At 44.3% G+C, this 55,941-nt stretch carries 44 protein-coding genes (1 of these 44 cut by a window edge); 12 read left to right on the forward strand and 32 right to left on the reverse strand.

Features of this window, described 5'->3' with window-relative positions:
* The 7 genes from FAM09_RS17510 to FAM09_RS17540 all read right to left on the reverse strand — a co-directional run.
* Positions 1–198: the 5' portion of a type VI secretion system Vgr family protein gene (locus tag FAM09_RS17510; protein ID WP_136578419.1), read on the reverse strand. The gene continues 1,626 nt to the left of window position 1, outside the view; the window shows 198 of its 1,824 coding nt (coding positions 1–198); it begins with the start codon at positions 196–198; its stop codon lies off the left edge, out of view.
* A 152-nt stretch (positions 199–350) separates the two neighbouring features.
* On the reverse strand, positions 351–740 hold the full coding sequence (gene tssD, locus FAM09_RS17515) for a type VI secretion system tube protein TssD (RefSeq protein WP_136578420.1): 390 nt from the start codon (positions 738–740) through the stop codon (positions 351–353).
* A 116-nt stretch (positions 741–856) separates the two neighbouring features.
* Positions 857–1,243, reverse strand: coding sequence for a type VI secretion system tube protein TssD (gene tssD / locus FAM09_RS17520; RefSeq protein WP_136578421.1), 387 nt, complete (start codon positions 1,241–1,243; stop codon positions 857–859).
* A 427-nt stretch (positions 1,244–1,670) separates the two neighbouring features.
* Positions 1,671–3,044 (reverse strand): DUF5458 family protein, encoded by a 1,374-nt coding sequence (locus FAM09_RS17525; protein ID WP_136578422.1) that lies wholly within the window; start codon positions 3,042–3,044, stop codon positions 1,671–1,673.
* A 39-nt stretch (positions 3,045–3,083) separates the two neighbouring features.
* Positions 3,084–3,536, reverse strand: a complete 453-nt coding sequence (locus tag FAM09_RS17530; protein ID WP_136578423.1) for a hypothetical protein — start codon at positions 3,534–3,536, stop codon at positions 3,084–3,086.
* A gap of 555 nt (positions 3,537–4,091) precedes the next feature.
* A complete protein-coding gene (locus FAM09_RS17535; RefSeq protein WP_136578424.1) occupies positions 4,092–6,560 on the reverse strand; it encodes an ATP-dependent Clp protease ATP-binding subunit in 2,469 nt (822 codons plus the stop codon).
* Positions 6,561–6,680: 120 nt separating this feature from the next.
* The gene (locus FAM09_RS17540) at positions 6,681–7,727 is read right to left on the reverse strand and encodes a PKD domain-containing protein (protein ID WP_136578425.1); all 1,047 of its coding nucleotides are present in this window, start codon (positions 7,725–7,727) and stop codon (positions 6,681–6,683) included.
* A 152-nt stretch (positions 7,728–7,879) separates the two neighbouring features.
* Between FAM09_RS17540 and FAM09_RS17545 the strand changes: the two genes are divergently transcribed.
* Entirely contained in the window at positions 7,880–8,569 is a 690-nt protein-coding gene (locus tag FAM09_RS17545; protein WP_243751695.1) for a C40 family peptidase, read from the forward strand.
* A gap of 116 nt (positions 8,570–8,685) precedes the next feature.
* On the opposite strand, the gene tssO is transcribed toward FAM09_RS17545, so the two are convergent.
* The 6 genes from tssO to FAM09_RS17575 form a co-directional block, all read right to left on the reverse strand.
* Positions 8,686–9,207, reverse strand: coding sequence for a type VI secretion system TssO (tssO, locus tag FAM09_RS17550; RefSeq protein ID WP_136578426.1), 522 nt, complete (start codon positions 9,205–9,207; stop codon positions 8,686–8,688).
* 32 nt (positions 9,208–9,239) lie between these two features.
* Positions 9,240–10,421: a hypothetical protein gene (locus FAM09_RS17555; RefSeq protein ID WP_136578427.1), complete on the reverse strand. Its 1,182-nt coding sequence runs from the start codon at positions 10,419–10,421 to the stop codon at positions 9,240–9,242.
* 28 nt (positions 10,422–10,449) lie between these two features.
* Positions 10,450–11,319, reverse strand: coding sequence for a TssN family type VI secretion system protein (locus FAM09_RS17560; RefSeq protein ID WP_136578428.1), 870 nt, complete (start codon positions 11,317–11,319; stop codon positions 10,450–10,452).
* Between the two features lie 51 nt (positions 11,320–11,370).
* A complete protein-coding gene (locus FAM09_RS17565; RefSeq protein ID WP_136578429.1) occupies positions 11,371–12,309 on the reverse strand; it encodes a hypothetical protein in 939 nt (312 codons plus the stop codon).
* A 229-nt stretch (positions 12,310–12,538) separates the two neighbouring features.
* On the reverse strand, positions 12,539–14,434 hold the full coding sequence (locus FAM09_RS17570) for a type VI secretion system baseplate subunit TssF (protein ID WP_136578430.1): 1,896 nt from the start codon (positions 14,432–14,434) through the stop codon (positions 12,539–12,541).
* A gap of 72 nt (positions 14,435–14,506) precedes the next feature.
* Positions 14,507–14,941: a GPW/gp25 family protein gene (locus FAM09_RS17575; protein WP_136578431.1), complete on the reverse strand. Its 435-nt coding sequence runs from the start codon at positions 14,939–14,941 to the stop codon at positions 14,507–14,509.
* 315 nt (positions 14,942–15,256) lie between these two features.
* On the opposite strand from FAM09_RS17575, the gene FAM09_RS17580 reads away from it, so the two are divergent.
* The 5 genes from FAM09_RS17580 to FAM09_RS17600 all read left to right on the forward strand — a co-directional run bounded on the left by FAM09_RS17580 (position 15,257) and on the right by FAM09_RS17600 (position 21,855).
* A complete protein-coding gene (locus FAM09_RS17580) occupies positions 15,257–16,180 on the forward strand; it encodes a hypothetical protein (RefSeq protein ID WP_136578432.1) in 924 nt (307 codons plus the stop codon).
* Between the two features lie 304 nt (positions 16,181–16,484).
* Entirely contained in the window at positions 16,485–17,120 is a 636-nt protein-coding gene (locus FAM09_RS17585) for a LysE family translocator (protein ID WP_136578433.1), read from the forward strand.
* 247 nt (positions 17,121–17,367) lie between these two features.
* On the forward strand, positions 17,368–19,848 hold the full coding sequence (locus FAM09_RS17590; protein ID WP_136578434.1) for a DUF5686 and carboxypeptidase regulatory-like domain-containing protein: 2,481 nt from the start codon (positions 17,368–17,370) through the stop codon (positions 19,846–19,848).
* Between the two features lie 180 nt (positions 19,849–20,028).
* Positions 20,029–20,982, forward strand: coding sequence for an ion channel (locus FAM09_RS17595; RefSeq protein ID WP_136578435.1), 954 nt, complete (start codon positions 20,029–20,031; stop codon positions 20,980–20,982).
* Positions 20,983–21,207: 225 nt separating this feature from the next.
* Positions 21,208–21,855: a YdcF family protein gene (locus FAM09_RS17600; protein WP_136578436.1), complete on the forward strand. Its 648-nt coding sequence runs from the start codon at positions 21,208–21,210 to the stop codon at positions 21,853–21,855.
* 101 nt (positions 21,856–21,956) lie between these two features.
* On the opposite strand, the gene purU is transcribed toward FAM09_RS17600, so the two are convergent.
* The 7 genes from purU to FAM09_RS17635 form a co-directional block, all read right to left on the reverse strand.
* Complete coding sequence (purU, locus tag FAM09_RS17605) at positions 21,957–22,814, reverse strand: formyltetrahydrofolate deformylase (RefSeq protein ID WP_243751696.1); 858 nt, start codon at positions 22,812–22,814, stop codon at positions 21,957–21,959.
* 69 nt (positions 22,815–22,883) lie between these two features.
* Entirely contained in the window at positions 22,884–25,916 is a 3,033-nt protein-coding gene (locus tag FAM09_RS17610) for a TonB-dependent receptor (protein WP_136578437.1), read from the reverse strand.
* 221 nt (positions 25,917–26,137) lie between these two features.
* Entirely contained in the window at positions 26,138–27,187 is a 1,050-nt protein-coding gene (locus FAM09_RS17615) for a FecR family protein (RefSeq protein WP_166437191.1), read from the reverse strand.
* A gap of 104 nt (positions 27,188–27,291) precedes the next feature.
* Positions 27,292–27,852, reverse strand: a complete 561-nt coding sequence (locus FAM09_RS17620; protein ID WP_136578439.1) for an RNA polymerase sigma-70 factor — start codon at positions 27,850–27,852, stop codon at positions 27,292–27,294.
* A 924-nt stretch (positions 27,853–28,776) separates the two neighbouring features.
* Complete coding sequence (locus FAM09_RS17625; RefSeq protein WP_136578440.1) at positions 28,777–29,118, reverse strand: helix-turn-helix domain-containing protein; 342 nt, start codon at positions 29,116–29,118, stop codon at positions 28,777–28,779.
* Positions 29,119–29,332: 214 nt separating this feature from the next.
* Positions 29,333–29,644 carry a hypothetical protein gene (locus FAM09_RS17630; protein WP_136578441.1) on the reverse strand — a complete coding sequence of 104 codons (312 nt, stop codon included), beginning with the start codon at positions 29,642–29,644 and terminating at the stop codon, positions 29,333–29,335.
* 475 nt (positions 29,645–30,119) lie between these two features.
* The gene (locus tag FAM09_RS17635) at positions 30,120–30,374 is read right to left on the reverse strand and encodes a hypothetical protein (RefSeq protein ID WP_136578442.1); all 255 of its coding nucleotides are present in this window, start codon (positions 30,372–30,374) and stop codon (positions 30,120–30,122) included.
* A gap of 550 nt (positions 30,375–30,924) precedes the next feature.
* Between FAM09_RS17635 and FAM09_RS17640 the strand changes: the two genes are divergently transcribed.
* Together FAM09_RS17640 and FAM09_RS17645 are read left to right on the forward strand one after the other, a co-directional pair.
* The gene (locus FAM09_RS17640) at positions 30,925–32,667 is read left to right on the forward strand and encodes a GMC oxidoreductase (RefSeq protein ID WP_136578443.1); all 1,743 of its coding nucleotides are present in this window, start codon (positions 30,925–30,927) and stop codon (positions 32,665–32,667) included.
* 92 nt (positions 32,668–32,759) lie between these two features.
* A complete protein-coding gene (locus FAM09_RS17645; RefSeq protein WP_136578444.1) occupies positions 32,760–33,422 on the forward strand; it encodes a gluconate 2-dehydrogenase subunit 3 family protein in 663 nt (220 codons plus the stop codon).
* Positions 33,423–33,542: 120 nt separating this feature from the next.
* Here the strand turns inward: FAM09_RS17645 and FAM09_RS17650 are convergent, their stop codons facing one another.
* The 3 genes from FAM09_RS17650 to FAM09_RS17660 all read right to left on the reverse strand — a co-directional run bounded on the left by FAM09_RS17650 (position 33,543) and on the right by FAM09_RS17660 (position 38,916).
* Positions 33,543–35,906, reverse strand: a complete 2,364-nt coding sequence (locus FAM09_RS17650; RefSeq protein ID WP_166437192.1) for a PAS domain S-box protein — start codon at positions 35,904–35,906, stop codon at positions 33,543–33,545.
* 261 nt (positions 35,907–36,167) lie between these two features.
* Complete coding sequence (locus FAM09_RS17655) at positions 36,168–38,303, reverse strand: elongation factor G (RefSeq protein ID WP_136578446.1); 2,136 nt, start codon at positions 38,301–38,303, stop codon at positions 36,168–36,170.
* A 232-nt stretch (positions 38,304–38,535) separates the two neighbouring features.
* On the reverse strand, positions 38,536–38,916 hold the full coding sequence (locus FAM09_RS17660) for a hypothetical protein (protein WP_136578447.1): 381 nt from the start codon (positions 38,914–38,916) through the stop codon (positions 38,536–38,538).
* Positions 38,917–39,198: 282 nt separating this feature from the next.
* On the opposite strand from FAM09_RS17660, the gene dnaG reads away from it, so the two are divergent.
* Complete coding sequence (gene dnaG, locus FAM09_RS17665; RefSeq protein ID WP_243751697.1) at positions 39,199–41,262, forward strand: DNA primase; 2,064 nt, start codon at positions 39,199–39,201, stop codon at positions 41,260–41,262.
* Positions 41,263–41,479: 217 nt separating this feature from the next.
* Here the strand turns inward: dnaG and FAM09_RS17670 are convergent, their stop codons facing one another.
* From FAM09_RS17670 to rpsO, 7 genes are all read right to left on the reverse strand, one after another.
* Entirely contained in the window at positions 41,480–41,926 is a 447-nt protein-coding gene (locus FAM09_RS17670; RefSeq protein WP_208025593.1) for a hypothetical protein, read from the reverse strand.
* Positions 41,927–42,312: 386 nt separating this feature from the next.
* Positions 42,313–44,151 (reverse strand): RICIN domain-containing protein, encoded by a 1,839-nt coding sequence (locus tag FAM09_RS17675; RefSeq protein ID WP_136578448.1) that lies wholly within the window; start codon positions 44,149–44,151, stop codon positions 42,313–42,315.
* Positions 44,152–44,782: 631 nt separating this feature from the next.
* Entirely contained in the window at positions 44,783–45,604 is an 822-nt protein-coding gene (locus tag FAM09_RS17680) for a M48 family metallopeptidase (protein WP_136578449.1), read from the reverse strand.
* A gap of 340 nt (positions 45,605–45,944) precedes the next feature.
* Positions 45,945–46,604 (reverse strand): glycerol-3-phosphate 1-O-acyltransferase PlsY, encoded by a 660-nt coding sequence (gene plsY / locus FAM09_RS17685; RefSeq protein WP_136578450.1) that lies wholly within the window; start codon positions 46,602–46,604, stop codon positions 45,945–45,947.
* 79 nt (positions 46,605–46,683) lie between these two features.
* Complete coding sequence (gene prmA / locus FAM09_RS17690; RefSeq protein ID WP_136578451.1) at positions 46,684–47,499, reverse strand: 50S ribosomal protein L11 methyltransferase; 816 nt, start codon at positions 47,497–47,499, stop codon at positions 46,684–46,686.
* A 193-nt stretch (positions 47,500–47,692) separates the two neighbouring features.
* Complete coding sequence (gene pnp, locus FAM09_RS17695; RefSeq protein ID WP_136578452.1) at positions 47,693–49,840, reverse strand: polyribonucleotide nucleotidyltransferase; 2,148 nt, start codon at positions 49,838–49,840, stop codon at positions 47,693–47,695.
* Between the two features lie 172 nt (positions 49,841–50,012).
* Entirely contained in the window at positions 50,013–50,309 is a 297-nt protein-coding gene (gene rpsO / locus FAM09_RS17700) for a 30S ribosomal protein S15 (protein WP_243751698.1), read from the reverse strand.
* Positions 50,310–50,674: 365 nt separating this feature from the next.
* Between rpsO and FAM09_RS17705 the strand changes: the two genes are divergently transcribed.
* On the forward strand, positions 50,675–51,760 hold the full coding sequence (locus FAM09_RS17705; protein ID WP_243751699.1) for a glycosyltransferase: 1,086 nt from the start codon (positions 50,675–50,677) through the stop codon (positions 51,758–51,760).
* 3 nt (positions 51,761–51,763) lie between these two features.
* Complete coding sequence (locus FAM09_RS17710; RefSeq protein ID WP_136578453.1) at positions 51,764–52,885, forward strand: glycosyltransferase; 1,122 nt, start codon at positions 51,764–51,766, stop codon at positions 52,883–52,885.
* Here FAM09_RS17710 and FAM09_RS17715 read toward each other — a convergent pair.
* Both FAM09_RS17715 and FAM09_RS17720 read right to left on the reverse strand, forming a co-directional pair.
* A complete protein-coding gene (locus FAM09_RS17715; RefSeq protein ID WP_136578454.1) occupies positions 52,866–53,555 on the reverse strand; it encodes a cell division ATP-binding protein FtsE in 690 nt (229 codons plus the stop codon). The two genes, FAM09_RS17710 and FAM09_RS17715, sit on opposite strands and share 20 nt — an antisense overlap.
* Positions 53,556–53,701: 146 nt before the next feature.
* On the reverse strand, positions 53,702–54,448 hold the full coding sequence (locus tag FAM09_RS17720) for a hypothetical protein (RefSeq protein WP_136578455.1): 747 nt from the start codon (positions 54,446–54,448) through the stop codon (positions 53,702–53,704).
* A gap of 475 nt (positions 54,449–54,923) precedes the next feature.
* Between FAM09_RS17720 and FAM09_RS17725 the strand changes: the two genes are divergently transcribed.
* Positions 54,924–55,703, forward strand: coding sequence for a hypothetical protein (locus FAM09_RS17725; RefSeq protein ID WP_136578456.1), 780 nt, complete (start codon positions 54,924–54,926; stop codon positions 55,701–55,703).
* Positions 55,704–55,941: the final 238 nt, after the last annotated feature.

The following is a 55,941-nucleotide window of genomic DNA, read 5'->3' on the forward strand; positions in this document are numbered from 1 at the left end:
GAAAGATGCCTGTAATACGCCACCGATGAGGTTACGCGACGATTGCAGCAGGCCACCTTCTAAACCCTCCAGTGATTCGGCCGGACAAACGAGTCGGAAGTAATGGTGGTCAAAAATATTTTGGGTTAGCTGAAAAGAGGTAATTTGTTTAATAGGAGTACCGGCAATGGTTATATTGCTACTAATTAGTTGGGCCATAAAAAATGTTATGTCGTTTATGGTTGAGAAATCGTGAAATGTGAAACGGCAAAGGAAATACAGCCACAAGCTTCAAGCTGCAAGCAAATACAATTAGCGATCTGCATTTAATTCCTTTTTCATTTCTCTGTTCTTCATTCTTAATTTTTCATTTACTGCGGCCAATTGTTTTTGAACTTCGATTCGTTCAGTTTAACTTCTTTGGCGCTGAGTATTATCTGCACCTGCATGGGACTCTCACTGTTGTGATCATAGGTTTCGTAATAATCAACACAGTGCGCGTCGTTGAATTGCAGGGTTTTTAATTTACTCATATTATCGCGGCGATAAAAAGTAATGGTACCGCTTTTGGTTTGGGTTGGACTCACCATCCAATCGAACAGACCGGTATTGCCATTGCTTTCTATAACCAGCGTAACGGAGCCGCCTTGCGGAATGGCGGTAGGTTTACCAGTACCGTCGGTGGCCTGTGTAAATCGATAGGCACAGTGCAGAATATTCATCTCTTCGCCATCTAACTTGAGTTTTGCTATAAATGACATGAATAGGATAATTAGTATTATTCAAAAAAATAAACTGAAGTTTGTTATAAGAAAAGTTACCAGTTACCAGATATCCCGCAGGGCGGGATGACTGGCAACTGGTAACCGGTATCTGTTTATACCCACTCATTTTCATGCTTGCCGCTGCCCAGCTCAATGCCTTTAGCGCTAAGCGTGAAGGTCTCAGTTACGGGACTGTCATTAGCACCGTCAAAATTTTCACGATACTCCACCAGGTAAGCTTCATTGAACTTCAGTTCTTTCAGCGTAGCATCGGTATCACGTTTAACAAAAGTGATAGAGCCATCTTTACGCTCGAAGTTGTTTGTCATCCACTCGAAGAAAGTGGTATCGCCGGTAGACTCTACCGTCAGACTGATCTTACCGCCACGGGTGATGGAAGAAGGACGGCCAGTGGCGTCTGTTTCCTGTTTCAGTGCATAGGTACATGCAAGGACGTTCACTTCCTTGCCAGCCACTTTAAGTTTTGCCTTAAATGACATAATTAATGGTTTTGATGATTAATAAAAATGGTATATAGACCAAAAAATAAAAAAAACGATCCCTGTTGGTCCCGGTTGAGCCGAAACCAAAATACTAAGCTATGTGGTGCTTAAACCCTGGAGTTAAACGGAAATACAAAAAAACTCCTCTCAGCATCATTAATATGACACTGTCATGCTACTACAGTCAGGATATCCTTATTTGCTCAAGGATGTGGGGTTGCCGTTTGGGGTGAGGGATATGGATTTTAAATGTAAGGTGGTGGCTAGCAATGCGTCTCATCCTTCGACATTGCGTAAGATGTTATTACTGATCCTTCGACTACGCTCAGGATCAGTAGTCATAGGCAATCTGAGTTTGCACTATGATCATGGTTCAAAATGTTGAAGTCTGATCCTTCGACTGCGCTCAGGATCAGTTCAGGACCTATTTGTCCTGCTCGTATTTAGAAGACCAATCTGCTTTGTCAGCATCGTCTCCCTTTTGCCCTTCCAACTTGATCATGAAAGTTTTTGCGGGGAAATACGGTTTCAGATGAATGTCGAGGTATATGCGGTCTTTTTGAACAGGGTCTTGTTCAAATCGCTTTATTGTAAAGTTTTCAATCAATTTATTGGGACCTGTAATGCCATCGAGGAATTTCACGATCTGGCCATTCAGTTCTTTACGGGTAGAAGCGTTAAAGTTCTCAAAAGCGCGACGGTTCAGGAAGTCCATCATCACTTTTGTAACGTAATCAAATACACGCACTACTGAATAGGTTTGTAAGCCCAGGTTATCGCCATTAAACAATGTTTTGGCAGAGAAAGCCATTACCTTGCCGTATTCTTTCACCATGGGGATCAGTCCCAGTTTTTCCAAACTGGCGATCTCACTTTTCTTCAGGTCGAACCGTACACCATCTACTTCATTAATACCGCCGAATTTTTTACCGGCTGTCACCTGCGACATCAACGTATTGTAGATCTTTCCGGCCAATGCGGCAGATGGTGGCACCAGCAGGTCATCTTCCTCTCCTATTTCTGCAAAACGGCCACGGCCTACCAGCCAGTTACACGCCATGATTACATTTGAACGATAAGGATCGCCGCCGGTCAGATTGGCTGCTTCAAACAGTTCCATTACATCATCCGGTGTATCCAGGTCTTCAAAGTCGGTAACCAGCATTACCTTATTTTCATAGGCGATCTTTGCCCATTTCTCCAGCACTTTGTTGCTGCCCAAATAACCAGGCAAAATAAGCAGGCTATAATTATTACGCAGATCGAGCCGGTCGTAATTATCGGTCAGCTCGTTGTGGATAGCATCAATAAACCGGGTATTGTCGAGGTCTCTTACCTGATCGGGATCAGCATTGATCACCGATACATTTTTCACCTTGAGGCTTTCGGTATTTTTAAAGAAGAGCGCTACTGCGCGGTAAGACCTTTCCAGTTGTTCGGTTTCCTTTACAGCTGCCTTCAGGTTCTTCTTCAATACCTGGCCAGCCTGCTCCGAGCGTTCGTTGCAGGTTTGGATCATGTCAGCAGGGTCCTCGGCGCTCTGCAGAATATCCATCCACAACTTCAATGTTTTTTTAAGCGCTGTACGTTCTTCTTTTTTACTATTCTCTTCTAGAAAGATCTTTTTTCTGGCTTTTCTTTCGGGGTTGATGTTTTGAACAGCATCAATAGCCGATTCCAGCAGATCAAATCCACCGAATTTTGCAAGGCCCTGCACACTGCTTTCCAGTTGTTCAACCGGTTGCAACGCTTCTTTAAAAGCCGTTTGCTGGGCGGGTTTAATGGATTCAGTACTCATGATAACGATTTAATGATAAATGAAAATGAATGGGTGGTGTTACCTGGCTGAGTCAAGTTCCTGTATAAGTGACTGCAAAGCTTTTATTATATGATCTTTTGTTTCGGGATTGGCGAGTGCCTGTTTAAGCAGCTTGTTGGTCTTTAACTGCTTTATTATTTTCTGATATTGCAATTGCTGCATGCTCACGTCTCCCAGGTATTCGCTTTGTGCAATGATGCCCTTCGCACCAAAATCGGCCAGGCCCCTGAAATGAAGCGTTTCCTTGCGCATGGCGCCGTCTTCCGTTTCAAAGGTCATGTCTACTTTCGGTTTGAAGTTCTCGAAAACATCATCTATGCTTGTCAACCCCTCAATTATTTCAGGTTTAACAGGTGGGTCATAGGTGAGTTTCTCTGCCAGCAATACTCGATTTTGTGGAATGTCTGCGAAGGCTTCGAAGGCGTCTGTTTTTACTTCCGTGCCGCCAATGCCATAAGGCTCTATGCTCATGATAGGTATTTTTGGTTTTCAGAATTAAGACTTGCTTTCTGTAATGAACAATCGAATATAATTACGAATAAACTGGTTTGACGGATTGGATATCGGACAAAAAAACCTCAATGGATTTTGCAAATATCATTCCTAATTATTGGTGAATGAACATTAATGATCAAAAATCCCCAGTAACCCTGGCGTAAATATACTCGTTGAACAAATTTTTAATCAGTCATTAATAATTGCAGTAAATAAATTTACATATTTCCGTTAGTTCGTGCGACAATTCATATAAAATTAATGTTATAAATTTTGAGACTGGCATAACAGTTAGTCCTTCGACTTCGCTCAGGACTTCACAAGAACATCCTTCGACTCCGCTCAGGACGCGCAGAGCGAGCCCGCTCAGGACTTCACAAGAACATCCTTCGACTCCGCTCAGGACGTCGACTCCGCTCAGGACACGCAGAGCGAGCCCGCTCAGGACTTCACAAGAACATCCTTCGACTCCGCTCAGGACGTCGACTCCGCTCAGGACGTCGACTCCGCTCAGGACGCGCAGAGCGAACCTCAGGACCAAACAAAATTGCCACTGGCATCCACGTCAAGGGTTAAAGCAGTTGTTCCGGTAGCACCCGCTTCCCCACTGATAATCTTGCGCGATAAGGGACGACGCAAATTATTTCGTATAACGCCGGCCAATGGACGCGCCCCATATTGGGGCGCAAAGCCCATAACGGCCAGTTGCTTTTTGGCCTCATTGGTCAACTGCAGAGTAATGCCCTGCTTTTCGAGCGAACTGTATAAACCGCGCAATTGAATACTAAGGATGCGTTCAACCATTTCGTTGGTCATAGGCGCAAACGGACAGATCTCCGTCAACCGGCCCAGGAACTCGGGCCGGAAGTAGTTGCTCATGATCTCCATCAACCGGGTAGAAGATGGGACCTGTTTTTTGTTGAACGAATCTACCACAAACTGACTGCCGATGTTGGAAGTAAAAATGATCAGCGCATTGGAGAAGTCGCCCTCCTTTCCCAGTTTATCGTGCAGCTTGCCTTCATCCATGATCTGTAAAAAGATATCGAAGACCGACTGATGTGCTTTTTCAATTTCATCGAACAATACCACGGAATAAGGTTGCTGACGGATCTTGTTGATCAGCAGACCACCTTCTTCGTAGCCAACATATCCGGGCGGCGCTCCATACAGTAGTGCGGCGGAATGTTCTTCTTTGAACTCCGACATATCGAACCGGATCATCGATCCTTCATCCTGGAACAGGAAATCGGCCAGTGCTTTGGCTAATTCTGTTTTACCTGTACCTGTTGGGCCCAGGAAGAAAAACGAACCAATGGGTTGTCCTGGTTTCCCTAATCCGGCCCTTGATTCAAGAATGGCTTCGCTGATCGATCTGATCGCATGATCCTGCCCTACTACCCGTTGTTTCAGGATCTCTTCCATTTTCAACAACCGCTCTTTTTCCTGTGCCTGCACTTTACCGATGGGGATACCCGTTTTATGTGCTACTATGGCGGCTACATCTGCATGGTTAAGCGTTTGCCTGTCGTCCTCTGCCATTATTGATAATGATTCGTAAGCAGCATTCAAATAAGTAATGATCTCACTGCATTCGGTCATTTGCAGGGGGTCGGCTTCTGATTGTACCGCCGCCCACAAAATGGGACTGATCTTATTGCGCAACTGGTTATAATGCCATTTCCAGTCGTCTGCTGTATATTGACCGGGTTCTTTTTGCATGTCAGCAAAAATGGTCTTCATATCCAGCAATACAGACAGGCCGGTATCCCGCGCCAGGCGAAGGGCTGCCATGGAGTGGTCGGCCAGGTCTATGGCGGCATCGGGTAAGCGCCGATCCTTTACATAGCGTTTCGCCAGCCGGATGGTATCCTGTATTGTTTCGTCTTCTATTTCTATTGCATGGTGTTTGCAGTAGTGCGGCATGATCATTTGCATCATCCGGAATGTTGTGGCTGCATCGGGTTCTTCTACCTGTATAACATCGAAGCGGCGGGCAAATGCTTCATCTTTTTCAATGTGCTTCCGGTATTCTTCCAGGGTGGTGGCTCCTATTACTGTCAATTCCCCACGAGCCAGTTCCGGCTTTAATAAATTGGCAGCGCCTGCCATAGCGCCCTGTTTATCCATCAGTACATGCATTTCATCGATAAACAGGATGGCTTTTTCAAATTGTTTTATTTCCTGAATGATGTTCTTCAATCGCTCTTCCACTTCGCCTTTATAAGAGGCGCCGGCAGCCAGTGCGCCGTTGTCGAGCTCAAATACCTGGGCGGATTCTAAAAAGCGGGGAACTTTCTTCTCCTGAATTGCTAACGTAAATCCATCAACCAATGCTGATTTACCAACTCCGGGTTCGCCAATGATCAGCACATTGGGTTTTGAACGGCGGCCCAGGATCTCAGCCATGGCCCTGATCTCTTTATCGCGACCGGTTATGGGATCTATCTTTCCTGCTGCGGCCCGTGCATTTTTATGCGTACAGTATTTCAGCAAAGCCTGGTGGTTGGTTTGCTTTGCTGAGCCATTGCCAGCGCTGGTGATCTTATTCAATGTGGTTTCGGCTACTGATTGCTGCAAGAGCTCCTGGCGTTGTACCGGAAATGTTTTTAATTGCTCATAACTAAAGCCTACACCGGGTGTACTGAGCGCCGCCAGAACGTGCACGGCCTCCAGTTCATCACTGCCCGTCATTGCCCTGATGGTATCGGCTTCTTCCATCACGGCTTTTACCGGTGCATCGGCGGTGAGGGTATCCTCGAGCCGGGTGGCTTTGGGCAATGTTTCCATGCGTACATCGGCCCATTCTTCCATATAATAAATGTCTTTATCCAATTGTTGTAACAGGGATTGCAGGCCCGCTTCTTTATGCAGCAATGCTTTTAGTAAATGCGGTGGCGCTATATGGGGGTGCATATTTTCCCGGGCAATGGCCTGGGCTATATGGTTCATTTTTTTAAATGAATCGGATATGGTTATACCTAACAGTTGGTCAGTCATTACGCTTATTTTAGATTAACTATTATCGATTTCTGATTTCGGGATTTCGAGATTTGGTGATTTCTTTTAGTGCAGCTCTCCTACTAATTTTAAATCTCAAAATCGCGCAATCTAAAAATCTCAAAATATTCCAAGGAAGCCCTGCTTCATCTTCAGGCTTACATTTAACCCAATCAAACAATTGGTTTCGCTGCTTTTTATTTGTTGTACGTTCAGTTGTTTTATCTTTTTATCTTCTTTAATTGAGCTTAGTTTATTACAGAATTGGGTGAATGTAATTTCAGTTCCATTCAGGCTTACCGGCACGTTGAGGTTATTGCAGAAATACGGGGTAAAATTGTCTGCTGTCAAATAGTTATTCACCACCCCGCGCAATTTGCTTTCCAGTTCCTGTTTACTGATGGTTACGCCTTGCGGTTTGGGCGGTTCTACAATCGCCGGCTGAGGATGGTTCTGTTCTTCGAGCGTTGGGGTTTGCGGTTTAGCCGGCACTACAATAAAGGCCGGTTGCTGCCTTGCCGGAACACGGGCATTTGACTTGGAGGGCGCAACAGTTTTATCATTCACATACACTTTACAAACGCCCAGTTGTTTGGGATCGTTGTTAAGCACCAAGGAAATGGTTTTTAACCCCGGCGTTTTATAAACATAATTGGCAGTGGATGAAGTGGCGTCAATAGCGGCCGTTTCACCAAAACGCCATTCCCAGCTATGGGCGCCGGCAGTAGTGTCCTGGAAGGTAACGGGCTTGCCTACCTCCGCCATTTGTGGACAAACAAATCGGGGCATCAGCAACGGGTTTTCCAGCTTCGGGGCTCTTGTTATATAAACCGTTTTATATTCGGTGCATTTACCATTTATGGTTAATGCCACGGTATATTCACCGGGCTGGTTATAGGCATGAACCACAGAGTTGATATTGGTCTCGCTGTTTTCATTATCACCAAAGTCCCATTGAAAATCTTTGGCGTACAAAGCGTCGGTCTCAAATCGTATCGGTTCGTCGGTTCGGAAGAAATTCGCTTTTGCTCTTATATGAAAGTCGGAGCAGTACTCGTAGTTCTTATATTTAAAGCCGGTGATCACCAAACCAACCAACGCCGTAATGATCATGGTGAGAATGACTTTTTCGTCGAGATAAGCGAGCTGTATTTTTTTATTTTCCATACTTTTACTTTTTGGTTCGCGTTAATGGCAATCGTGAAACGTGAAACGGCAAACGTGAAAGGTTCGCTAATTTTGAGATTAATTTACGACCTTACGCCGACCGAAAATTATTGCTGATTGCAGTACTCATTTAAACCGTATTTCTATTAGCCATGAAACGAATATCTTTTTTTCATTATAGTTTCAATTCCTGTTCTGCTGACCTGATGGCCGTTGCCGGTAGCTTTTGTTTACTGGTTTTCCTGGCTTCCTGTACCGGTTCGCGTAAATCAGCCAATCAGTACCAGACCATTGTGGTAAAACCGCCCGATCCAACTGCTGCAGCTGCAAATGCCAGTCCCGAAAAAAGAACTATTACCAAATATGCCGCTTATTTGAAGATCGATCCTGACAGTCTTAAAAATGTTGTGCTGTACACCTTCATTGATAAATGGATGAAAACGCCGTACAAGTACGGGGGCAACGATGAAAATGGGATCGATTGCTCGGCTTTTATTCAACGCCTGCTGAACGATGTGTACAACATCCAGGTGCCGCGCACTTCGGCGCAACAGTTCTTTACAAAAAATGTGGAGCCTTTTCATGATAACTCTTATTTTTCTGAAGGTGACCTGGTTTTCTTTTGTACGGTTCCCGGCAATCCTATTTCTCACGTTGGCATGTATTTGCGTAACCGGTATTTTATCAATGCCTCTACTTCCAGCGGTGTAAGCCTCGCCAATCTCGATGATCCTTACTGGAAGAAACGTTTTGTTGCAGCAGGAAGGGTGAAGGTCAATAAGCAATTGGCAACAGGCAATAAGCAAACGACCACAACTCAGCCAAAGAACAATAAACAATAAGCAAATCGAATGTCGTTTAGTTAAGAGCGTTTCGGCTACGCTCAACGCTTCAGACCCCTACTCTCATCCTTCGACTTCGCTCAGGATTCTTTCCCCCTTTAGGGGGCCAGGGGTTGCTAAAACCCAGCAGCGGTGCTGGCTCTTCTCAACAGGTCAATATCCCTGCGGGCCTGATCCAGATCACGCTGCGTTTGTTCAAATTTTGATTTATAATCTTCCAACTGTCTTGGCAGATCGCCCATGCTTACCACTTTGTTGGTAGCATCCTGGTAACGTAAATACAGATCAAGCACATTTTTATTCATGCGGCTGTACATACTGCTGTCTTTATACTGCAGGTCGGTTAACTCGCGTAGTTTGGCGGCAATCTGCTGGTTCAGGTACATGCTGTTTACGCCCGGTTGTTTCAGGGAGTCGATCAACATTTTCGCCTGATCCATACTGCTTACGAATTTTTCCTGGGCAATACTTTGGTTGCGGTAGCGGGTCACCTGTTCGCGCAATACGTCATTCTCTTTATAAGGAATACGCATGTCGAAGTAAATAGCTCCTACGATGAGCCAAACGGATATAATGAAAAAGAACAAAAATTTTAAAAATGCACGACTCCTTTCCTTATGGTTTAATACGGTTGGCATTTTTTATTGATTTAATTAGTGTGTTTCGATTATTAATCTGCTAAGAAGCTTCTTCTTTTCTTTACCGGTACTGATTCGGTTTGCGGTACCAACAACTGTTCTTTTACGAAAATGCCGGTCTCTTTTTTCTTGCCGATGTATTCCAGGCGCGAGAGGCTGCCAAACAGGGATGAAATGATCTGCGTGAACCGTAATACTTTTTCCAGGGCATCATTAATGTCAAGGTGATTGTACTGGTAATTACAGAGTGTGGTGATGGCTGTTTCCAGTTCGCCCTGGCTTACCCCGCACCATTCCGTGCAATAACTGATCAGTTCGTCTTTGCTTGTTCCGGCGTAATAATCCATGGTGTTCTTTATCAACCGGGCCATCCCGGCTACTGCCGTGATCATAAATACCGGTGGCTGGTATATATAGGATAATTTGAAATTGCTGAACTCCGTAGCCGTGAATGTGCTGAGGTTCTCACAGATCTTGTAAATAGCATCTGCCAGGTCGTTCTGTTGTTTCTTCTGCAAGATCTTTTGAATGATCTGCAGGGCATACAATTCCATTTGGCCGAAGAATTGTTCCAGACCGGCGTGCACTTCCAGCAATTCATAATGGCTGTTCACTGCCGTACAGGGTGGAATATAATTTTCAACCAGCCGTACAATTTGTTCTTCTACGATCACCTTCCCTACCGGCACCTGAAATTGACCCAGCGACAAAGCACTGGTTTCATGGGCAGGTAATAAGGTGAGGTCATACACCGGCATGGTAAAAGGCATACGTGGTGGCGTTTCTTTGGGGTCTGCAATGCCAAACGGCACACGTTTATACGGATCGATGCTAAGCACCACATAGTAAAATTCTGAGCGGTCTTTCAATTCGGCGAAAGGAACCTGCAGTCCCGGAACACCTGCTGATAATTGCTGACCTGTGAGCGAAGTATCGGTATCAAACTCCATCACATAACCGCCGCGGGAGATAGCCCGGCAACGTTGAATGCGCAGGTGAACGGTCTGTTCATTATCGAGCGATAAAAATAATTTGGCCGAAGTATGATGCCGGTCGAACACCGGTAACAATCCATAATTGTGCTCATTTAAAAAACTGCTTACGGTGTGGGCCTGCCGGTAAGTAAATGCATTATCCTGGGCAAGAAAATGCGTTTTATTGATCTTCATCCCATCTACCCAATTTACCGGTAAGTATTCACTAGTTGACTGCATACTTAAATTTGTTTAGTTAGTTCAATCCTCAATTTTCAATAATGCGGCTGCACACAATGACATCATTTTCCCGGATGCGGTTCAGGTAAATTGTTTTTTCTGAATCCATATATGTGGTGAGTATTGTGTACCATTTTGGTTTTTTATAGAACATCCATCCATACGGTTCGCCAGTGCCGTTTGAATACAGGATCTGTCCCTGTGGGTGGCGCTCATTGTAATCATTTATGAAGTAGTAGAACAGCTCACCCAACTCCATATCTACCGGCGCTTTGGCCCTGAAGTTGGTAAAGAAAGCATCCTGGCCGTTCTTCTGAAATTCGAAACTGATGAGCAACATATTCTTCAGTTTGCTTTCTTCCGGTTCTTCCATTGGTTCATGCACGGGATAATACCATTGGTTCAACACCTTGGGCGGAATGGCCAGGGCGGTGAGAAAGGTATGCCATACAAACAATGGAATAATGAAAAACAGGGCCGACAGCATCATGGACAGTTCCAGTCCTTCGCGGTTTACCCACCGAAAAGTGAGCATAAAGCAAATGGCGCCGGCCAGCATGATCAGCACCGAAAAAATAAGGTCAGGCCAGAAGGATTTTTTGTCTTTGCCCCAATCCATTTTCCGTTGCATCATATAAATATGCAGGCTGCCATATAGCAGGAATAATACCTGGAAGAAAATAAAGTACCGGTCATAATTTGAAAAGAAACCGGCAGCAATGAATAAACCAGTAAGCGAAAATACAGCCACGGAAATCAACAGATACCAGATAGCCTTTTTGCTGAATGGTTTAAAGCTGTTACGTATTCTTTTGGCAACAATGCCTATGATCGTTGAAAAGCTGATCAGGCTTATTCCCAGGTAAAGTAACAATCTGTTAAGCTCGGGTGTAAGCATAAGGTGATAATTTGCTAATGTGCTAATGCGAATACAATTTTTATATTATTCTCAAATGGCTGCATAGCCTAAAATCGGACTTTCATCTGCGCTCAGTTCAACCAATGCACGGGCCCTGTCTATTTCTACATTAATAATGATGTCCGCTTCTGCCGGCGCAAAATAATTGTTGAATACCTGCAGTAACAGATCATTGTCACCTCCGGTGCAATAATCAACGGGTTTGGAGTTCTGCAACGGACCAATGTTATATTGCAAACAGGGATAATCTTCTGTAAATGTTTGTCCGCATACAAGATCATTTCCCAACTCCCCCATTCCCAGGCTGCATGCATTTCCGGGCGCCTGGCAAGCTTCTGCCGGTATCAATGAAATAGTTACTTTTTCCTGCAGTAGAATTTCCAGGCAATCCTGCATTAAAGCAAGATTGCCGGCAATGGCATGCGCATAAGGTAAAAGCAATACCAGCAGCATGGCCGAGGTCCTGTTCAATGCTTCGGGAAACTCCCAGAACGTAAAGAAATAATCATTCAGCAAACCATTGTCCATGCCGGCGAGCAGGTTTTCTTCTTCCTGTTCCAGCAATACCCGTTGCCTGAAAAAGCTATGTTCTACCGGTTGAAAGAATTTCCGGGCCGCCACTTCTTTTTTTCTATCAATACGACTTTGGGCAGCCATTTCAGCCGCAGAGCTATTGGCTTTGGCGCCATTATATGCCTGATGAAAAAGTCCTTCCGGTACCAGGTCGTATAGGCCGGAACGTGACAAACGTAACTGTAATAATTGGTGAAGCCGGGAGTCTTCGATCTTATTGACGGCATACACATCGGTACGGTATTCTCGGTAAAAGCGGCCATCGGGCAACACCACAAAATCATCTGGATGTAAATTGTGTTGTAATGCCTGGTTGGCCAGCGTTTCTGCCTTGATATCGTACAGATAGCCGGAGAGTTTGTTAAAAAAAATTTCTATAGCGTCTTTACGCTGCATGGTGGTTATTGATTAATGGTAAATACAGCTAGTGGCTAGTGGTAAATGGCTAGTAGGGTTTATTTTCGTTATGCGCTATTTTTCGCAGCACCTTGTTTGCCCCTGCTCGCTGCTAACTACTTACTACTCGCCTTGCCCTTCACTTTCTCATTTCTCTGTTTTTCATTCTTCATTTTTCATTTCCCTGTATTCTCTTCAACATTCAAAATTCTGCATTCGATATTCAATATTAATTCTCTTGTTCTATGAACACTCTGAACGGTGTTAGTCCCGCTGATTTGTCGGCAAGCTTCATGGCCAGGCTTTCCTTCCAGTACTGGAGCTGGTTTTTGTCCTCGGCATCCATATAGTCTTTCCGGTTCAGCTTAATGGTAACATCAATGGTTCGGGTAAAACCCTGCGATAACTGTCGCGGCACCATTACGCCTTTGGTTACATTGATATGCTGCGCGGTATTGCCCATTTGCAGTTTGCAGAATATTTTTATGTCTTCCATGCTGATCAACCTGTTGCGCGATAACAGGGCCGATTTATAGGCGGTGATGCTCTCCGATGCACTTAACCGGTTGCGACCGCCAATGGTAGTTGTCATCAGCAGGCTGCTGCCATCGTACATACTTTCTGAGCGGTACGTTTGCAGGGCGGTGCCTGCTTTTATATCATTGCCCCTTTCGCCACCTGTGCTCCAGTACGATACAGCCAGCGTACTTAACGGCGTTTCCTCATCAAATTCTTCTTCTTCCTCTTTTCGTACCACCAGGAAAGGCGTGTATTCTTTGTTTAGTTCCTTGGTGATCATTTGTTGTTCCAGCTTATAAATGATCTGTTGCAAACGCTGCAGTTCGCCCGACATAAAACCTCTGCCCAGTACGGCGAAGGCGGCGCTTTCATCGCTTATCAACTGCACAATATGCTCAACGATCATGGAGGCATCGCGTTCATCAAAGCGGCCTATTCCTCCCTGCCGTAAGATCACCGTTAGTTTTTCCTGTGCGTTCTTTTCAATGGCCCGCAGGTTGTAAATATGGCCATCGTTGTCGGAGATCTCATGCAGGTCAAAGAAAATATCGTTCGATTGCAACGGCACAATATTCAGCATATCGTGCATGGAGTGCAACGTTCTGTTTAACTTACCATTCAGCACCGGAAAACAATTCACCTGGCATACCACATCCTGCAGCACGGCACTGGAAATATTTTCGGGAAATTGAATTTTTATCCAATGTACATCGCTGGCCTTAAGTGAATCCAGCCCTGGCTTATCAAATACCTGCAGCAATTCGGCAGGCCATCCGCTATTTTCGATATTCCCTGTTATATCTTTATCATTGCGACGGCGAATGGTGATGAATTTCGATTTGTAATAATCATTGATGAATTCTTTCAGTTTCCAGCAGGCTGTATTTTTTCTGATCAGGAGTTGCTCAATGTTCAGGTGTTCACCACTGATATTTTCCTGGTTATACCCCGGCACTACGTCTAATTCTTCGTTTCCATAAAACCAGCGGGTCTGCGACAGATTTTGATAGAACAATTCTTTGTTTGCTTCATTCCTTATCTCAAAATAATATTGGGTATTATGCAGGTTGAATCGAACCCCGGTAATGCCAATCCATAAAACACGTTGCTCCAGTTCTTTTCCGGGCGAACAGTGCGTGATCACTTCTTTGGAGATCATTTCCCGGTACCGGAATAATTGATGCCCGGTAGCCAGGTAAGTGACAAGGGCCCTGTTCAGGTAAAAAGAAGCAGTAGGTGCAAAGTAAATATCTTTATACCCTACTCCCCCGTTGAAAGAAAAGGTACCATCGCTTTTCTGTGCGCAATAAAACTGATCGCTTTCGTCCATCCACGCTTCTCTTTCTATTGTTTTCGTATGCATGATGGCATGTGATGGCAATGGACCGCATAATACTTCGGGCGACAATAATTGCACCATGCGTTCGAGTAAGCGGGCGCGTGACGCATGTATTTCGTTGTTTATTTTTTCCAGTTCCAAAGCACAGGCTGAGAATAATACATTCACCAGTGGATCGAAAGACGATTCTGTTTCATCTTCCGAATACCCCCACAGGCGCGCAGCCGTTTTCATCATCCGGTTCTTTATTTGCTCCCGATTTTCCATGTATTAAATATGTATTGCAGATTTAGGTGTAAATCCTTCACGCTATTTATCAGGGACCCAATAATTGATATACTAGCTATAAGATAACGGGCTCACAAAAAAGCTGTCGCGGAAAGTAATGTCTTCGCTGGTAGCGGTAAGAGTGCCGGTTATATAAATGTCAAGGCGTTTTTTTACGCGTCTTTCCGTTGAAAAAACGCTTACTTCTTCCTGTTTTACCAATACGTCTACTTTAATGCCATCCAATCTTTTTTCATGTTTGCGAACGGCATTCAGCAGTGATTCTTTCATCCATTCCTGCTGCCTGGTGCGGGAGGTAAGATTATCAAAATCATGGTCCCAGATGGAGTTACCGTATTCCACATCGCTTTGCATTTCACCAAATGCCGTGGTCACGATCAGGTGCAGGTGATGGCCTACCGATTGTTTTAGATCACAACCGGGATGCTGTTTCTTCTGCATCAGTAATTCCGGGTCCAATGGTAATGTATAATACTTTAGCCGCATGATCTATTAAATTAACGTTACGGGTAGTACGAGTCAACGCAACCAGTGAAGCGTGTCAAAAGGGGATTGTCTTGATCATGCTCTCAGTGCAGCAAAACGAAATTAGTACAATTTAAATTCCAATGTAAATATTTTTATAACCAATTTACGTGCCGTTTGAACAAACAGATGTTTAAATTAAAATAAAAATTCCAAAATTGGTTTAAAATTTGTTGCCAATCAGGGGTTGACGTTATATTAACGTTATAACCTTGTTCCATACGTGACAAAATAAAATGCTCAGTACCCAGTTACCACAATCAAAAACCTTTCTCCATGAATTATAAATATATTGTAGTAGGGATCGATGGCACAGGCTCCCGTGAATGGATGTATAAAGATGGAAGCAACAGCGGCACTTACAAATTTATTCGCGACGTACATTATGGTGCTATGGACATAGACCGGCGCTGGTTTCATGGCCCTTCCAATACGATCACCGGCAGCGATAACGAACCGATCCTGCTGGAGGCGCTGGATTTTATTTATCAACGCATAAGTACGTTATTTCCTTCCATCCGCACCCGGTCGATTAAGCCACTTGAAATGTTTGACGTTAATAGTTGTATGCAGGACCGGGAACGCACCACCCAACAAATGATGGAAAACCAGGGGTATGATGTGAAAACCCGTGTACCGGTAATGGTAACGCAACAAATGTTGAAGACCCAGCCGCTCACAACCGATGATGTGCGCGTGGTATTGATCGGTCATAGCCGCGGTGGTTTGGCCACTACCGTTATTGCACGTATGTTAAGTCCGTTGGTGCGGGTTTATTTTATGGGATTGTACGATTCTGTCGACCGGCAGAATTGTATCGATGGAATGAATGTGGAGAATGTGCGATATGTTGCACATGCCCGCCGTCATCCTGATGTTAAATCCCGTACCTATTTCAAGAACACTTCTCTCAAGTATATAGACGTAGAACAAAAAGAAGAACGCTTCTTTCACACCTCCCATGGTGGTATCGGCGGTTCTTATATTACCGATCCCAGGGAAGTCTCTACTTTTGGCGATTCTGCCTGCCTGGCTACCATTACTACACAAACAAGGGCAGGAAAGATTGAAGCGATCAACAACCCGGCGCTTGTTAGCAAGTTTGGAAAAAAGATGGACCAGATCTGTGCCGAGGGCAGCCAGGAAGCCGATCAGTTTATCAGGGCGCAGGCGGCAAAGTATGGAATTCCGATATCTTAAATAGCGAGTAGTAAGTGGCGAGTGGCTAGTAGGGAGAGGAATACAGCTAATAGCAAGGGAAAACCGGTTACCATTTTCAGCGTTTGCCCCCATAGCGGGGTTACAGGTTGCAAGTTGAAGGGAAATTCAGTTGTATCTGCCTTCTGCTTTAAGCTTTCGGCTTTGAGCTATTTGCATCGTGTATTCCCCCACAAGCTATTTACTACTAGCTACTAGCCAATAGTAACCGGCCTACCTGCATTCTGAGAACCGGACTAACAGGTCATCGGTTGCAAAAGTTATATTTGTTGCAAACCTGACCTTTATGATACCAATAAGCGATCTTCTGCTTTTTGCCCTCGCGGCATTTGGACTGGTAATTAGTCCGGGCCCTAATATGATCTATCTTATTTCACGTTCCATTACACAAGGCCGTAAGGCCGGGCTGATCTCTTTGGCAGGCGTTATCTGTGGGTTTTTATTCCATATTTTAATGGTATCGTTTAGTTTAACGGCCGTGCTGTTCACTATACCGTATGCTTATACTATTTTAAAAACGGCCGGGGTCATTTATTTACTGTACCTGGCCTGGCAGGCCATAAAACCGGGCAGTAAAAATGTGTTTGAGCCCCGCACCGATCTGAAGGCCGATTCGCCCGGTAAATTATTTCGCATGGGCTTTTTTACCAATGTGCTCAATCCCAAAGTTGCCGTCTTCTATTTATCCTTCTTCCCGCAATTTATAAAACCCGCCTATGGCGATGTGTTCATGCAAAGTTTAACGCTGGGTATTGTACAAATTATGGTAAGCTTTACTATTAATTTTATTATTGTGCTGGTGGCGGCCCGGGCAGCCAGGTGGTTTTCTGCCAATCCTAAATGGATACGTATTCAAAAATGGTTTATGGCAAGTGTGCTTACGGGTTTGGCCGCAAAGATGGCGTTGGATAAAGCGAAATGAGTTCTAAGTTTATAGTTCTAAGTTTATAGTTTATAGTTTACAGTTTATAGTTTTATGTTGTTTAACTTCCGGATCTCAAAATACAATTCAATAATTCAAAATTTTAATACTAAACAGCGAGCATTGAACCGTGAACTAAGAACTGAGAACTTAAAACTAAAATGTGTTAAAATCAATCTAAAGTAAAGCGTGCTTATTCCCGTTCATGCAATAACTAAGTATTTTAAAGGCCCCAATCCCTGTTTGCATGAACCGAATTCTACTGCTGCTTTATTTTACCGGCATTTCTATTTCCTGCGCACAGGGACAATCTTATAAAATTTACGGAAAGATCACCAACACCCGGTTGGAGCCATTGGCTTTTGCCTCGGTGCAGGTTACGTCGTGGAAACATGGCACCGTTACCAAAGAGAACGGCACCTATGAACTGGAGCTTGAAAGCGGTAAATACGATCTCGTGATCAGTATGGTAGGTTATAAATCGCAACGGATCACTGTCGTTGTTCAAAAAGCCAATTACCAGCAAAATATTATTATGGAACCGGATGACGCCAAAGGGCTTTCAGAGGTGGTGGTAAAAGGGAAAGCACGCGACCGGTCAGAAGAAATAATCCGGCATGTGATCCATCAAAAAGAAGCGATACAGGCGGCTGCAGGCCCCTACTCCTGCACGGTATATATTAAAGCGGTACAGGAAGATTCATTAAAATTGAAATCAAGAAAAAAGCAGGTAAAGAATGTAATGGTCGATTCGCTGCCAGCGACTGTTAATGTTAATGCCGATCTTGACAGAATGGCGATGGCAGAAATTGTTTTGCAGTTAGACAAGTCGCCCCAGGGTATTAAAGAAGAACGGTTAGGGGTAACTAAACGCGGTAGTACAGAAGGTTTGTTTTATTTATCAACCACCCAGGGCGATTTTAATTTTTACAACAACCTGGTTAAAACGCCTGCTGTTTCAGAAACGCCCTTCCTCTCACCTATTAGTTATAGCGGACTGCTTGCTTATCGCTTTAGAATTGTCAGGACCGAACGCCAGGCCGGGCGGAAAGTATATGTCATCAGTGTTAAACCCCGCCAGGTAAGCAATGCAACGGTAGAAGGAGAAATAACCATTGCCGATAGTTTGTGGGTGATTTTGCATACCCGCTTAAAATTACCAGGCTACCACTTACCGGAATATGATTTTTTTGAAGTAGAACAGCATTACGATCGCATTGCCGATACGGCCTGGATGATCACCCGGCAGCAGTTCACGTATTACTCAAAAAGCAACAGGGCAAAAAAATCAGGCGTTACCATTGCCACGTATAAAAACTTTGCCTTGCATAAGCAATTCGATAAGAAACATTTCGGCACAGAGATCAGCGCTACCGCCCAGGAAGCCTATGAAAAAGACAGCAGTTTCTGGCAAAGCAACCGTACCGAACCCCTAACCGAAAAAGAAGTTCGGTTCATTCATTATAAAGACAGTATTTACCGCGCCCGGCATACCAAGGCCTATCTCGATTCAATAGATCGCATAACCAATAAAATAACCTGGAAGAAATGGTTGTGGAGCGGCCAGGAATTCAACGATCATGAAAAAGAACGGCACTGGTCTTTTCCACCCATCCCTCAGCTTTACCAACCTTTTAATTTTGGCGGTACCCGAATTCTTGCCTCGGCGTCGTATCACAAAACCTATCCTTCCCGTAAAGCCCTTTGGATACGGCCCAACATCAGTTATGGCATCCGCAATCGCGACATCAATGGCAGCCTTTCTGTAAGGCATTTGTATAACCCGTTCAACCGGGGAATTGTTACTTTTTCAGCAGGCAGGGAATTTCAGCTTATTTACCAGGGCGATGCATGGATCAACCAGATCAAACGCAGCAGTGTTTATTTAAATAACGCTTTTGGCATTGCTCATGAACTGGAACTGGCGAATGGGTTATTTCTGTATGCCGATTTTGATATTGCCCTTCGCCGGTCGGTGAGTAATTATAAGACCAATTCGCAGGTAGATAGTTTATTCGGCGAATACCTCGATAACAACCAGGCCGTTGCCTTTGAACCCTATAATGCCACTTATGGAAAGATCAGGTTGGCCTACACGCCCCGGCAGCGATATATTCGCGAACCTAAAGAGAAAATAATTCTTGGCTCATCGTGGCCAACTTTTTACGTTTCCTGGCGAAAAGGCATACCCGGCCCGCTTGACAGCAAAGTGGATTTCGATTACCTCGAATTCGGAGTTGAACAGGAAATCAAACTGGGTTTGGCGGGCATTTCAACCTATAGCGTAAGAAGCGGTAGTTTTTTTAATACTAAAGACCTAAGGTTGGTCGATTATAAATTCCAGCGTCGCGGCGATCCGTTGCTGTTCATGAATCCGCATGAAGCATTCCAGTCGCTGGATTCTACCTTTCCTGTATTCAAACGGTTTTACCAGGGACACTTTGTGCATGAATTCAATGGCGCATTGATCAATAAGATCCCGCTTCTTAAAAAGCTGCAATTGCGCGAAGTGGCAGGCGCCGGCTTTCTGATAGCGGCCGAACGATCGTTGCGCTATGTAGAAACTTTTGCAGGCATCGAACGGGTTTTCAAATGGCCGTTCAATCCGTTAAGCAAATTTAAGCTAGGCGTTTACGTGGTAGGCTCCGCATCCAACCAGTTTAATAACCCGGTACAATTCAAGATCGGCATCACCAGTTGGGACAGGATAACGAATAAGTGGCGATGATTTTTGATTGCTGATTTTTAGATTTAGAGATTGCGGGATTTCCTTACGTTTAGCATTTTGATAGATCTCCAAATCCCGAAATCGCAAAATCAGCAATTTCCTGCTTCTTACCTCCTACCTCGCTAACCTGTTACCAGAAAGGCAACAAGTATTACATTTGCCAGGTAAAATAACAGTGTCATGCCTGCAACAAAAGAGATCAACCCCGTTCCCAAATTAAATAACGACACCGGTTTTAGCACAACCGGTATTATTAATGGAAGCCGGTTCATTAACCGCGACGGAACGTTTAACCTGCATAAAAAAGGATGGCCCTTCTGGGACCGGTTCAGCATCTTTTATACCATGATCTCATTGCCTTTATGGCAATTCATCATCATCATTGTTTCATTCTTCTTTAGCATTAACCTGCTGTATGCCGGCATATATTATTGGATCGGCGCTGAACAATTCACGGGTTTTGTTGCCACTACACCTGTCGGTATATTTAAGGAATTATATTTTTTCAGCACAGAAACTTTTACAACCGTGGGCTATGGGCGGGTAAATCCCGTTGGCGATGCAGCCAACCTGGTAGCGGCTGTGGAAGCCATGAGCGGTTTTCTTTCTTTCGCATTGGCAACCGGTCTTATCTACGGACGATTTGCCCGTCCACGTGCGCACCTTGTTTTCAGCGATCATGCGATCGTTGCGCCGTACCGCGATAAAACGGCGCTGATGTTCCGGTTTGCCTGCTATAAACAAAACCACGCGTTAAGCGATGTTACCGTTCAGGTGAACCTGGCCATGCTCATTCAGGAAAACGGCGAGCCGAAATACAAGTATTACACGTTACAATTGGAACGCAGTAAAATTGAAAGCATGCCAATGAACTGGACGGTGGTGCATCCTATTGATGAACAAAGCCCGCTGGCCGGTTTTACCAATGAAGACCTGGCAACTACCGATGTGGAATTGTATGTAATGGTTCGTGGTTTTAATGACGTATATGGCAATACGGTGCAGCAAAGAACGTCCTATACCTACCAGGAAATTCATTATAACCGCAAATTCGTTTCCATGTACCAGGAAACCGCGAAAGGTACGGTGATGGAATTGCATAAGTTAAGCAAACATGAAGGAGTAGTTCTTTAGTTATTAAGTTCCTTAGTTATTAAGTTCCTTAGTTATTAAGTTTTTGAGTTTTGTTTTGAGCCTAAGAAATCAAGACCTTGGCAACCTGTCAACCTGTTAACTTATTAACTTAAAAAAATACTTCATCTTGGCAAATTTATTGCTTATCAGCAGAGACCAATAAGTATATAACCGGGTGAACAAGAGGCAGACTGGACTGTTCATCAAACCTAACCGTACAAAGCAATGATAAACCAGCAAGCGATTACATTAGCAAAAATATTGTGGAACTACCATCAGTTGCACCATACCCTGGTGCCATCTGATTGTATTTTGGTATTGGGCAGTCTCGACACCCGCACTGCCGATCGGGGCGCTGATCTATATTTGCAGGGTTATGCGCCCATTATCATATTCTCAGGTGGATTAGGTAAATTAACCAAAGACGTATGGGCCGGGACCGAAGCCGACCTGTTTGCTACCATTGCCCTCGACAAAGGGGTGCCACGGGAAGCTATCTTCATTGAAAATAAAAGCACGAATACGGGTGAGAATATTTTATTTACACAACAGTTGCTGAAAGAGAAAAACCTCCACCTGCAAAGTTTTATTGTGGTACAAAAGCCATATATGGAGCGCCGCAGTTATGCAACATTCAAAAAACACTGGCCCGATAAAGACCTGCTCGTCACTTCTCCCCTGCTCACCTTCGAGGAATATCCCAACAACGAGATCTCTGTTGAAAAACTCATCAACATGATGGTGGGCGATCTGCAGCGGATAAAACTATATCCCGAAAAAGGGTTCCAGGTATACCAGGAAATTCCGGCTGAGGTTTGGAAGGCATTTGAGGAATTAGTAGAGATGGGGTTTGATAAACAATTGATGAAATAATGCTAGTGGCAAGTAGTAAGTAGCGAGTGGGGCTTTTATTCTTCACTCTCCGCGTTTGTTTGTCTTCCCTACTGGCCACTAGCTACTTACTACTCGCTAGTCTATTCAAAAACTACCGTCTTATTCTTATAAACAAACACCCTGTCCTCAAACACCAGGTGCAATGCCTTCGCCAGCACCGAGGTTTCTATTTCCTTACCGGCTTTCATCATGTCGCCGGAGGTATGGGAATGCGTTACCGGAATGATCTGTTGTGCGATAATAGGCCCTTCATCCAGCTCGTTGGTCACAAAATGGGCTGTGGCGCCAATTAATTTCACTCCGCGTTCATAAGCCTGCCGGTACGGACTGGCGCCTACAAAGGCCGGCAGAAATGAATGATGAATGTTGATGATGCGGCCGGTATACCGCGCCACAAAATCGGGCGATAAAATGCGCATGAATTTCGCCAACACAATATAATCGGGGGAATACTTGTCTACCAAACTGGTCAATTGTGCTTCAAATGCCTCTTTTTCTTTCTGCGTATGCGATACGAGGTAAAAAGGAATGTCGAAGCGCTGGCAAATGTTCTGTAAGGTATCGTGGTTACCAATAACGCATTGCACCTGTGCGCCCAGGGTCTTAAAATAATGGCGGATGAGGATGTCGGCCAGGCAATGGTATTCTTTAGTTACCAGCACCACCACTTTTTTCTCGGGTAATGGGTTAACTTTTATCACCGCATCCGGCGGCAACACTTGCTGCAGTTTTACCTCAAGCGCCAGGGAATCGGTTTCCTGTTCAATATGTACCCTGATAAAAAAACGGTTGGCTGCTTTATCAACATGCTCGCGCAACGAAACAATATTCAGTTGCTCCGTTGCCAATACACCGGTAATGCCGGCAACAAGTCCGATCTGGTCTTTACATTGAATAACAACGATCATACGTAACAATAAGGAAAGCAAGATAATCATTTGGATTTATATAACCGTGCCACGGTTCCAAACCGTGGCACGGGCTTCTTTCCTTCTCATGTTACCCGCTTAAAAATTGGCTGAAAGACTGATATAATAATATCCGCCATTCATGCCAAACTGGGTTGCGTTGCGACTGTAAACAAAACGTCCATCCGACGTATTGCTGTAATAGATATTTCCTTTATCGCCTTTGCCATCGCGGAACCACTTTAGTTTATCGGGATACACATCAAATAAATTATTAGCGCCAATGGTTACCCGAACCCGGGGATGTACGCTGTAACTGACGCTGGCATCTGTAATGATCTTTGCCTCATAGGTTTCATCCAGTTGTGGGTTGATATTCCAGGAAGAAACTGCGCCGAACCGGGTTGCCCGGATCATGGCGCCTATTTTGTTGTATTGGTAATTGGCCGAAGCCGAAATTTTGTTTTTAGGGTTGGCCAGTTCTACCCGGGATTGTTCAGCCCGGTCGAAGAAGAAATAATTACCAAGTGAATCCGGAACAGCAGGAATGTTCTCTGTGCCCTTTACTTTTTTGATTGTCGTTTCATTAAAGTTGGCAGCCAGTGTCAGATCGAGATTGCCTTTACCCACCTGCGGACTTACCGAAAGGATCACATCCAACCCCTGTGTTTTTGTATCGATGATGTTTGAAAATGCCTGTACTACCTGCACATCGGGGGGGATGCCGGCATTATTCAATACAGGGCCAACCGCTGGGTTCGATCTTCTGAACGGACCGGCCAGCAGAATACGGTTCCTGATATCGATGCGGTAAGCATCAATTGTAAGCGAAACATTTCTCCCTGGTTTTGAAGTAATACCTAAACTATAATTTACCGAGGTTTCTTCTTTCAGGTCTGGAATGCCTAATGCCTTTGCTATAGGATCGTTATTGCGCACCGTTAACGTATTACTGGGCGATAAGCTGCCGCCAACTATCTGGAACTGCGTACTGGTGTTATTAAAATAATACTGGTGAATTGACGGTGCTCTGAAACCATTGCTGATGGCCCCGCGAATAGACAACGCATCGAGCAATTTATACCGCAAGGCCAGCTTACCGGCCAGGGCATTTCCAAAGTCACTGTAATGTTCAAAGCGGCCGGCCACGTTCACCAGGAATTTTTCGGTGATATCAGATTCCACATCCACATACGTGCTTACCACACTACGCGTTTCGTCTACTGCGTTGGAAGGCTGATAGCCCGGGAAAACCTGCGCCCCGCCTACCTTGCCTGAATTGGGATCATAGTTCCGCCACGACTCTTCCTGTCCGGGCGTTATCTTGAACATGTCAAAACGCGCTTCCGCACCAATGGCTACGTTAAACGATGACAGGTTGAGCTTCGATCCAAGATCTTTTGAAAAGTCGACGTTGGTAGTGCTTTGCCGGAAAGCCAGTTTACCACAATAGAAATCAGTGGGCGAATTGACACCCATACTGGCATTGTTTGAATTGCTAACATCAAACCTGAATTGGTTACCGCCATAAACGCTGCTTACATCCCAGTTCCAGGCGCTTGCGGTTTTACCTTTAATGCCAGCCAGCAATGAATGGTCGTTGATCTCCGATTCTATATAAGGAAGAAAGCCGCGCGGGTACAATTGCGCTACTACCTGGGTAGTTTGTTTAGGATACCGGTAAAAACCGGCTGCTTTTCCTTTACGAAAACTGTACATGCCGGTTGCATAAAATTTAGTATTGGCTGAAATGGGTAGTTCCAGGTTCGCCTCAGCATAGGCATTCAATTGTTTTGAATTACCGATGTACATATTGTTCTTTCTATCCCAGCCACCGTTTTGTGCAATGAGGGCGCTGTCCTGCGAGGCATTGTTCGAAAATACAGTCCCCAGGAATTCACCCGCCCGGTTGGTGGGTTCACGACGCCGTATTTCAGCAGTAAGGTTCAATACGCCTTTACCAAGTTTGAGTCCGTGGTTTACGCCTAACTGCAAATTGGCGCCATCGCCGGCATATTGTTGCCCGGCATGCGTAAATACCTGTGTACCTGTTTTCTTTTTCAACACCACATTGATCACGCCTGCAATGGCATCGGAACCATATTGTGAAGCGGCGCCATCGCGTAATACTTCAATGCGTTCAATACTGCTGGCAGGAATGGAATTCAGGTCGGTGCCTACAGAACCTTTACCAACCGTGCCATTGATATTTACAAGCGCCGTATTGTAGCGGCGTTTACCGTTTACCAATACCAGCACCTGGTCGGGGCCAAGGCCGCGCAAGGAAGCCGGATCAATATGATCGGTTCCATCGGCAATGGTTTGCCGGTTCGAAACAAAGGATGGCGCTGTGAATTGAATTTGTTGCGCCGGTTCAATTTGGCCGGTGGCCAGTAAGTCTTTGGAAGAGATCACATCTACGGGTACCGGCGATTCAACATTTGTTCTTGGCCTTAATGAACGGGAGCCTACCATTACAGTGGTTAGTTCGGCCACGGCCTCTTCCATGGAAATATTCAGCTCATGCTGGCTGCCGATGGTTATTTCTCTCGACTTAAAACCAATGATGGAAATAATAAGCACATCGCCTTCATTGGCATCGATGGTAAAAACGCCGTTGGCATTGGTAGATGTGCCCCCCGCTTTATCTTTTACTACAATGCTTACTCCAGACAAGGGCTCGCCTTTTGCGTTGGTTATTTTTCCGGTAATGGGCACGGGTGTAAATGCAGGAGCGGCCTCCGGTTCAACACTGGCATTGTCGGCATGCTGCCGTTTTAAAATTACTTTATCACCCACTACTTCGTAATCCAGGTTTAAATAACCGGTCAGTTCATCCAGGATTACTGATAGTTTTTCTTTTGATTTACTGATAGTGACCAGCCGGTGGCTTTGTATTAATTTTGGACTGAACACAAACACCACTTTTGTTTGTTCTTCAATCTTGCTTAATACATACTCCAACTTTTTTTCCTTAATGTTTAGTGTTACTTCACGGTCGAGTACACCCTGACTGTGGCCAGGCGCCGCATACCCGATAACGGCAAATAGAACAGCCAGTATCAGTTGCAGAACGGCATACTTCATTGCGCTGAGCCAAAAAGGGGATCTGAGCAAAGCGATATTTCTCATACCTTTGAGCGTTTTTGGTTAATACGATTGATCAAAAGCAATCCCGGCTTCTTTTCCAAAAGAAGCATATACAATAACAGCGGGATAATTAATGGCCGGTGATGTAGCAGCATCGCCGGCATTTTTCTTGCCCGCCGAATCCGCCGGCTGGCCGGAGAAGACGGGTAATTCAAGAGCTCATGTTGAATTGTTCATCTGGTAAAATTTATTGGTTAATCAGTTTATTTTTCACAATCATGGCCGGTAATGATCACCTGCCCATCAGTTTGTTCGTAGGTAGCTTCTATGGCCTTGCACACCAGGTTGATCCTTTCGAAAAAAGATTCATTGGTAAATGCGCCGGTGAATGAACAACGGCTTAGCAGTTCCTCATCAAAAACGATCGGGATGCCATAGGCTTTTTGAATGGCCATCAACACGTCAGACGCTGGTGTATCGGTAAACACAAGTTGGCCGTTGTTATTAGAACCATTGGTAATAACCGCCAGTGGTTGCTCGGATATAGACCTTGTTATACTGGCCTGGTGCCGGTTAAACAACACTTGCTGGTTGGGAATAATAATGGTGGCATTGGACCTTGCCAGTTCCTGCTCGGCCTGGTCGTTCTTTCGCTGGTACACCGTTACTTTACCAGTGTGCACCATAACCTTTATGGTATTGTCACGTGGAAACGCCCGCACATCGAAACTGGTGCCCAGTACTTTTGTTACCAGTTCATTGGTGTATACATAAAACGGCCGGGCCGGGTCTTTGGTCACCTGGAAGAAAGCTTCGCCTTCCAGGAATACTTCTCTTTTATTACTATTGATATCATTTGCATACGCTATTTTGGAAGCCGGTTGCAGTACCACATAACTGCCATCAGCCAGTGAAATTCGTTTGGGGGCGGCGGTATTATTGCTGCTTTCTGCCAGTTTCCGCTGCTGCCGGTTCTTTTCAAAGGAGAAGGTTTCAGGGGAAGAAAAGAAGATTATCCACCCTCCTGTTATCAAACCGGTAATAATGGCTGCAGCAGCGATATAATACAGGCGTTTTCGGCGCACAGCCGGCTTTATATAAGGTACGGTCGTGTTTTCCGTAACTATGTTGCCTGCTTGTTCAATATGCGCCCACATTTCCTGCTCAATGGTATCGAGTTCTTCCTGCTTCAAGGCAGGCAGCTTGTAATCATATAACAGTTCATACCAATGGTCTACCAATGCTTTTTCGGCTGCTGTGGCAGTGCCATTACTATATTTTATTAACAGTTCCCTGAAAGCTGTCCGGTCCATTGTTGACATTTTTAATGTAACCGTGCCACGGTCATAATGTTGTAGACAGGCAGGTGCAGCGATACCCTAACCGGGAAGGAAAAAAATTATACGGAAGAAAAAAATTATAATGCGATGTCGAGGTAATCTTTTAAATATAACCGCAACGTTTTCAGTGATTGCGTAATGTGGTATTCTACAGCTTTTTCAGAAATGTTCAGGTTGGTAGCAATTTCACGAATAGTTAAATGATCGAAGCGGCTAAGGCGGAAAACGTGTCTTGTTTTCTCGGGTAGCCTGTTAATGGCCTTTTCTAAGGCCTGGGATAGCTCATGAAAATGAACGGTTGATTCGGTTCCCTGGCAGTCGCCCGCCGTTGTATCTATTACGTGTTGCAGATATTTTTTATGTACCAGCGTAGATTCGATGTAATTAATAACGCGGTTCTTAATAGCTGTTTGCAGATAGCTTTGTAGGTGATTAATTTGAATGGTGTGGCGTTTCTCCCAGATGCGCAGGAATATAGTTTGTACCAGTTCTTTGGCTATTTCGGTGCTGGCCAGTCTGCGGTAAGCTGCTTCGAAAACCGGTTTCCAGTAGCGGGAATAGATCTCTTTAAAAGCCTTGTCATCATCGGCTTTTAGTAGTCGTAGCAGTATTTCATCAGTTAGTCCCCGCAGGTCCATAGCTGATTAAAGTTAACTAAATAATCAGGGCAAACAAAAAACGTCCCTGGAGTTTTTAAACGTTTTGTTGTTTTAATAAATCTCCAATCCTGGAAATATCAAAAATCCCTAAATCTCAAAATCAAAAAATCAGCAATCTCCAAAATGCTCACCTATAGTGCCCTTACTGGACAGAAAAGGCAGTACGGGCAAGCCACTGTTAAAAACCTTCTATAATAGATCAAGAAAGGCCAATTATGAATAGCGAACCACTATGTAAAATGAATCCGGGAGCCGGCCATGCCGGGGTTATATTATCCTGGTCATTGGGTGAAAGTCGGGAGCGACTCGCCTTTCATCCCTGCATTATTTAGATGGGTGTTGTTAACTGACCCTCCTGCATAATATCGTGCCACCGCATCTGTAATAACGCCACCGGCCGCCCGGATCATCATTCTATAGCCATGAATAGTAAAGAACTTGTAGCAGATAAACTGCTGTTTAAACCAATACTTTGTGTTATATAATAAAAGGGTACGAATCAAAACATACCTGGCCGTGAAACGGCAAACGTGAAAGATAAACTCAAACTTCGCGTATTCCATTTCACGTTTCTCAGAAGAAGTAGTGCGGTACCTATGGCCGTTTAGCTTGCTTGTGAAAATTTGCTTTGAGGGCTTGCTGTAGCGAACACCCAAAAAAGTTGTACCGCAACTACCGCTATCTGATTCTGTATGTATTGAAAACCGTCCTTTCAAATATCTACATGCAATATACGTTACCTGATTTCTCGTATTTGCACAATTTCATTTTTTTACAAAAATAATTAGACTGTACTATACTGTTAGTGTTATACAAAGAGCTGCCCAGCCATTCGTAATGGCAATATTATCTTTACAAAGTGCTGTTCACTTCGTACCCCTGTAACCGCCTCGTTATATCATCCTATTCATGACGCCCATTCCGCCATTCGGTGGGCGATTTGCTATATACTTTCTTGAACATCGTACTAAAACTTCCCATGCTCTTATATCCTACCAGTATTGAAATTTCCTTTACGCTTTTTTCGGTTTGCTCCAACAACTCTTTGGCCTTTTCCATTCGCAAAAAAATACGGTAATCATCAATGCTTACACCAAAAAGCTGCTTAAATCCGTATTGCAATTTGGTTCTGTTAAGTTGTGTTTGTTGACTTAGATCATTAATAGTAATATGGTAACGCCGGTTTTTAGTTAATAAATCTTTTGCGAGCCTGATCCTTTCAATGTCCTCTTTTTTCAATTTCATAAGAAAAGGTTTATTGCAAATAACAAAGTGTTGCCGCTAACCCTTATATGCCTACTGCCCAGGTACAAAGAATTCACTTCAGCGGCCGGTTATCGCCGTGCTGAACTATACATGGGTTACTGATTTATTCTTAAACAATAATAGATTGTATGGCATCTGCCGTATACCGGTAGATCCATTACCTGATGGGGAGTTGCTGCTATCCGTTTTGTTGCTAGTTCATATGGCTGCTGCCTGCTATCAAATCACCTTGTTCATTGTTACAATGCTTACATGACGAGAGGAACCATTCCGGTACATACTCAGTACATCGGTTAAATACGCTATACCGGTTTGGCCAGACCGCCGGTTTGGGATCTGCAAACAAATGATGTTGATTTACCAATTTTTTTGAAATCTGCTCGCTGTACGGATTGATTGAAATTGCAAAAAATGTGAAGGCACACCAAAATTGCCCGCAGGCAATTGAGATAATTAAAAGAGATAAAAAGAGAAGAAGTGGTTTAATGTGTTTAATCCAGTCCATCAGATAAGGTTTGTGCATCGGCAATTGCTCGTCTCACCATTTCTTTCTCACTTCGCTGATTAGTGTTGCCAAAACAAAGATAAGGAGGTCTTTTTGAATGTTTATTTAGTAAATGAAATTTTTAGACACGTTTAGTGTCTTTTGTAAAGGTTAACCATTAATGATAGGTCGTAAAGTTTACCAGCTGCCGCCTTTTTAATTATTTATTAAGAAATTATCATTTATGGGTTTCTGTTATATAACGAAAATATAAATATCAAAGAATGATAAAGGTAGAAAAGCGACAATTGCGCCAGGGGCTCCCGGCAATTTGCAATAGACAATAAGCAATGCCTTTCCGTTGTCAAGGTAGTGCCGCTGCTTTGGGGGATGCGGGGCAATACAATTTGCAATTTGGCAATAAACAATAGGCAATAGCCAATAAAAAAGTCTCCCGATGCGTCGGGAGACTTGCTGTGATTATCTTTAAAACAAATTAATTAGCGATCGGACGGAAATAAAACCCTTCTTCACTCAGGATATGTGAGTTAGGTACAAAACTCATCAACGATTGACGAACCATATCTTCTGCAGCCATTTGATACCGTGTTCCTACTTCTGGATTCTTGATAGCGAACTTCCAACTTTGAATTTTAAGCAGGGCAATCTTACTGGCATGCGCGATATGATATTCCAGGATCATAAATTTCTCGGCCAGATAGTCTGTTTCATTTTGGATGTACGGGGTCATAGGGATATTCGATTATAGGTTTTTACATAAAAGGACATCAATAGAACGTTTTTAGATTAGTAAAATTGCGTGATAAAAACATATTTTCTGCAATCTTGCAACCGAATTTTACACAAATAAGGGTTTATCTATATGATTTTATAGTAATGGCTAATCTAAATACTCACATTATTGAATAGAATCTATGTATATAGCTATAATGTTAGATATTTTCTAATGAAAGTGTGCCTTTGACATATATTCTGTTAATGTCAGTTCTTCCCAAACTAAGCACAAACCCTGAGTATCAATAAGGACAAATCACAAATTCCAAATCGCAAGAACCAAATTCCAAAAGCCAAATCCCAGGATCCAAATAACAAGAACCAAAACCAAATTCCGAAAGCAAATCCCAAATGCCAGGAATCCATTCACCATTGACCATTTACCTTTCACCATTCACCATTCACGCCACCCATAAAAATTACATTAATAAAAATTGGTCAGGATTGCTAAAACTTTACATTTATGGCTCTAAACCATTCATCAATTTTTAAACTCACTTACTATTATGGGTGATCTTCAGGTGAAAAAAAACGCCAAGCAGTACGACGCCATTATCGTAGGCTCCGGTGCCGGCGGCGGCATGGCAGCCTATGTATTGTCGAAGGCTGGGTTGAAAGTATGTTTGATTGAGGCCGGACCAATGTATGATCCAAGGACGAATGTAACCCAGTTTAAAAATCCATGGGAATCACCCCGTCGTGGCGCCAGCACTAAATTCAGACCATTCGGAGATTTTGATGCCTGCTATTGGGGCTGGGAAATTGATGGCGAACCCTATACCCATAAAGATGATACCAAATGGGAATGGTGGCGTGCCCGCATGATCGGTGGCCGTACCAACCACTGGGGCCGAATTTCTCTCCGTTTTGGACCTAAAGATTTCAAACGCCGCAGCATTGATGGATTGGGTGATGACTGGCCAATTGGCTATGAAGACATAAAACCTTATTATGATAAAGTAGACAAATTGATCGGTGTGTTTGGCAGCAATGAAGGACTGGAGAATGATCCCGATGGTATTTTTCTGCCGCCGCCGAAGCCTCGTTTGCATGAGCTGATGATCAAAAAAGCGGCTACCAGCATTGGTATCCCGGTCATCCCCTCCCGCCTCTCGATCTTAACAAAAAAAATAAACGAAACGCGCGGAGAGTGTATCTATTGCGGCCAGTGTAACCGCGCCTGCTCTTATGCATATGCCGATTTCTCTTCTTCTTCTGTATTAATAAAACCTGCTATTGAAACCGGCAATATTGATGTGATCACCAACGCCATGGCGCGGGAAGTGCTCACCAATAAGGAAGGACTGGCCACGGGCGTATCGTACGTTAATAAAACCGATATGCAGGAATACCAGGTAAGCGGCCGCACCGTAATTCTGGCTGCCAGCGCCTGCGAATCGGCCCGTTTGCTCCTGAACTCCAAATCGGCCCGCTATCCCAATGGACTGGCCAACAACAGCAACGTGGTAGGAAAATACCTGCACGATTCTACCGGCGCCGATATGGGGGGTGTAATTCCTGAACTGTTCGATCGCAAACGCTATAATGAAGATGGCGTAGGCGGTGCGCATATTTATACGCCCTGGTGGGTTGATAATAAAAAGCTCGACTTCCCCCGCGGTTATCATATTGAATACTGGGGCGGTTTTGGCCAGCCCGCTTATGGTTTTGGCAGTGGTATCCAGAACATGAATGGAAAGTTCCAGGTAAAGGGACAACAAAAAGAAGCCGGCGGCTATGGCAAATCGCTGAAAGAAGATTATCGCTATTTTTATGGCGCCCGCGTAGGTATGGCCGGTCGGGGTGAAGCCATAGCGGTAGAAAGCAATTATTGCGAAATAGATCCCAAGGTGGTTGACAAATATGGCATCCCGGTATTACGCTTTAATGTAAAACCTACCGAGTACGAAATAAAACAAGCCAAACACATGAAGGATACGTTCAGGGAGATCTTTCATGCCATGGGCGCCGTAATTACATGGGGTGACGATGATACCGCTGCAAACAATTATGGCTTGCATGCTCCTGGTAATATCATTCACGAAGCCGGCACCGTGCGTATGGGTAATGATCCCAAACGCTCAGCCCTGAATAAATGGGCGCAGGCGCATGATTGTAAGAACCTGTTCTGCGTGGATGGCGGACCTTTCGTATCTCAGGCTGATAAAAATATCACCTGGACGATCCTCGCTTTATCGATGCGCACTTCGGAATATATTATCGATGAAATGAAGAAAAGGAATATATAATACCGCTGCAGGCTGTACGCTTCAAGCTACAAGCCCTCGCGGCCAGGAGAATTTAAAACCAGGAACTAAGAACTAAAAACTTAGAACTAATTATGGACAGAAGAAAATCCCTTAAAGCAATAGCAGTAGGTACCCTGTCGGCCAGTGTGCTGCTGGATGCCTGTAAAACAGATAATAAAAAAGCAGATGATGCCAAAGCTGCTGACAAAGGCAATGAGTTTACGTTAGACCGGGCCGAAGAAGAAAAGATCCGCGAGAAGGAGCTCCTGGCTACCACATTTTTTACAAAACATGAAATGGCCACCATCACCATGCTTGCCGACATCATCATTCCGCGTGATGAAATAAGCGGCAGTGCATCAGATGCCAAAGTGCCCGAGTTCATTGAGTTCATGGTAAAAGACCGGCCCGAAAATCAAATACCCATGCGGGGCGGTTTGCGCTGGCTCGATGTACAATGCCTCAAGCGTTTCAATAAACCATTTATTGAAGGAACCGAGCAGGAACGTATGGCTATGGTAGATGAAATTGCCTGGCCTAAGAAAGCCAAACCCGAAATGGCGCAGGGCGTTGCCTTTTTTAACCTGATGCGCGATATGACCGCATCTGGTTTTTATACCAGTGAAATTGGCGTAAAAGACCTCGGTTATGCCGGTAATGCGCCTAACAAATGGAATGGGGTGCCAGACGATGTGCTGAAGCAATATGGCCTGGCATATTCGGAAAGAGAAATGAAAGAATGCGCTAAGTACTAAGACTGTTGAAGTATTAAGTAATAGAAGTCCGCAAGAATGTAGCAATACAGACTTGCGGATTTTTACTTTGTATTTGCTTGCAGCTTGTGGCTTGCAGCCTGAAATTTCTGAACTTCGAAATTATTTAGCCGGTATGAAAAAGAAGAATCTAGCTCCCCTGCCCGGTTCACTTTCCGCTCTCATAAAACCATGATGGTTCTCTACTATCTTTTTACAAATGGCCAGCCCAATTCCTGAGCCGCTGTATTCATTGCGTCCATGTAATCGCTGGAACAGATCAAATACTTTTTCAGCATACTCCTGTTCAAAGCCAATGCCGTTATCCGCTACGGTAAACCGGAAATAATCTTTGCCCGGCAGGGCTGCTTTCTCGTTCATTGCGGCGGCTTTTACAAAAGTGGCATTGATCTCAATAACCGGCGTTGTATCTGATTTGGAATATTTCAGCGAATTGCTGATCAAATTCGATAGCAGTTGTCTGAACTGAAAAGGAATGATCGTTAACTTAGGCAGGTGCGACGATTCTATCACCGCTTTTTTCTCTTCGATCCGGTGTGCCAGTTCTTTTCTTACTTCATCCAGCAGTGCATTCAGATCGGTGGGCTCAAAATTCTTACGGGCGGTGGTCGTGCGCGAAAACTCCAGCAGGGAATCGATCAGGTTTTGCATGCGGATAGCCGCTTTCACCATCCGGTTAAAATAATCTTTACTTGTTTCGCTTAAGTGGGCCACATCCCTTGATTGAATGAGGTTGCCAAACGCCTGTATCTTTCGCAAAGGTTCCTGTAAATCGTGACTGGCCACATAGCTAAAAGACGACAATTCGGTGTTACTTCGTTCCAGCTCCATGTTCTTTTGTTCCAGTTGTTCGGCATACATTTTCAACCGGTCTTCCGCCTGTTTCTTTTGCGTTAAGTCGCGGGTCACTTTCGAAAACCCGATGATGTCGTTTTTGTCGTCGTGCAAAGCAGTGATCACCGTATACGCCCATAAGGTTGAACCGTCTTTGCGCACGCGCCAGCCTTCATAGGTTGATTTGCCGTTCACCTTCGCTTCCTCGATCAGTCTTTCGGCCAGGCCCTGCTGCTGATCGGTGTGCGTATAAAACAGCCGGAAGTGCTTGCCGATGGTCTCGTCGGCCGTATACCCTTTTATCTTTTCCGCGCCTTTATTCCAGTTTTCAATATACCCTTCCCTGCTTAGTAAAATAATAGCGTAATCTTCCACTTCGTTGGTCATGCGCAAATAGCGTTCTTCACTCTGGCGCAGCTCTTCGTTCCGCAATTCCAATTGATGGTTGATGGCGGTTAGCTTCCGGGTGGTTTCTTCCAGCGCGGTGTTTTTGAGCGAGATCTCGTGGGTCCTTTCAGCCACGCGTTTCTCCAGTTCCAACCTTATGGTCTTGCGTTCATGAATATCGATGCTGGTGCCGATGTATCCCAGGAAAGCGCCGTTATAAGAATATCGGGGAATGCCATTACATACGATCCACCGGTATTGCCCGTCATGTCGTTTTAAACGGAATTCTACCTCAAAGTCGCGGCGGGCTTCAAATGCCTCCTCGTAAGCTACCAGGCCGGTTTTCAGGTCATCGGGCAAAATGCCTTCTTTCCACCCATCCCACAACTCCTGTTCCATACCACGGCCGGTAAATTCAAGCCATCTTTTATTAAAGAAAGTGATTTGCATTTGCGGGTCCGACATCCACACCATTACCGGTGCTGAATCAACCAACAGTCTGAAACGTTCTTCACTTTCACGAAGCGTATGCTCTATGCGTTTAACTTCATCAATATCTGTGCAGGTGCCATACCACTTAATGATCTGGCCACTATCATTTTTGATGGGCAAAGCCCGCACCAGGAACCACTGATACCCTTCAACCGGATATTTTACTTTAAACCGGTATTCGATTTCATAAGGTTCCCCCGAGCGAACTACGTTATGCCAGGTTTCAATACATCTGGCCTGGTCATCAGGGTGTATATGTTTTAGAAAACTGTTGTCGCCAAATTCATTTTCATTACCGATCAAAAGGTACCATTGTTTGTTATAGTAATCAGTATACCCGTCGGCAGTGGCCGTCCATACAATCTGCGGCATGGAGTCGGCAAGCTCCCTGAACCGTAGTTCACTTTGCCGTACGGCATCCTCGGCCTGCTTGCGCTGATCAATGTTGAGCGGGTTTATGTTTTCAGTAGCTGTAACCAGCATGCCTGCTTCGCCGGCTTCATTTAAAATGGGGATACAGGAAAAAGTAAAACTCACGGTCTCCGCGTAACCATGCCGGTTAAGAGAGAAAATAATGTTGGGTATGTTTACGGGCTTCCCCTGCCGTACCTGGTCAAAAACAGGCGCAAGGGTATCCCAGTTTTCTGCAAATACTTTTTGCGCCGGTTGGCCTATGGCTGATGGCCCGCCAAAGAGCGGCTGGGCCGCATCGTTAAAAAACAAAGTTCCGGCAGTTCCCCAGGCGATAAACATGGGAACATGTGATTGTAGAAGGATTGATAAAAATGCCTGATTATTCAAGGGGTTCATTACCCGTTGAAAATAACAGATATTCACGAATCCCCGATAAAATATTTGTGTAGCCGGTTCGCGTACAAAGAAAAATAGCCACCCGTAGGTAGCTATTATATATCTAGGGCCAGTTGGTTCTCTTTGAGGCTAGTGGCTAGTGGTAAATGGCTAGTGGGCTTGTGCGCGGCCCCCCCCTACTCGCCACTTGCTACTTACTACTCGCTAAACAAGCTCTTCCTTCGCCGTCTTAATGTAATCGTCAATCAACCTGCGCTGTTCATCAAATGGAACGGGCACATAGTCAAAAAACTTCATGGTAAACTTAGCCCGCCCCTGGGTGATAGAACGAAGCGACGACGAGTACCCATCCATTTCGGCCAGCGGTACTTTGGCGATCACTTTTTGAAAATGCCCCTGCGTGTCGATGCCTTCTACCACGGCGCGGCGGCTCTGCAGGTCGCCCATAACGGCGCCGGTAAGGTCGTCGGGACAAAGCACATCTATCTGGTAAACGGGTTCCAGGATCTGCGGGTCTGCCTGCTGGAAAGCCTGTTTAAAAGCCATCAGGCCGGCGATCTTGAACGAAATATCGTTACTGTCCACCGGGTGCATTTTGCCGTCGTAAACCGACACCCGCACATCTCGCACATATGATCCCGTAAGTGGACCTGTTTGCATTTTTTCCATAACCCCTTTTAAAATGGAAGGCTGAAAACGATTGTCTATCGCACCGCCCACAATACAGTTAAAATAAACCAGTTTACCGCCCCAATCCAGATCATGAACATCGCGGCCGCGAACGGTTAAACCATGCGGTTCGGGCATGCCTTCGTACCAGGGCTCAATGCGCATAAATACTTCGCCAAACTGGCCGGCGCCCCCACTCTGCTTTTTATGCCGGTAGCTGCTTTCGGCCATCCGGCGAATGGTTTCGCGATATGGGATCCGCGGTTTTACAAATTTTACTTCTACTTTATGAAAATGCTCTATTTTCCATTTAGCCACCGCCAAATGCATATCGCCCTGGCAATGGATGAGCGTTTGTTTTAATTCACCAGACACCTCAACGATGAGGGTGGGATCTTCTTCCCGCAATTGGTGTAACGCCTGCGACAATTTTTCTTCTTCGCCCTTTTTGATGGTTTCAATAGCCACTGTTAAATTAGGCGGAGGAAATTCAATGGGAGGCAGTTCATAATTCTTTCCCCGCACGTGCAGGGTATTATTGACATGTGTGTTTTTTAATTTAAGGGTGGCGCCAATATCGCCGGCAACCAGTTCGTTGGTATTCGACCGTTTATTTCCTTCTACAAGGAAAAGCTGGTTTATTTTTTCAGTAACGCCGGTAGACTCATTTTCCAGTTCCATTCCGCTTTGTACCGTACCGGAGTATACTTTAAAGAACGACATGTCGCCTACATGCGGCTCACTGATGGTTTTGAATATAAATATGCAGGCCGGTCCGTTGGCTTCGCAAGGTAGTTGCTGCCCGCTTTGCGTTGTTTGCGGCGGCATTTCATTGGCGCTGGGACAAACATTATCAATGAAGCCCATGAGGCGGCCGCTGCCCATGTTCCGTTCGGCCGAGAGGCAGAATAAAGGAAACAGGTCATGGTTGATCATGGCCTTTTTCATGCCAGCTTTCATTTCATCTTCATCCAGTTCGCCTTTGTCGAAGTATTTTTCCATCAGCGACTCATCATTGCTGGCCACTGCTTCAATCAGTTCTTTATGCAGTTCATCAGCACGTTGCCTTTCTTCTTCAGGTATAGGCAGTTTTTCGGGTTTGCCGCCGGTATCTTTGAATTTATACATGGTCATGCGAAGCACATCAATGATCTCATGAAAGCCGGCGCCTTGCTGGCGGGGGTATTGCACCACCACTACCTTGCTGCCAAAATGGGCTTTCGCTTCGCGAATGGTTTTGTCAAAATCGGCATTGTCTTCATCCAGTTTATTAACGGCGAAGATCATGGGCGTTTTAAATTGCTCGGTATAATCCCAAATAATGTCGGTGCCTACTTCAACTCCCATCACGGCATTGAGTAACATAACACCGGTGTCGGCCACCCGAAGGGCAGAGATCACTTCGCCAACGAAATCGTCGTAACCGGGTGTGTCAATGATGTTGATCTTATAGCCCCGCCATTTGGTGTGCATTAATTTGGAGAAAATGGAATTACCACGTTCCTGTTCCAGTTCATGGTAATCACCGATGGTATTTCTTTCGGCAATAGTGCCGCGGCGGGTAATGAGGCCTGCTTCAAAGAGCATGCATTCCGCTAACGTGGTCTTACCGCAGCCGGCATGACCCAGCAAGACCACATTTTTTACGTGTGAGGTATCAAATTCAGCCATAGCAAACAATTTTTTAAAATGAAGAATAGGTAGTTTTAAAAAGGTATGGATGCGGTCCTTCGACTCTTCGGCTACGCTCAGAGCGAGCCTGCTCAGGACTTTTCGGCTGTATTCAGGGGTGTAAGAACAATTGACAATATGCAATAAGCAATAGACAAGAGGAACGTTTCAAAACGTGAAATGCAATCGTTGGCATTTGCTCCCGGCTTTGCCGGGACTTATCGCCTGTTGGCTACTCTATATGGCTCGCAAAATGCGAGAACTCCTGCTTCACTTCGTGCAGGGTGTTTTCCAGTTGCTGATAATCGTTGAAAAGTCTTTCGTGATCGGTAGTGGTATCATCTGTCAGTTGCCCATTGCTTTCAGCCATTTCGTGATTGAGCTTGCGGTGGTGATGCTTGATGGCTTGTTTGAGGTCGTGGATGTTAATGAGCTGAATGTGGAACTGATTGTCGAGGTGTTCAATTTCCAGGAGAACATCCCTGTTGGTTTGGTGCCCGGCAAGATCCTGGAGGCGATTTTTAAGTTGACCGAATTCATCTCGGTAAGAACGCAATGTCTCCCTCCAGGCATTGCATTCTCTTGATAGCTGTGCGATATCAGTAGTTACCATGGGAGAAAATTTATAAATGAAGAAATAAAGAACTTCTAATTTATTGTTGGTCGGTAAGGTGTATTATAATTGGAGTGGTAATCTAATTTAAGAAACATTTGCGGAATAAACAGGGGAAGCGCCATAAAAATTATAAACCTTTAGTTAACAGTCGTATTTCAGGCATGTTTAGCCATGATTGAAATGAATATATACAATAGGCTGATTTTTAACTCATTAGTTATTGAGTTATTGAGTTATTAAGTTATTGAGTCCTTTAATACGTGAAGTGTGTCTAAACTTATGAACTCAATAACTTATGAACTTACAAACTCATTAAATTTGTCGTTTCTTGCAGCAACAATGATCACTCAGCAAACCATACAACAGATCCTTAGCCGGATAGATATTATTGAGATCGTCGGTAGCTTTATAAAGTTAAAAAAGCGTGGCGCTAACTATCTGGGCCTTTGTCCATTCCATGGCGAAAAAACGCCCTCTTTTACTGTTTCCCCGGCCAAAGAGATCTATAAATGCTTTGGTTGTGGCCGTAGCGGCAATACCATCAGCTTCATCATGGAACATGAGAAATATTCTTATGTGGAAGCTTTGCGCTGGCTGGCCGCTAAATACAATGTTGAAGTAGAAGAAACGGCTGTGAGCCCGGAAGTGAAGCAACAGCAATTGACGGCAGACAGCCTATACATTCTGAACAATTTCGCCCGCCAATATTTTAGCAGGAACCTGTTTGAGAATGAAGAAGGACAAGCCATTGGTTTAAGTTATTTAAAAGAACGCGGGTTTCGCGAAGAGATCATCGAGCGTTTTCAACTGGGCTATTGCCTGGCTACGCGCGATGCGTTTGCGCAAACCGCCCTGGCAGCGCAATACAGCCTTGAAAATTTACAGAAGAGCGGTTTAGTGGTAGTGCGTGATGATAAACCGCTTGACAATTATCGCGGGCGGATCATTTTCCCGGTGCACAACCAAACGGGTAAGGTTATGGGTTTTGGCGCACGTATCATTGGTAAAAATGATAAAGCGCCTAAATACATCAATACACCGGAGAACGAAGTATACATAAAAAGCAGGATCCTGTACGGCACCTATTTTGCGCGTCAGGCGATTGATAAATACGACGAGTGTTTACTGGTTGAAGGTTATACCGATGTAATTTCCCTGCACCAGGCAGGTATTGAAAACGTAGTGGCCTCTGGCGGCACGTCGCTTACCATGGACCAGTTACGGCTGATAAAAAAATACACCAACAACCTTACCATCATTTACGATGGTGATGCTGCCGGTGTTAAAGCCGCGTTGCGTGGGCTGGATATGGCCCTGGAAGAAGGCCTGAATGTAAAACTGGTGCTGATCCCCGACAAGGAAGACCCCGATAGCTATGTACATAAAGTAGGTGCAGCCAGCTTCAGGGAATTTATTGATAAGAATAAAAAAGACTTCATTTTATTTCAGCTCGAAGTTCAATTAAAAGATACCGGCGGCGATGCCAATAAAAAAGCGGCGGTAGTAAACCAGGTTGCAGAAACTATTGCGAAGATCAACAAGCTGGAAGATTTTACAAAACAGCAGGATTACATTAAGAGGTGTGCCGAAATGCTGCGTATTGAAGAAAGCGGTTTGGTAGCGCTGGTAAATAAATTCATTCGCGAAAAGATTGCCAAAGATGAAAGCAAACAGGCAGCGCTTGATCCTACGCAACACTTTGAAGATAACGCCATGCAGGGCGCCGCATCGGATTACAGCGATGAAAGCTTCAACCTCATATTCAAAGATGAAATGCAGGAGAAGGCTTTGCTTAAAATATTGCTTGAACACGGGATGAAGGATTGGGACCATCAAAAAAAGATCGCTGAATATATCTTCAATGAAGATATTGTGGAAGAAATGATCGAGAACCAAACGGTTACAAAGATCATGCGAATGTACCGCGATATGTTGGCAGCACATCTTGAGCCTTCTGATAAAGACTTTATATTCTCGCAGGAAAATGATGTAAGCACCCTGGTGGTAAGTTTATTAAACTCGCCTTATGAGTTAAGTGAACGCTGGCTGGCAGAGAAAGAGGTGTTCTCGGTATTGGAACAGGGCTTCAGAAAGTATATGAATATTGAGTACAAACACAAGCCGCTGCAGAAAGAGGAGAAAACTTTCAAGGATGATGTACTAAGTACCTTGCAATACCTTAAACTGAAGAAGATAAAACACCTGATGGAACAAAACCTGAGTGACCTGGAAGCGAATAATTCCTACCAGAAATTTTTAGACCTGCTTCAACCTCATATGCACATCAAGGAAATGGAAATGGAAATAACGAAGTTGACCGGAATTGTATTTAAAAAGTTTTAAAGGCAGAAGATAAAAGGAACAGGGTTTAAATTTAAAGATGCCCAAATTTATCGGAGAACCCGAATTTCAGGTTTGTGCGTTTAGCGTTGCGCCTTCAGCCTTATACCTTATAACGAATTAACCCCGATAAAGGACTTCATCCTATCGGGGTTAAAAATAAATTTTAATAGCTGTCGTGATGAGACAGTTTACATACATCAAAAAATGCACGGGAAAATTAATTGACCATGGCCGGAGCAGGAGAAACCACTCTCTTTCTGCCACCAGCTTTAACTGTGGCGGCGGCCTTGTTGAACCTGATGGCGGTCCATACATGGTCTAAAGCCACTTCATCTGCGTTATCAAAGCCTGCGTTCCGAACGCCATCCCAACTGCATCCCCTGTTGAGGTCGGTAGCAATTTTTGAAGTGCTTTTTGGATAAGCAATCCAGAATTTGCTTTCTTCCTGAAGGGCGGGAAGAACATCCCTTAAAATACAGTTTAATTGATTTTCGTTTACTGCAAACACCAAAGCGAAGTCTATCTTACGCGTTTTTAACAGTGGTGTTACATTTTTGGCAAACGATAATTTGGCAAATTGCTTCTCAATAGAGGAAGGCAAACCCTGAATCAAAATGTTTTTCTCTTCCTGTAAATGAAGCTTTTCTAACAAATTTTGCGACATGCCGAAGGTTTTTGTATAAGCTTTTCAGGTTAAAAAAATGGACGGGATTGCAAAGGTATGAAAAGATGCTTACTAGATAAAAAAAATTTTAACAATGAGGGAAAGCGTCCTGCTAAAAGCCCAAAGCCTTAAACAGAAAGCTATAAGCCGCAAGTAGTTACAGCCACCAATATTAATTTAGGAGCTTCTCCTGAAATTGTAGTTATTACAGTATTTTACCCTTCCCGGGCATATATATGCATATAAAATATGTGTCTGAATGACAAATCCCTTCTCATGTAGGCTTCACCTTCTACATTCAACATTGAACATTCAGTATTCAATATTCCCCTCCCTTTATTACCTGTATTTGCTTTGAGCTTATGGCTTGCAGCTTGAAGCTGTATTTAGTTCCCTGTCGGAATAACTTCAGTTGCCTCCGTATCCAAATGCACCTTTTTAAAGCGATGCGCCTCATCTTCGGTATCGGTAGAGTTTACAGGTACCAGGGTCCATTTCTGCCGCGTTTTTCCATTCCAGGCCGATTGCAGTATGGCCGCGCCATTATTGGCTGAACCGGCAAATACATCAAGCACTTTACCGCTTGCTTTATTCACCAAACGCAACTGCCCTTTGCTACCACCTTCGAGTAAGCGCCATAGTTGACTATCATTGTCTTTGAGATCTTTCAGGTGTATCTGTACATTATCTTTTGTGCCGCCCGGCACTTCCAATGCCCGGCCACTTACTGCGCTGGTAATCTTATACCAGCCATTGCCCGCGTACTCAAAACGCCAGCGTTGGCAGTCTCTTCCATCCCACGCTGTTTGTGTAATGCGGGCTAATGGAGCGCCCGAACAATCGCGGGTATTCAATACTTTTTTACTGTTCACATTGGTAATGCGGTAAATGCCGTTAGGTATGGTGGCAAAGGCCTGTTCTTTTTCATTATCCAGGATGCTTTTATTCATTACCATATCAGCATATTTATTCCAGTCCCAGTATTTCCCCGGGTCGGTGTGGGTATTGCCATTATAATGCTGATGGCCTTTAATGTGTATGCCGGCTGCCAGGAAATTCGTACCAATAGTGGCTGGTCCGCGATAACAGGTGGTTTCATCAATAGCCAGGCGCGAACAGATATTACGCACCAGGTCAGCCGAAGCGTGATACATTTTATCGGTATACCACTTACTGCCCTGTTCAACATAACCTTCGTGGTCAATACCGATCGCATATGAATTGGCGCCCTGCGCATGGTAAGCCATATCGCTCTCTTTTACCATTTGCGATATCTGTCCATCTGTTGAACGAATGATGTAATGGGTAGAAACTGCGGCGGCCGGATTTTTAAACCAGGAAATAGTGCCCGCATAACTTCCCTGTGTGGTATGAATGGTTACATGGGTGATCTTTGTATTGTTGCGGCCGCTTTTGTAATTATTGTCATTAGCCCCTACATAAACGGCCGATGGATAATCTGCGCCGGAAACTTCTGCAGTTTCAGTAGCAGCGTTCACATCAGGCATGCGGTTAGTGGCAAATATGGAAGTGCTGTTGGCATCAGCCGCATTATTGTTGTGTAACTGAATTGAATCCTTATCAACGTTGATCTGTATTTCGGGCGATTGCAATTTGCGCAATAAAGCCACCGGAAATATTTGCTCCATTCGCACTTTAACCGGCGCTCTTTTCAGCGAAGGGAGGTTAATGCCTCGTTGCAGGTGATCATAAATGTCATATTTGTACAGGGCCAGCGCATATTTATTGATGGTAGAACTATCATCGGGGAATTCAGCCAATAAATCGAACACAATGGCAAAACCTTCCGGGCTTATGCGTACATCCAATTGCCTGATGCTCGCTTCACGACTTAAAAATTTGGCTACTGCCAATATCTGTAACCGCACATCTTTATTGTATTGCTCAGGTGTGATGTTGCTGTTACTGCAAACGGTTAACAGATTATTTTTAAAATAACCACGGCCATTTTCAACCAGCCCGAACAACCCATGCCTGTGCGGCATGCCGGTACAATTATCCGCATCGTGAACCGATGGTTGCAGGTTCGTCATGCGGGAGGCTGAATAGGCCGCCGCTTCCAGTAAGCCGCGGGGAATATTCGGATAGCGCCAATAGGCTTCTTCGAAGTATGTTTCCAAACCCAAAATGGTTTGTTGTGCCTGCACAAACAGGTTCAACAAAATTCCCACGGTGGTTAGTGCAAGCAATTTCCGCTTTTTCATAATTAAACGGGTTTAAATGTTATGTCGTCAATCGGCAAACGTGAAACCAATGCAGGCATCACAACTACTGTTTTTCATTGCACTTTATAGTCAAATATGATTCATCAAACGGTAATGTTAACACGAACTTCGTGGTATTCCGTTTCACGTTTCACCTTTCACGTTCACGATAAAATTTATGAGGCTGGCAAAACGAACGCGAACTCCGAATCCTTTTCACGTTTGCCGTTTGCCGTTTGCCGTTTCACGATTTTATGTGGCATGCAAAACGGATATGTGGATCTTTAAACGGTCCTGCTATATTTTAACACCGGCGAGGGGAAAGCCGGTTATTGTAAAGCGGTAGAAAACCTGACCTTAACCGCGTATACTTATAGCAGCATGTTTAGGGAAGATGTGGTACGAATTTTCACCGGGGTAGAAAACAAGCTATGTGCCACATTTAGCTTTAAAATCATAAAATGGGGCATTAACCAGGTTGGTTATGCACATTGTGCGAGGGAGGGTTCGGTTATTACGAAGAAGTATCGTATATCTACCCGAGGAGTGTAGTGCAAACAGTACGGCATAAAAAAAGCGTTCTCCCAACCTGGGCCGGGAGAACGCCGCGATCACATTATGGAAACAAATGCTATTTTCCCACTGGTTTGTAATATTGCAAAGCTTCGGGCATCAGTTCCCTGAGCCTGGCTATACGGGTATCTTCTGCCGGGTGGGTGCTTAATATTTCCGGTGGTTTTGAACCGCCTGAAGCAGCCTTCATCCTTTCCCATAAAGGAATTGCTTCCTGGGGATTGTACCCGGCCATAGCAGAGAATATGAGGCCGTAGCGGTCGGCTTCCAGCTCCTGTTTACGGGAGAAAGGCAATAAAGCGCCCACATTACTACCAATACCATAAGCGCTCAACAAAACATTCTGGGCCGCGGCGCTTTTATTGGCAATGGCTACCGATAACGCCTGCCCACCCAATTGTTGAACGGTTGCCTGGCTCATTCTTTCATTACCATGCTTGGCCAGTGCATGGGCAATTTCATGGCCTACAACAACTGCCAGGGCTGCTTCGTTCTGGGTAATGGGCAATAAGCCGGTATACACCACAATTTTACCACCGGGCATACACCAGGCGTTCACTTCTTTTGAATCAACCAGGTTATATTCCCATTTATAGCCTTCCAGTTCCTGGGTAAGGCCTTTAGTTGCATAATATTGATTGATGGCTGCAACCAGCCGGGCTCCTACCCTGCGCACCATTTCTGCATCCTTGCTTGCGCTGGAGCTAACGACCTTATTCTGGCTTAAAAACTGCTGGTACTGCTGGGCAGCCATAGATTGAATATCGGCCTCATTGAAAAGAGATAGCTGTTTCCTGCCCGTAATGGCGTTCTGTGAGCAGGACGTTATACCTGTTGCCAACACGGCAGCAATAATAACTTTATGCATAGTTTGTTTCATTTCTGTGGGTTTACTTCTATTTATTTAAACAATCCTTGTACCAACCTGTTCGGCAAAATTATAGGAGCCTGCTATTTAGGCAGGTCATAACTCATTCTTTAACAAACTTATAAAATGAAAACAACAACATCAAATTATGAAATAAGATAGTATGTGACAACCCAGACTGGATGTACCCTTTGTTGTATGGGAATTAAATACCTCAAATGGAATACAAGCTGAAAGCTGCAAGCCGCAAGCCTAAAGCTAAAGGCAATAGAATGTAATAGGTTAATGAGTTATTAAGTTAGTAAGTTGAAGTATAACTTATAACGAACGAAAAACTTATGAACTAACAAACTTATTGTTTGCGTCTTCTTTCTTTACGGCGATCGCGGTATTTTAAAATAGGCACTTTGCTTTCGCTGCCGCGCAATAAACGGGTGATGTTCTTTTGATGGGTGAGCAGAACCAACAGGGCCACGGCAATTGCAAACGCCCGGTACAGCGGTTCTTTTTCATTAAAAATGACGAGAATAAAAACGGCAAATGCTATGCTGGCTAAAATTGAGCTGAGGGAAACAAATCGGGTGAGATATAATACCAGGAGGAAAATACCCACACACAATACGGCCACTAAAGGCTGAATGGCCAATACCATCCCGAACAGGGTGGCAACCCCCTTTCCGCCCCTAAAATCGGCCCAGATTGGAAAAATATGGCCCAATACAGCGGCTAAACCCAGGCCCACCATAAAGTTGGTCCTGTCCCACTCATTGGTCATATTCATATAATAAGGAAGAAGAATATAAAGACTGGTGGCGGCTACGCCTTTCAGCATGTCTATGATCATTACGAAAGTGCCCCAGCGGGAGCCTAATACGCGGAAAGTATTGGTAGCACCGGCGTTTCCGCTGCCATATTCACGGATATCGATCCCAAAAAATCCTTTACTAACCCAAACCGCTGTTGGGATAGAGCCGATCAAATATGCTATTACAATGAGTAATGCTTCTTTCATTGAATAGTTGGTTGAAGTTAGATAACGAAAATATGGAAAAAAAGTTAATTAAATGGTAACTATCAATTTATTGTGTTTATTATTTTTTTAACATCAAACATATCCAATCGCCTCTGGTCTTTTGCTCATAAACTAATAGCCCACCGTTTGCAGCGGATGCTTCCATATCTGGTTTATCTCCAATTAAAAGCCCGCTCATAATTACAACGCCCCCTGGTGTTAAATGTTGTTTAATTGCATCCATATTTGCTATCAACACGTGTTTATTGATATTGGCCAGGATAATATCATAAACACTTGACATTTGTAAACTTTCTGCCTGCTCTATTGTGATGTTTGAACAGTGATTAAGCGCAATATTTTCTTTACCGTTCGTAATGCTCCATTCGTCGTTATCGATAGCTGTTATATGCGCTGCGCCCAGCCTTTCTGCCAGTATAGCCAGCACACCGGTCCCAGTTCCAAAGTCGAGCACTGTTTTACCGGTGAAGGATAGCTGCTGCATCTGTTGTATCATCAAATGCGTGGTAGCATGATGCCCGGTGCCAAAACTCATTTTGGGTGTGATGATGATCTCATGCTGTACATTTTGAAGCGGAGCATGAAAATGCGCGCGGATGCCACAGAAGTCACCGATGATCACCGGTTGAAAGTTCTGCTCCCATTCTTCATTCCAGTTCTTTGGTGCAATCACTTCTTTTGTCAATGTAATGCCCGTACCGGCAATCAAATTGTAAGTCTCCGGTTCATTGAACTGGTCGTGAGGGATGTAAGCAGACATATAATTGGCGCCTTCTTCAAATCCTTCAAAACCCAGGTCTGAAAGCTGGGCAATCAGTATTTCCTGCTGTTCTTTCGAGACCGGCTGGAATTTGATGTGTATGTAGTTTTTCATTTATAAATAGAATGGATCATTGTAATTAAAAAAGGTCTGTAATTGTAGTTACAGACCTTTTATCGTGAAACGTGAAATGGCAAACGTGAAAAAGTTCGAAGCTCGCGATTAATTTTGTGTCTCGCTTCTTTCAGCTAAACATGAAACGTGAATTTGTATTGGTTTTCACGTTTCACGTTTGCCGTTTCACGTATTAAGATGCCGGACTTTCGGGTTTCCTTCCTTCAGGCTTCGGCATTAAGATCTTGCGGCTGAGTTTGAACTTGCCGGTCTTATGATCTATACCTATCAGTTTCACTTTCACCTTTTCACCTTCTTTCAGCACACCTTCCATGGTTTCCAAACGCTTCCAGCTTATTTCACTGATGTGTAACAACCCTTGTTTGCCAGGTAAGAATTCAACGAATGCGCCGAACTCTTTAATGCCTTTCACCGTGGCTTCGTATACAGAACCTACTTCAGGAACGGCAACAATGCCTTTGATCCAGGCAACGGCTTTATCGAGCCCTTCCTTGGCCGGACTAAAGATGCTAACCTCACCGTAGTTACCAACTTCTTCAATGTTGATGGTAGCGCCGGTTTCGCGTTGAATTTCCTGAATGATCTTGCCCTGGGGCCCGATCACCGCACCAATAAATTCTTTGTCGATGAACAGTTTCTCCATTCTCGGCGCATGTGGTTTCACCTCGCTTCTGGCTTCGCCAATGCTTTCATACATGGCTTCAACGATGTGAAGGCGGCCTTTGCGGGCCTGCTCCAGCGCTTCGCGCATGGTGTCCATGCTTAAACCGTCTATCTTGATATCCATTTGTACACCGCAAATACCATCGCGGGTACCGGTTACTTTAAAGTCCATATCACCCAGGTGATCTTCATCGCCCAGGATGTCGGTAAGAATAGCGTATTTACCATCGCTTCCGCGGGTGATCAATCCCATGGCCACACCACTTACGTGTTTGGGAATTGGTACACCGGCATCCATCAACGCCAGCGAACCGGCGCAAACTGTTGCCATGGAAGAAGAACCATTCGACTCCAGAATATCGCTCACAATACGAACGGTATAAGGATATTCATTGCCCGGCATCATTTTTTTCAGCGAACGCATGGCCAGGTTACCGTGACCAACTTCGCGACGGCCGGGAGCGCGCATCATTTTTACTTCACCGGTTGAGAACGGCGGGAAGTTATAATGCAGAATGAATTTTGTATAATCAGACACGGCAGCGCTTTCTACCAGCAGTTCATCTAAAGGCGTACCTAAAGTAACCGTGGTTAAAGATTGCGTTTCACCGCGGGTGAACAGTGCAGAACCGTGAGGAGAAGGTAACACATCTACTTCCATGTTCAAGGGACGAACCTGGTCGAGCTGACGGCCATCCAAACGGATACGGTCGTCAAGGATCATGTTACGTACCACTTCCCATTGCAGGTCGTCGAAATATTTCTTGGCCAGTTTCTTCACATCATCTTCCGCTTCTTCGCCCAGGCTGGTGATCAGTTCTTCTTTTACTTTATCAATAGCGTCGCTTCTGTCGTGTTTGGCAGAAGCTGAGCGGGAAATTTGATAGATCTTATCCTTGGCAAAATCGGTTACTTTTTGTTGCAGCTCGGCATTTTGCTCGGGCTTGGTGTACTCCCTTTTACCGGCTACGCCAACTTTAGCCCGCAATTCTTCCTGGGCCTTGATCTGAAGGCGGATAGCTTCGTGTGCAATTTCCAGGGCTTTCACCAGGTCTTCTTCACTGCATTCTTCCGCTTCACCTTCCACCATCATCAGGTTTTTGCTGGTGGCGCCAATGATGAAGTCCATATCGGCTTTAGCCAGCTCTGTACGGGTGGGGTTTACGATGAATTGTCCTTCTACGCGGCCAATCCGAACTTCAGAAATGATCTCCTTAACGGGAACATCCGAAACAGCCAGCGCTGCCGAGGCGGCCAGGCATGCCAATGCATCGGGCATTACTTCTTTATCGCTTGAAATAAGCGTTATAAGTACCTGAACATCACAGAAATAATCTTCAGGGAAAAGCGGACGCAAAGCACGGTCAATTAACCGGCTAACCAGTACTTCATAATCGCTCAGTTTGCCTTCGCGTTTGAAGAATGAGCCGGGAATACGGCCGGCTGAAGCAAATTTCTCATTGTAATCAACTACCAGTGGAAAGAACGATTGTCCTTCCTTGGGTTCTTTATTGGCAACTACGGTGGCTAATATAATGCAATTGCCCTGGCGAACGGTAACGGCTCCGTCGGCCTGACGAGCCAGGCGGCCGGTTTCAATAGAAACTTCGCGTCCGCCCCCTATATCAAAAGTTACGCTAATTGGTTGAGAGAGCATATCTAAATTGTAGTTTAATGGTCGCTATTACAACCTGCATGGAGGTGGGATGTTGAGCGGGCGATAATCAGCAACCGGTTATTAAAGCAACAAGTTCAGAAAAAAAGTATATCAAAAACAACTATTCCCAACCGGCATACAGTTGGGAATAGTTATCTATAATATAGTATACTTATTTTCTGATACCAAGTTTTTCGATCAGTGCGCGGTAACCTTGCAGGTTATGCTTGCTTAAATAATTCAGCAGGCGTTTACGCTGGCCCACCATTGTCATCAGACCGCGGTGAGTAGAAAAATCCTTCTTATTTTGTTGAAGGTGTAAAGAAATACTGTTAATGCGTTCTGTCAACAACGCAATTTGTCCCTCTATGGAACCTGTGTTTGTAGCTTTGCCACCATGTTGTGCAAATATGCTCGAAACTTTCTCTTTTGTTAAATAAGGCATCTCAAATTGTTTAATGACATCCAAAAATTATCTTCTTATTTTGCCGGCAAAGGTATGTAATAAATTCTTATTGAGTTGATAGTGTGGGGATATTTTTTTAAAAAAAGCTATTTTTGGCCGTTTGAAGGTAATCAATAAAAAACAATCTTAATATTGAAAAAGAGCAGTTTGTGGTTTGTTGTTTATGGTTTGTAGTTGACGCCTGATTTCGAGGATCGCTATTAATCACCCAGCTCGTAAAATCACAAAATAGCCCTTATTTTGAGGCCCCAAATTAATTATGAATCCGGAAAAGCGTCGGAACCACTAACTACAAACCGCAAACCACAAACAGTAACTAATTAACCATCAGTAAATTAACTATAAAATAGCTACCCTAAAAAAACCGAATGAAGCACCTCGTTCTCGCCGTTACCAACGAACTCAATTACGATCAGCGGATGATTCGTATTTGTACGACGCTCGCAGGCGCCGGTTATTCGGTGACCCTGATCGGCCGGCGATGGGCCAAAACGCCTGCATTGGTGCCCCGTTCCTTCAATCAAAAGCGGCTTTTCTGCTTTTTCAAAACGGGTAAACTCAGCTATCTGGAGTATAACCTGCGATTATTTTTTTATTTATTGTTCCGGAAAGCCGATGCCGTTTGCGCCATTGACCTGGACACCATTCTCCCTTTATATTTTATTTCGGTACTGAAGCGCATCCCGCGTGTGTACGACGCCCATGAATTATTTTGTGAAATGAAAGAAGTGGTTACCCGGCCGGTTGTATACCGGGTTTGGAAAAAGGTAGAACAGTATACGGTACCTAAATTCAAACATGGCTATACGGTTAACCAGGCCATTGCCAATGAGTTTTATAAACTATACAACGTGCAGTATGAAGTGATGCGCAATGTACCTGTATTGCAACCCCTTGCCATACCAGATAAGCCGGAAAAATACATTTTATACCAGGGCGCGGTAAATGAGGGCCGCAGCTTTGAGACCCTGATACCCGCCATGAAATGGGTGAACGCCCGCCTGATCATATGCGGAGATGGCAATTTTATGCAGCAGGCGCAACAACTGGTACAGGAGTATCAGTTGACCGATAAAGTAATTTTTAAAGGAAAAATATTGCCGGCAGCATTAAAACAATACACCCTGCAGGCCTGGGCCGGGGTTACTTTGTTTGAAAATAACGGCTTAAATAACTATCATTCGCTGGGAAATCGCTTTTTTGATTACCTGCATGCCGGCTTACCGCAGGTATGTGTGAATTACCCGGCTTATCAGGAAATAAACAATCAGTACGTTGTTGCTGTTCTTATAAACGACTTGCGTCCCGAAACCATAGCCGGGGGGCTGAATGATTTATTGAATAACACAGAATTATATAACCGTTTGCAACAAAATTGTTTACAGGCCCGGGTGGCCATTAACTGGCAGGAAGAAGAAAAAAAGCTATTGGCCTTCTATAAAAATATACTGTAGTCATTGGAAAAGCATTTACATATTATTTCGTTCGATGTACCCTACCCTGTTGAGCATGGCGGCTATTTCGACCTGTTCTATAAATTAATAGCGCTGTATCAGCAAGGGATCCGTATCCATTTACATTGTTTTGAGAATAAACGCGAACAACAACCCGAACTGGAACAATATTGCGTCGAAGTGCGGTACTATCCGCGGCAGTGCGGGCATAAAGGCTTCTCCCATAAATTGCCTTATATAGTGGCTTCCCGCACCAATGCTGTGTTGGAAGACCGGTTATTGAAGGACAATTACCCCATTTTACTGGAAGGCGTGCATTGTACTTTCCTGCTGCACGATGAGCGGTTCAATAACCGTAAAATGATTTTGCGGCTGCATAACGTGGAGTATATATATTACAAGCAGTTATTTCATAGCTGCCATTCCCTGTTTCGAAAAATATATTACCTGCATGAAAGCAGGTTGTTGAAGCATTATGAAGAAACCATTGCCAATAAAGCGTTGATATTGGCGGTGTCGGAGCTGGATACCAAAACTTACCGGAAAGAATTTGGCGCCAAACAGGTAGCTACGTTGCCGGTATTCTTACCCTTTACGCAGATTGCTGCGCCGGAAGGCGTAGGTTGTTTCTGCTTATACCATGGGAACCTGTCAGTAACCGAAAACGAGCAGGCAGCCATCTGGCTAATGAAAAAAGTGTTCAACGATCTTAAAATACCGTTGGTGATCGCAGGAAAAAATCCTTCTGCCAAACTACAACGCGTTGCCGACAAGTATCATAATACCTGTCTGGTGGCCGATCCGTCGGAGCAGGAAATGCAGGACATGATCGGAAAGGCGCAGATAAACATACTCCCCTCCTTTAATATAACCGGTATAAAGCTGAAGCTGCTGAATGCCTTGTTTAACGGGCGGCATTGCCTGGTGAATGAAGCTACGGTGCAAAGCACGGGGCTGGAATCGGCCTGTCATATCGGAACCAATGCCAATGCATTTAAAAGCCTGGTCGTACAATTGTACCGGCAGCCGTTTGCGGAAGAAGAGATCCGTTTGCGAAAAACATTACTGCTTTCCACATTCGATAATAAGCAGAACGCCCAGCGTCTTATTCAATGGATATTTTAGCGTTGTCGATCACCCGGCCTCTTTCGGTGCGTACGGTGCGGGCGGGGTATTTATTGATGACAATATAGTCGTGGGTAGCCATAACAATAGCTGTACCGTAGTCGCGGGAGATATGGAACAGCAACTGCATGATCTCATCGGAGGTTTCGGGATCGAGATTACCGGTGGGCTCGTCGGCCAGGATCAGTTTGGGCGAATTGAGCAAAGCACGGGCAATATCAACACGCTGTTGTTCGCCGCCACTTAACTCAAAAGGCATTTTAAACCCTTTGGCTTTCAGGCCAACTTTATCGAGCACATCAATGATCTTTTCGTCCATCAGCTTTTCATCCTTCCAGCCGGTGGCGCGCAACACAAAGCGCAGGTTATCGTTTACGTTGCGGTCGGTGAGCAACTGAAAATCCTGGAAAACAACACCCAGGTTGCGGCGAAGGAAAGGAACTTTCTTCCAGTCCATCTCGCGCAGGTTAAAGCCCACAACGGTGCCATCACCTTCTTTTAAACGAAGGTCGCCATACATGGTCTTTAACAGGCTCGATTTACCGGTTCCGGTCTTTCCAACCAGGTACACGAATTCTCCTTTCTGTACTTTGAAATTTACATCCTGCAAAACGAGATTATTCCCCTGATAAATATTTACGTGCTTTAGGTCAATGATGTTGTCCTGCATACTGATCCGTTAAGTTGAAACAAAAATAAGCAATTCAACGCAGTTATACATTTTGTGTTTTGCAACTATTAGCAAGGCTTTAAGAGAAATGGGGAATTTGCTAAGACGTATTAGTAAAAACCGCAATTTAACGCTATGCTTTCAATTTACGGTATTACTATATCTTCAAAATTATAGTCAACCGGCAGATTGGTAAATTTGTCTTTTGTGATCTTAATTTTTGCTTTTCTGTTTACTATGTTAAAGTAATAAACTGAATATCCATACATAAACTGTTTATCATGTCCATTTATTTCAACACTACTAAAATTTGTATTTGAATGAGAATTAGTACTATTTACTCCTTCAATTGAATAACTGTCTTTAAATTTTGCAATGTCTGTATACAAAGGTTCAGTTGTAAAAGAAATTGAGTTGTTTGATGTTTGCGTTGTTTTATTATTAGCGGGAATTCGTTGTTCTATGATAATGCAAAATGTACTGTCACTTGTCATTACTTTTCTAAACCAAAGTCCATTGTCGGTATTGGGCAATGCCTCAATGACATCATAAATAATCTTATTTGTCGTGTATTTTGTCTTGTTAAGATAGAATTCCAGGGGACCTATTTCATTCTTTCCCGTTTTAAGGGCATTTACATTCAAAGTAAACTGTTCCCTGTCTGTGACATTAATATCGTTTGATATTTTAACCTTTCCGGCTAAAGACTTAAAGATATTTGTCCTTAAATGATTGATGTCAAGTGAGATTTGAAATGTTTCTTTTAATCTTGGTTGTGGTGTTGAAATTGTAAGTTCAATAACCTGGGGCTCAGCAAACATTGAATCGATATTTTGAGCCCGGCCAAAAGAAACAGATAAAAGAAAAGCAGTGATAAAAATTGTCTTTTTCATATTATTAAGGGGTGTCAATTGGAACCAACGGTCGGGTATCTGAAAAGTTGACCAGCAACTAATCAAACCTGTTTGAAAGTAGTGATTGTAATAAATCTCCTGGTTTTTAACCGTTAGACGCATTTGAAGAATTAACAAAAATTGTTTTAGGCCAGGTGCCCAGGCTGCAAACACTCATTCTGTTTGAAATTCAATCAATTACATATTGTAGAGCGTTGTAAATCCTCCATAATAGCTAGTAAAATGTCGACTCTGGGCCCTGTAGATGACAGGAACCCACAGCTATTTTCATAGGGAAATAATAGATATCCCGGAGATATTCCCGATATGTGCCGGAGGTAAGCCGCAGATATCTTCCCTTTTTTTATATCCGGCACATCTCCGGTTTAGTACAATTATACTTCTGAGTTGTTTCTATAATATGTAGGTATTTCAATACCTCACCCATTATTCATTCACCATTAAACCAACGTATATGGCACAACTATTTGGCGAATTGCTGTTCACCGGCTCCCTGCAAAACCTGAGCGCATATAAGATGCGCGGTTCAGACAAGATCATCCTCCGTAAAAAAGGCGGCCCCACAAAAAAGCAGATTAAGCATTCCCCTCGCTTCGATCTAACCCGCAGAAACAACAATGAATTTGGCGGAAGGGCCAAAGCCGCCGCTCAGATCAAACGCATCCTGCATCCATTGATGTTCCTGGCTGATTATAATATTACCGGTCCACTCAATGCTCTGTTAAAGCCTATTCAAAAAATGGATACCCAAAACGAACCAGGAAAGCGGAACATTTTGCTATCTCAGCATTCGCGGTTACTGGAAGGATTTACCCTGAACCGGCGATACCTGTTCGAATCCATTGTACGGACGCCGGTGTCGTGTACCATACAAAAGGAAAAGGTGATCGTAGACCTGCCGGCTTTGTTACCGGGACTCAACTTTATGGTGCCCGGAAATTATTCCTGGTTCCAATTTATCGCAGTGGCGGGACTGGTATCCGACCTGTATTCAGCACATGGCTATAAGCCAAAGGGAGAACGTGAGTATATTTCGGAATACGCGGAATCAGAATGGTTGCCGGTGAACACCCCCACCGCTGCCGGTAAGCTGATCGTAAAAGGATTGCCAGCACAAAAACCAGCTACCTGCAGCATTATGGTTGCAATAGGTATTGCCTTTGGAACCCTACGGGGCGACCATATTGAACCGGTGAAATATGTTGGTGGGGCGAAGGTGGTAGCGATGGAGTGATGCCAGAAGGAAATTGCCAACCAGCTTCGGATGTTTCAACAATTTTTTGTAATCTCGGGACGCTGAACGATTCCGTTAGAACGTTCACCCCTGGTGGCATTAGTTGCAAGGCTGTGACTGATGTGGCGAAGGCGTGACACGAACGAAGGCTTTTACGAGTATAATTAATAGTTAGTACATTGAATAATAATGTTTTGTAAGTTCTTTATGGATATAGACACTATACAGACCATATATT

The sequence above is a fragment of the Niastella caeni genome (assembly GCF_004834005.1).
Taxonomy (GTDB): domain Bacteria; phylum Bacteroidota; class Bacteroidia; order Chitinophagales; family Chitinophagaceae; genus Niastella; species Niastella caeni.

Bases quoted from the DNA above. Each gene is read 5' to 3' on its own strand.
- tssD (WP_136578420.1), bottom strand. From the start codon at position 740: ATGTCATTTATAGCAAAACTCAAGTTAGATGGCGAAGAGATGAATATT.
- tssD (WP_136578421.1), bottom strand. From the start codon at position 1,243: ATGTCATTTAAGGCAAAACTTAAAGTGGCTGGCAAGGAAGTGAACGTC.
- FAM09_RS17525 (WP_136578422.1), bottom strand. From the start codon at position 3,044: ATGAGTACTGAATCCATTAAACCCGCCCAGCAAACGGCTTTTAAAGAA.
- FAM09_RS17530 (WP_136578423.1), bottom strand. From the start codon at position 3,536: ATGAGCATAGAGCCTTATGGCATTGGCGGCACGGAAGTAAAAACAGAC.
- FAM09_RS17535 (WP_136578424.1), bottom strand. From the start codon at position 6,560: ATGACTGACCAACTGTTAGGTATAACCATATCCGATTCATTTAAAAAA.
- FAM09_RS17540 (WP_136578425.1), bottom strand. From the start codon at position 7,727: ATGGAAAATAAAAAAATACAGCTCGCTTATCTCGACGAAAAAGTCATT.
- FAM09_RS17545 (WP_243751695.1), top strand. From the start codon at position 7,880: ATGAAACGAATATCTTTTTTTCATTATAGTTTCAATTCCTGTTCTGCT.
- tssO (WP_136578426.1), bottom strand. From the start codon at position 9,207: ATGCCAACCGTATTAAACCATAAGGAAAGGAGTCGTGCATTTTTAAAA.
- FAM09_RS17555 (WP_136578427.1), bottom strand. From the start codon at position 10,421: ATGCAGTCAACTAGTGAATACTTACCGGTAAATTGGGTAGATGGGATG.
- FAM09_RS17560 (WP_136578428.1), bottom strand. From the start codon at position 11,319: ATGCTTACACCCGAGCTTAACAGATTGTTACTTTACCTGGGAATAAGC.
- FAM09_RS17565 (WP_136578429.1), bottom strand. From the start codon at position 12,309: ATGCAGCGTAAAGACGCTATAGAAATTTTTTTTAACAAACTCTCCGGC.
- FAM09_RS17570 (WP_136578430.1), bottom strand. From the start codon at position 14,434: ATGGAAAATCGGGAGCAAATAAAGAACCGGATGATGAAAACGGCTGCG.
- FAM09_RS17575 (WP_136578431.1), bottom strand. From the start codon at position 14,941: ATGCGGCTAAAGTATTATACATTACCATTGGACCCGGAATTACTGATG.
- FAM09_RS17580 (WP_136578432.1), top strand. From the start codon at position 15,257: ATGAATTATAAATATATTGTAGTAGGGATCGATGGCACAGGCTCCCGT.
- FAM09_RS17585 (WP_136578433.1), top strand. From the start codon at position 16,485: ATGATACCAATAAGCGATCTTCTGCTTTTTGCCCTCGCGGCATTTGGA.
- FAM09_RS17590 (WP_136578434.1), top strand. From the start codon at position 17,368: ATGAACCGAATTCTACTGCTGCTTTATTTTACCGGCATTTCTATTTCC.
- FAM09_RS17595 (WP_136578435.1), top strand. From the start codon at position 20,029: ATGCCTGCAACAAAAGAGATCAACCCCGTTCCCAAATTAAATAACGAC.
- FAM09_RS17600 (WP_136578436.1), top strand. From the start codon at position 21,208: ATGATAAACCAGCAAGCGATTACATTAGCAAAAATATTGTGGAACTAC.
- purU (WP_243751696.1), bottom strand. From the start codon at position 22,814: ATGATTATCTTGCTTTCCTTATTGTTACGTATGATCGTTGTTATTCAA.
- FAM09_RS17610 (WP_136578437.1), bottom strand. From the start codon at position 25,916: ATGAGAAATATCGCTTTGCTCAGATCCCCTTTTTGGCTCAGCGCAATG.
- FAM09_RS17615 (WP_166437191.1), bottom strand. From the start codon at position 27,187: ATGGACCGGACAGCTTTCAGGGAACTGTTAATAAAATATAGTAATGGC.
- FAM09_RS17620 (WP_136578439.1), bottom strand. From the start codon at position 27,852: ATGGACCTGCGGGGACTAACTGATGAAATACTGCTACGACTACTAAAA.
- FAM09_RS17625 (WP_136578440.1), bottom strand. From the start codon at position 29,118: ATGAAATTGAAAAAAGAGGACATTGAAAGGATCAGGCTCGCAAAAGAT.
- FAM09_RS17630 (WP_136578441.1), bottom strand. From the start codon at position 29,644: ATGGACTGGATTAAACACATTAAACCACTTCTTCTCTTTTTATCTCTT.
- FAM09_RS17635 (WP_136578442.1), bottom strand. From the start codon at position 30,374: ATGACCCCGTACATCCAAAATGAAACAGACTATCTGGCCGAGAAATTT.
- FAM09_RS17640 (WP_136578443.1), top strand. From the start codon at position 30,925: ATGGGTGATCTTCAGGTGAAAAAAAACGCCAAGCAGTACGACGCCATT.
- FAM09_RS17645 (WP_136578444.1), top strand. From the start codon at position 32,760: ATGGACAGAAGAAAATCCCTTAAAGCAATAGCAGTAGGTACCCTGTCG.
- FAM09_RS17650 (WP_166437192.1), bottom strand. From the start codon at position 35,906: ATGTTTATCGCCTGGGGAACTGCCGGAACTTTGTTTTTTAACGATGCG.
- FAM09_RS17655 (WP_136578446.1), bottom strand. From the start codon at position 38,303: ATGGCTGAATTTGATACCTCACACGTAAAAAATGTGGTCTTGCTGGGT.
- FAM09_RS17660 (WP_136578447.1), bottom strand. From the start codon at position 38,916: ATGGTAACTACTGATATCGCACAGCTATCAAGAGAATGCAATGCCTGG.
- dnaG (WP_243751697.1), top strand. From the start codon at position 39,199: ATGAACTCAATAACTTATGAACTTACAAACTCATTAAATTTGTCGTTT.
- FAM09_RS17670 (WP_208025593.1), bottom strand. From the start codon at position 41,926: ATGTCGCAAAATTTGTTAGAAAAGCTTCATTTACAGGAAGAGAAAAAC.
- FAM09_RS17675 (WP_136578448.1), bottom strand. From the start codon at position 44,151: ATGAAAAAGCGGAAATTGCTTGCACTAACCACCGTGGGAATTTTGTTG.
- FAM09_RS17680 (WP_136578449.1), bottom strand. From the start codon at position 45,604: ATGAAACAAACTATGCATAAAGTTATTATTGCTGCCGTGTTGGCAACA.
- plsY (WP_136578450.1), bottom strand. From the start codon at position 46,604: ATGAAAGAAGCATTACTCATTGTAATAGCATATTTGATCGGCTCTATC.
- prmA (WP_136578451.1), bottom strand. From the start codon at position 47,499: ATGAAAAACTACATACACATCAAATTCCAGCCGGTCTCGAAAGAACAG.
- pnp (WP_136578452.1), bottom strand. From the start codon at position 49,840: ATGCTCTCTCAACCAATTAGCGTAACTTTTGATATAGGGGGCGGACGC.
- FAM09_RS17705 (WP_243751699.1), top strand. From the start codon at position 50,675: ATGAAGCACCTCGTTCTCGCCGTTACCAACGAACTCAATTACGATCAG.
- FAM09_RS17715 (WP_136578454.1), bottom strand. From the start codon at position 53,555: ATGCAGGACAACATCATTGACCTAAAGCACGTAAATATTTATCAGGGG.
- FAM09_RS17720 (WP_136578455.1), bottom strand. From the start codon at position 54,448: ATGAAAAAGACAATTTTTATCACTGCTTTTCTTTTATCTGTTTCTTTT.
- FAM09_RS17725 (WP_136578456.1), top strand. From the start codon at position 54,924: ATGGCACAACTATTTGGCGAATTGCTGTTCACCGGCTCCCTGCAAAAC.